At 70.8% G+C, this 47,623-nt stretch carries 41 protein-coding genes; 22 read left to right on the forward strand and 19 right to left on the reverse strand.

All coding sequences use genetic code 11. From position 1 onward, the window contains the following. Positions 1–361: 361 nt before the first annotated feature. The 4 genes from VLK66_RS21045 to VLK66_RS21060 all read left to right on the forward strand — a co-directional run bounded on the left by VLK66_RS21045 (position 362) and on the right by VLK66_RS21060 (position 4,599). Positions 362–1,888, forward strand: a complete 1,527-nt coding sequence (locus VLK66_RS21045) for a phytoene desaturase (RefSeq protein ID WP_325311448.1) — start codon at positions 362–364, stop codon at positions 1,886–1,888. A gap of 324 nt (positions 1,889–2,212) precedes the next feature. Next, entirely contained in the window at positions 2,213–2,395 is a 183-nt protein-coding gene (locus tag VLK66_RS21050; RefSeq protein ID WP_325311449.1) for a hypothetical protein, read from the forward strand. Between the two features lie 27 nt (positions 2,396–2,422). Beyond that, entirely contained in the window at positions 2,423–3,049 is a 627-nt protein-coding gene (locus VLK66_RS21055; RefSeq protein WP_325311450.1) for a lycopene cyclase domain-containing protein, read from the forward strand. Then, the gene (locus tag VLK66_RS21060) at positions 3,046–4,599 is read left to right on the forward strand and encodes an NAD(P)/FAD-dependent oxidoreductase (RefSeq protein ID WP_325311451.1); all 1,554 of its coding nucleotides are present in this window, start codon (positions 3,046–3,048) and stop codon (positions 4,597–4,599) included. Before VLK66_RS21055 ends, VLK66_RS21060 begins: the two co-directional genes overlap by 4 nt. Before the next feature lie 527 nt (positions 4,600–5,126). Here VLK66_RS21060 and VLK66_RS21065 read toward each other — a convergent pair. Then, positions 5,127–5,276 carry a hypothetical protein gene (locus tag VLK66_RS21065; protein WP_325311452.1) on the reverse strand — a complete coding sequence of 50 codons (150 nt, stop codon included), beginning with the start codon at positions 5,274–5,276 and terminating at the stop codon, positions 5,127–5,129. 321 nt (positions 5,277–5,597) lie between these two features. Here VLK66_RS21065 and mtnA point away from each other — a divergent pair, with 321 nt between their 5' ends. Together mtnA and rhaD are read left to right on the forward strand one after the other, a co-directional pair. Next, complete coding sequence (gene mtnA / locus VLK66_RS21070; RefSeq protein ID WP_325311453.1) at positions 5,598–6,686, forward strand: S-methyl-5-thioribose-1-phosphate isomerase; 1,089 nt, start codon at positions 5,598–5,600, stop codon at positions 6,684–6,686. Positions 6,687–6,964: 278 nt separating this feature from the next. Next, positions 6,965–9,040, forward strand: a complete 2,076-nt coding sequence (gene rhaD / locus VLK66_RS21075) for a bifunctional rhamnulose-1-phosphate aldolase/short-chain dehydrogenase (protein WP_325311454.1) — start codon at positions 6,965–6,967, stop codon at positions 9,038–9,040. 13 nt (positions 9,041–9,053) lie between these two features. On the opposite strand, the gene VLK66_RS21080 is transcribed toward rhaD, so the two are convergent. From VLK66_RS21080 to VLK66_RS21090, 3 genes are all read right to left on the reverse strand, one after another. Further along, positions 9,054–9,278: a hypothetical protein gene (locus tag VLK66_RS21080; protein WP_325311455.1), complete on the reverse strand. Its 225-nt coding sequence runs from the start codon at positions 9,276–9,278 to the stop codon at positions 9,054–9,056. A gap of 255 nt (positions 9,279–9,533) precedes the next feature. Then, positions 9,534–9,821, reverse strand: coding sequence for a hypothetical protein (locus tag VLK66_RS21085; RefSeq protein WP_325311456.1), 288 nt, complete (start codon positions 9,819–9,821; stop codon positions 9,534–9,536). A 190-nt stretch (positions 9,822–10,011) separates the two neighbouring features. Further along, entirely contained in the window at positions 10,012–10,608 is a 597-nt protein-coding gene (locus VLK66_RS21090) for a dihydrofolate reductase family protein (protein ID WP_325311457.1), read from the reverse strand. Between the two features lie 379 nt (positions 10,609–10,987). Between VLK66_RS21090 and VLK66_RS21095 the strand changes: the two genes are divergently transcribed. Next, positions 10,988–11,476, forward strand: a complete 489-nt coding sequence (locus VLK66_RS21095) for a hypothetical protein (protein ID WP_325311458.1) — start codon at positions 10,988–10,990, stop codon at positions 11,474–11,476. 269 nt (positions 11,477–11,745) lie between these two features. Here VLK66_RS21095 and VLK66_RS21100 read toward each other — a convergent pair whose 3' ends face one another. The 14 genes from VLK66_RS21100 to trpC form a co-directional block, all read right to left on the reverse strand. Beyond that, complete coding sequence (locus VLK66_RS21100; RefSeq protein WP_325311459.1) at positions 11,746–12,477, reverse strand: phosphotransferase enzyme family protein; 732 nt, start codon at positions 12,475–12,477, stop codon at positions 11,746–11,748. Between the two features lie 398 nt (positions 12,478–12,875). Further along, positions 12,876–13,160, reverse strand: a complete 285-nt coding sequence (locus VLK66_RS21105; protein WP_325311460.1) for a hypothetical protein — start codon at positions 13,158–13,160, stop codon at positions 12,876–12,878. A gap of 330 nt (positions 13,161–13,490) precedes the next feature. Further along, complete coding sequence (locus tag VLK66_RS21110; protein ID WP_325311461.1) at positions 13,491–14,060, reverse strand: hypothetical protein; 570 nt, start codon at positions 14,058–14,060, stop codon at positions 13,491–13,493. Between the two features lie 777 nt (positions 14,061–14,837). Continuing rightward, positions 14,838–15,641: a hypothetical protein gene (locus tag VLK66_RS21115; RefSeq protein ID WP_325311462.1), complete on the reverse strand. Its 804-nt coding sequence runs from the start codon at positions 15,639–15,641 to the stop codon at positions 14,838–14,840. A 246-nt stretch (positions 15,642–15,887) separates the two neighbouring features. Further along, positions 15,888–16,313, reverse strand: coding sequence for a hypothetical protein (locus VLK66_RS21120; protein WP_325311463.1), 426 nt, complete (start codon positions 16,311–16,313; stop codon positions 15,888–15,890). A 106-nt stretch (positions 16,314–16,419) separates the two neighbouring features. After that, a complete protein-coding gene (locus VLK66_RS21125) occupies positions 16,420–16,665 on the reverse strand; it encodes a hypothetical protein (protein ID WP_325311464.1) in 246 nt (81 codons plus the stop codon). Between the two features lie 131 nt (positions 16,666–16,796). Beyond that, a complete protein-coding gene (locus VLK66_RS21130; protein ID WP_325311465.1) occupies positions 16,797–17,282 on the reverse strand; it encodes an HXXEE domain-containing protein in 486 nt (161 codons plus the stop codon). 162 nt (positions 17,283–17,444) lie between these two features. Next, the gene (locus tag VLK66_RS21135; RefSeq protein WP_325311466.1) at positions 17,445–19,571 is read right to left on the reverse strand and encodes a methyl-accepting chemotaxis protein; all 2,127 of its coding nucleotides are present in this window, start codon (positions 19,569–19,571) and stop codon (positions 17,445–17,447) included. 256 nt (positions 19,572–19,827) lie between these two features. Continuing rightward, on the reverse strand, positions 19,828–20,646 hold the full coding sequence (trpA, locus tag VLK66_RS21140; protein WP_325311467.1) for a tryptophan synthase subunit alpha: 819 nt from the start codon (positions 20,644–20,646) through the stop codon (positions 19,828–19,830). Further along, positions 20,630–22,111: an HD-GYP domain-containing protein gene (locus VLK66_RS21145; protein ID WP_325311468.1), complete on the reverse strand. Its 1,482-nt coding sequence runs from the start codon at positions 22,109–22,111 to the stop codon at positions 20,630–20,632. The genes trpA and VLK66_RS21145 overlap by 17 nt, the downstream gene beginning before the upstream one ends. Continuing rightward, entirely contained in the window at positions 22,108–23,847 is a 1,740-nt protein-coding gene (locus tag VLK66_RS21150; RefSeq protein WP_325311469.1) for a HEAT repeat domain-containing protein, read from the reverse strand. The genes VLK66_RS21145 and VLK66_RS21150 overlap by 4 nt, the downstream gene beginning before the upstream one ends. A 140-nt stretch (positions 23,848–23,987) precedes the next feature. Further along, positions 23,988–25,220 carry a tryptophan synthase subunit beta gene (gene trpB / locus VLK66_RS21155; RefSeq protein ID WP_325311470.1) on the reverse strand — a complete coding sequence of 411 codons (1,233 nt, stop codon included), beginning with the start codon at positions 25,218–25,220 and terminating at the stop codon, positions 23,988–23,990. 145 nt (positions 25,221–25,365) lie between these two features. Next, entirely contained in the window at positions 25,366–26,034 is a 669-nt protein-coding gene (locus tag VLK66_RS21160) for a phosphoribosylanthranilate isomerase (RefSeq protein ID WP_325311471.1), read from the reverse strand. Then, positions 26,031–26,837 carry an indole-3-glycerol phosphate synthase TrpC gene (gene trpC / locus VLK66_RS21165; protein ID WP_325311472.1) on the reverse strand — a complete coding sequence of 269 codons (807 nt, stop codon included), beginning with the start codon at positions 26,835–26,837 and terminating at the stop codon, positions 26,031–26,033. The genes VLK66_RS21160 and trpC overlap by 4 nt, the downstream gene beginning before the upstream one ends. 100 nt (positions 26,838–26,937) lie before the next feature. Between trpC and lexA the strand changes: the two genes are divergently transcribed. From lexA to VLK66_RS21185, 4 genes are all read left to right on the forward strand, one after another. Beyond that, positions 26,938–27,543, forward strand: coding sequence for a transcriptional repressor LexA (gene lexA / locus VLK66_RS21170; RefSeq protein WP_325311473.1), 606 nt, complete (start codon positions 26,938–26,940; stop codon positions 27,541–27,543). Between the two features lie 95 nt (positions 27,544–27,638). After that, positions 27,639–27,875, forward strand: a complete 237-nt coding sequence (locus VLK66_RS21175) for a hypothetical protein (protein WP_325311474.1) — start codon at positions 27,639–27,641, stop codon at positions 27,873–27,875. Between the two features lie 401 nt (positions 27,876–28,276). Beyond that, positions 28,277–29,800 (forward strand): S8 family peptidase, encoded by a 1,524-nt coding sequence (locus VLK66_RS21180; protein WP_325311475.1) that lies wholly within the window; start codon positions 28,277–28,279, stop codon positions 29,798–29,800. 294 nt (positions 29,801–30,094) lie between these two features. After that, the gene (locus VLK66_RS21185) at positions 30,095–32,107 is read left to right on the forward strand and encodes an N-acetylmuramoyl-L-alanine amidase (RefSeq protein ID WP_325311476.1); all 2,013 of its coding nucleotides are present in this window, start codon (positions 30,095–30,097) and stop codon (positions 32,105–32,107) included. A gap of 93 nt (positions 32,108–32,200) precedes the next feature. On the opposite strand, the gene VLK66_RS21190 is transcribed toward VLK66_RS21185, so the two are convergent. Further along, positions 32,201–33,127, reverse strand: coding sequence for an ADP-ribosylglycohydrolase family protein (locus VLK66_RS21190; RefSeq protein WP_325311477.1), 927 nt, complete (start codon positions 33,125–33,127; stop codon positions 32,201–32,203). A gap of 228 nt (positions 33,128–33,355) precedes the next feature. On the opposite strand from VLK66_RS21190, the gene VLK66_RS21195 reads away from it, so the two are divergent. The 11 genes from VLK66_RS21195 to bshB1 all read left to right on the forward strand — a co-directional run bounded on the left by VLK66_RS21195 (position 33,356) and on the right by bshB1 (position 47,579). Further along, a complete protein-coding gene (locus VLK66_RS21195) occupies positions 33,356–34,855 on the forward strand; it encodes an aldehyde dehydrogenase family protein (protein WP_325311478.1) in 1,500 nt (499 codons plus the stop codon). 588 nt (positions 34,856–35,443) lie between these two features. Then, positions 35,444–36,265, forward strand: a complete 822-nt coding sequence (gene lepB, locus VLK66_RS21200; protein WP_325311479.1) for a signal peptidase I — start codon at positions 35,444–35,446, stop codon at positions 36,263–36,265. Positions 36,266–36,692: 427 nt separating this feature from the next. Beyond that, positions 36,693–37,550, forward strand: coding sequence for an RNA polymerase sigma factor RpoD/SigA (locus VLK66_RS21205; protein WP_325311480.1), 858 nt, complete (start codon positions 36,693–36,695; stop codon positions 37,548–37,550). A gap of 489 nt (positions 37,551–38,039) precedes the next feature. Further along, on the forward strand, positions 38,040–38,738 hold the full coding sequence (locus tag VLK66_RS21210) for a hypothetical protein (protein WP_325311481.1): 699 nt from the start codon (positions 38,040–38,042) through the stop codon (positions 38,736–38,738). Positions 38,739–39,120: 382 nt separating this feature from the next. After that, a complete protein-coding gene (locus tag VLK66_RS21215; RefSeq protein ID WP_325311482.1) occupies positions 39,121–40,689 on the forward strand; it encodes a TolC family protein in 1,569 nt (522 codons plus the stop codon). A gap of 14 nt (positions 40,690–40,703) precedes the next feature. After that, a complete protein-coding gene (locus tag VLK66_RS21220) occupies positions 40,704–42,011 on the forward strand; it encodes an efflux RND transporter periplasmic adaptor subunit (protein ID WP_325311483.1) in 1,308 nt (435 codons plus the stop codon). Then, positions 42,008–42,754 carry an ABC transporter ATP-binding protein gene (locus VLK66_RS21225; protein ID WP_325311484.1) on the forward strand — a complete coding sequence of 249 codons (747 nt, stop codon included), beginning with the start codon at positions 42,008–42,010 and terminating at the stop codon, positions 42,752–42,754. Before VLK66_RS21220 ends, VLK66_RS21225 begins: the two co-directional genes overlap by 4 nt. 7 nt (positions 42,755–42,761) lie before the next feature. Continuing rightward, complete coding sequence (locus tag VLK66_RS21230; RefSeq protein ID WP_325311485.1) at positions 42,762–44,009, forward strand: ABC transporter permease; 1,248 nt, start codon at positions 42,762–42,764, stop codon at positions 44,007–44,009. Positions 44,010–44,013: 4 nt separating this feature from the next. Further along, the gene (locus VLK66_RS21235) at positions 44,014–45,252 is read left to right on the forward strand and encodes an ABC transporter permease (RefSeq protein WP_325311486.1); all 1,239 of its coding nucleotides are present in this window, start codon (positions 44,014–44,016) and stop codon (positions 45,250–45,252) included. A gap of 364 nt (positions 45,253–45,616) precedes the next feature. Continuing rightward, positions 45,617–46,699, forward strand: coding sequence for a hypothetical protein (locus VLK66_RS21240; protein ID WP_325311487.1), 1,083 nt, complete (start codon positions 45,617–45,619; stop codon positions 46,697–46,699). 133 nt (positions 46,700–46,832) lie between these two features. Continuing rightward, complete coding sequence (gene bshB1 / locus VLK66_RS21245; RefSeq protein ID WP_325311488.1) at positions 46,833–47,579, forward strand: bacillithiol biosynthesis deacetylase BshB1; 747 nt, start codon at positions 46,833–46,835, stop codon at positions 47,577–47,579. Positions 47,580–47,623 lie beyond the last annotated feature (44 nt).

The following is a 47,623-nucleotide window of genomic DNA, read 5'->3' on the forward strand; positions in this document are numbered from 1 at the left end:
GAGGATCGCGGTGCTGGAATTGGCGGCCGGAACGGCCCGGCTCGACCGGGGATGAAGGCGCGCCGCGGCGCGCCTTCATCCCCGGTCGGAAGTGTCACCCATCTCTCCGAACGGGTGTTACCCATGTCCCCGGCCCTTGCAACTGCCTGGGGGAGGGGGAGACCTCAGCGCGAGGAGAGGCTTCGGCTCGCTGTGGAGGGCACCCTGCTTCCCCGGCTCCTCCGCCCGCTCCGCGGGGGAGGGGGAAAACGCATCGAGGGGAAGCTTCAGCGCGCGACGCGATGCTGGACTGGGCCTCACGCCCCGGGAGGAGTTTCATCCTGAAACAAGTTCTTTCCTGGCTGGAAGACGACGAGGCGAGATGAGCGAGACGGCGGTGGTGATCGGGAGCGGCTTCGGGGGGCTGGCGGCGGCGGTGCGGCTGCGCGCGATGGGATGGCGCGTGGTGGTGCTCGAGGCGCTGGACCAGCCCGGCGGGCGCGCGCGCGTGTTCCGGCAGGACGGCTTTACCTTCGACGCCGGCCCCACCGTCATCACCGCGCCGTACCTGCTCGCGGAGCTGTTCGCGGCGGCGGGGCGGCGGATGGAGGACTACGTGGAGCTCGTCCCCGTCGACCCCTTCTACCGCATCCTCTTCCACGACGGCAGCACCTTCGACTACGTGGGCGACGAGGAGCGGCTGATCGCCGAGATCCGCCGCCTCAGCCCGCGCGACGTGGACGGCTACCGGCGCCTGGCCGCGCACGCCGAGCGCATCTTCGACGTGGGCTACACGCAGCTGGCCGACCAGCCGTTCGGGCGCCTCTCCGACATGCTGCGCGTGCTGCCGCAGATGATGCGGCTGGAAAGCTTCCGCACCGTGCACGGCCTGGTCGCGCGCTACATCAAGGACGAGCGCCTGCGGCGCGCGCTCACCTTCGAGCCGCTGCTGGTGGGAGGCAACCCGTTCACCACCACCTCCATCTACCTGCTCATCCACTGGCTGGAGCGGAAGTGGGGCGTGTGGTTCGCGAAGGGCGGCACCACCGCCATCGTCCACGCTCTCGTCCGCCTGCTGGGGGAGATGGAGGTGGAGGTGCGGATGAACGCGCCCGTGGAGGAGATCGTCGTCCGCAACGGCCGGGCGGCGGGGGTGCGCCTGGCCGGCGGCGAGACGATTCCCGCGTCGCTCGTCGTCAGCAACGCGGACCCGAGCTGGGTCTACTCGCGGATGCTGCCGCCGGAGCACCGTCCGCGGCACAGCGACGCGCGGGTGGCCCGCGTGCGCCAGTCGATGAGCCTGTTCGTGGGCTACTTCGGCAGCACGCGGCAATATCCCGAGATCGCGCACCACACCATCGTCCTCGGCGAGCGCTACCGCGGGCTGCTGGACGACATCTTCCGCCGCCGCGTGCTGGCCGACGACTTCTCGCTCTACGTGCACGCGCCCACGCGCACCGACCCGTCGCTGGCGCCGCCGGGGCGGGAGACCTTCTACGTGCTGTCCCCCGTCCCCAACAACCGCGGCGGGGTGGATTGGGAGCGCGAGCGCGGGCCCTACTTCGAGCGGGTGATGGAGGAGCTGGAGCGCCGCCTTCTCCCGGGGATCCGCGGCAGCATCGCGACCTCGCTGACGCTGACGCCGCGCGAGTTCGAGCGCGACCTGCGCTCGGTGGACGGCGCCGCGTTCGGCCCCGAGCCGGTGCTGACGCAGAGCGCCTGGTTCCGCTACCACAACCAGTCGGACGACGTCGCCGGCCTGTACTTCGTGGGCGCCGGCACGCACCCCGGCGGCGGCGTTCCCGGCGTGCTCTGCTCCGCGAAGGTGCTGGAGCGCATCGTGCCGCGGCCGGAGAAGCCGGTGGAGCTGGCGGGGATGGAGCGCAGGCGGGTAGTCGTCGGGGTGTGAGGTGGATCGGTGCTGTCTATCAGTGCTGGCGAGCGGCGGTGAGCGAAGCCGGCTCCCGCGCCGCCCTCTCCCCGCGCCTTAGAGCGCTCGCCCTCTCCCGTACCGGGCGAGGGGGGCTGTCCAGCATCCGTGCACCCTGCAACCTGTGATCGCGCCAATGCTTCGGTGTGTCGGTGATGCGTGCGAGCTACCTCTCCCGGTACGGGAGAGGTGGACGGCCTCGGCCGGCCGGAGAGGGCGCGATGCGACGGACACGCGCCGAACCGAGTCCCGCGATGACCACCGAATTCCGTCGATGAGCACCGAATCCAGCGCGGAGAGCCGTTGACCTATCTCGCCTTCCATGCCGTCTTCATCCTCCCGCCCATCGCGCTGCTGGCGGCTTGGGTGGCGCCGCGCCGGCACCGGCTGCCGCGGCGCGCGGGGTGGGCGCTGGCGGCGGTCGCGGCGCTGGCGCTCGCCTGGACGACGCCGTGGGACAACCATCTCGTCGCGCGCGGCGTGTGACGCTACGGCGCGGACCGCGTCGTCGGCGTGATCGGCTACGTGCCTGTCGAGGAGTACCTGTTCTTCATCCTGCAGCCGATCCTCACCGGGCTGTGGTTCTACGCGATGCTGCTGGTCACGGGGGATGAGGAGGGGATGGAGATCGAGGGAAGTCGAGGCTCGCGAGCCGGTCGAATCATCCCCCTTCCCGAGTCGTTGGCTGAGCCAAGGAGGAGGAGGAAGATGCCGCTCGCACCGGAGGTGGCGCGGTGGACGGCGGCGGGGCTGTGGCTGGCGGCGGGCATCGCCGCGTGGGTGGCGCTGACCGAGCCGCGGGCGACGTATCTGCGGCTGATCCTCGTCTGGGCCTCGCCCGTGCTCGCGGGGCTGTGGGCGTGGGCGGGCGCGGAGGTGTGGGCGCGGCGGCGCGCGTACCTGCTCGGGCTCGCGGCGCCGACGGTCTATCTCTGGGTCGCGGACGTGGTCGCCATCCGGCTCGGCATCTGGTCCATCGACCGGCGGTTCAGCATGGGCATCCTCATCCTCGGGCTGCCGGTGGAGGAGGCGCTGTTCTTCCTCGTCACCAACCTGCTGGTCGTCGTCGGCCTCATCGCCGTCATCTACCGTCCGGCTCGCTCGGCATCGCGTCTCCCCCGCCCCGTTGCGGCATCGTGACGCGCATCTCCAATCCCGACTACGACGTCGTGGTCTGCGGCGCGGGGCACAACGCGCTGGTGACGGCGGCATACCTGGCGCAGGCCGGCTACCGCGTCGGCGTGTTCGAGCGGCGGCACATCGCGGGCGGCGCGGTGGCCACAGAGGAGATCGTCCCCGGCTACCGCTTCGACATCGGCGGGAGCGCGCACATCCTCATCCGCCTGGCGCCCATCGTGGCCGAGCTGGGGCTGGAGCGCTTCGGGCTGGAATACATCGACCTCGATCCGCTCTTCTTCTCCCCCTTCCCCGACGGCGATTCGCTCTTCATCCACCGCTCGCTCGGCCGCACCGTGGACGGGCTGGAGCGGAAGTGGCCGGGCGAGGGCGAGCGCTATCGCAGGCTGATCGAAGAGTGGACGCCGTTCGCGCGGATGGTGCGCGACCTGTTCCTGAGCGTGCCCAGCCCGTTCGAGCTGGGGCGGAAGATGGTGTTCGGCAAGGCCGTGCAGGGGGATTGGAAGCGCGCGCTGGGGACGATCCTGTCGCCGTACGGCGAGGTCGTCGATCGATATCTGACGCAGGAGAAGCTGAAGGCGCCGCTGGTGTGGATGGCCGCGCAGTCCGGCCCGCCGCCCACGGAGCCGATGAGCGCGCCCTTCCTCCTCTGGCAGCCGCTCTACCACGAGGGCGGCATCGCGCGGCCGCGCGGCGGCTCGGGGATGCTGACGCAGGCGCTGGCCGCCCATGTCCGCGCGCACGGCGGCGAGGTGCACACGTCCGCCCCCGTCGACCGCATCCTCGTGGACGGCAGGCGCGCGGTGGGGATCGTGACCGGCGGGCGGACGGTGACGGCGCGCGCGGTGGTCAGCGGCACGCACGCGCTGGAGACGTTCGGGCGCCTGCTGCCGCCGGAGCACCGCCCGCCCGCCGCCGAGGGGATGCGCGCCGGCAACGGCTTCGGGGCGATCCTGCGCCTGGCGCTGCGCGAGCCCGTCCGCTACGCCGCGCATCCCGGCGCCGACGCGCGGATCGCGCTGCAGCTCATCTGCCGCGACCGCGCGCAGATCTCCGCCGCGTACGCCGACTACCTGCGCGGCGAGCCCACCCGCGACCCGCCGCTCGTCGCCATGACCTTCAGCGCCGTGGACGACTCGCTGGCCCCGCCCGGCGGCGAGGTGCTGTGGCTCTGGGCGCAGTACTATCCGTACGAGCTCTCCGGCGGGAAGACGTGGGACGAGATCGGGCCCGCCGTCGCGGATACGATCCTCGATACCTTCGAGCGGTACGCGCCGGGGACGCGGGAGAAGGTGGTGGGGAGCCTGTTCCAGCACCCGGTGTGGCTGGAGCGCGAGCTGGGGCTGCACCGCGGCAACGTGATGCACCTGGAGATGAGCGTCAGCCAGATGTTCGCGCTGCGGCCGTTCGCGGGGATGGCCGGCTACCGCACGCACCTGAAGGGATTGTACATCACCGGCGCCAGCACCCATCCCGGCGGCGGCATCATGGGCGCCAGCGGCCGCAACGCCGCGCGGGTGATGCTGAAGGATTTGAGCAGAAGGCGGGTGTGAGGGACGATCGCGATGGCCGTGGCTCGAACGGCGGTGCGCTTCGGCTGCATCCGCGCCGCCCTCTTCCGCGCCTGAGAGCGCTCGCCCTCTCCCGTACCGGGCGAGGGGGCCGGCCAGCATCGGCGCACCCTGCAAACGCCGGCGACACGAATGCTTCCGTGTGCCGGTGATGCTCGCGAGCTACCTCTCCCGGTACGGGAGAGGTGGACGGCCTCGGCCGGCCGGAGAGGGCGCGATGCGGCGGCCGCGCGCCGGACCATCTCTCCCCGCCATCACCCGCGTGGTGGAGGCCGAGGGCTGAAGCGGCTCCGCGAAGAGGAAAGAACCGCGGACAACCGCTGATCCCCCGAAAGGAAAGACTGGTTTTCACGCAGAGACGCAGAGACGCAGAGAGGTATTCCCTGCGTCTCTGCGTCTCTGCGTGAGTCCATCTTTTCGATGTCGAATTCACCACGAAGCACGCGGCCCCGCATTCTCACCCGGCGGCTCGGGAGCCGGGGCGCGAGCGGACGCCACCCTCCTCGTCCCTACCAGCACATCGCCTGGCCGGTATCGCAGCAGTAGCTGGGCTCGGCGGTGGGCTTCGTGACCGTGATGGACCACTGCGGGTCTGCCGGGTCGGAGGCCTGCAGCGAAACCACGTTCAGCGTGTCGAGGTCCAGCGTCAGCTTCTGCATTCGTTCGTCTCCCGATGTGGATAAGTGGATGCGGGCTCGCGCGTTGCGCGAGCCACGAAGGTCCAGGACCCGGTGCGGACGCCGCACGACTCCCGCGCCCCTCGAGGCGAAGTTCCCCCGCTCCACGATGGAGGGGGTCGACAACGCCTCGCGGTAAACATATTATCCGCCACCAAATCTCGTAAGCTCCGAAATGCTCCCGCTCCGGGAGCACCGGGAAGCGGCGCCACCCGCCGCGCTCGCGGCCGCTTGCCACCGCGGCCGTTCGTCGCGACACTTCGGGTCCGCGAACCCGACTCACCCGTCACCGCAGCCGTACGCATGCGCGTCAAGGGAACTCCGTACCGCACCATCTGGATGGAAGACGGCGTGGTGCGGCTGATCGACCAGAACCGGCTGCCGTTCGAGTTCGCCGTGGCCGACTGCCGCACCCACCGCGACACCGCGCGCGCCGTGCGGGAGATGGTGGTGCGCGGTGCCCCGGCAATCGGCGCCGCGGGCGCGTTCGCGGTCGCGCAGGCGTTCGCCGAGGCGCCGGCGGGCGACCCGTGGCCGTACGCGCGCGAGGCCCGCGACCGCATCGCCGCCACGCGGCCCACGGCGCGCGACCTGTTCGCGGGGATCGAGCACGCGTGGCGCGCCGCCGAGTCCGCCATCGGCTCCCCCGCCGACGCGGCGCTCGCGGCCGCGCAGGCGTTCGCGGACGAGAGCGTGGAGAGCTGCCGCCGCATCGGCGAGCACGGCGCGGCGCTGATCGGCGACGGCGCGCGGGTGCTGACGCACTGCAACGCCGGCTGGCTGGCCACGGTGGACTACGGCACCGCGCTGGCGCCGGTCTACGTCGCCGCGTCGCGGGGGCGCTCGCTGCACGTGTGGGTGGACGAGACGCGGCCGCGCGCGCAGGGCGCCCGCCTGACCGCGTGGGAGCTGGGGAGCGAGGGAATCGCCCACGCGGTGATCGCCGACAACGCCGCCGCGTTCCTGATGAGCCGCGGCGAAGTCGATCTCGTCATCGTCGGCGCCGACCGCGTGGCCGCCAACGGCGACGTGGTCAACAAGGTGGGCACGCTGGCCAAGGCGGTGTGCGCCAGGGAGTTCGGCATCCCCTTCCACGTGGCCGTGCCGCCCTCGACCTTCGACGCGGAAACGGCGGACGGCGCGGGCGTGACCATCGAGGAGCGCTCCGAGGACGAGGTGCACTACCAGGCCGGCCCCGACGAGCAGGGCACCATCCGCCGCATCCGCGTGACCTCGCCCGGCTCGCCCGCGCGCAACCCGGCGTTCGACGTGACGCCGGCGCGCCTGGTCACGAGCTACATCACCGATCGCGGCGTGCTGCAGCGCGACGAGATCCCGTCGGCGCGCGAGAGCTCGGAGCTGGTTGCGGCGGCCGGCCTGAACCGCCAATAGAATTGGCGGGCAACAACAGCACAAAGTCCCTGCGGGACTGCTCCCCCGGCATCAGGGCGCGCGACCGGCACATTGCCGTCCGCCGAGTGAGCTGAACCGTGCAGGGCGCACCGCAGCCCCCATCCCTCCCCAGGCGTTTGGGGGGAGGGACAGGCTGATCGGGGCGCGACGGGTCGCGCCGGATCGGCCAGGGAGAGGGCCCGCGGGGGTAGCGGGAACGCTCCGGCCGTATCTCCACCGAATCCCGTCTCCATCTCCATCACCGATCCGAATCGCCCATGTCGAGCACTGAATCCGCCATCACCCTCCCCGCCCTCGCCCCGCTGTACGCCGGCCCGGCCGACGCCGTGGACGAGCTGGTGGCGTGGTCGCGCCGGCTGGGCGCGGACCCGTCGCTCGTCCTCAAGGGCGGCGGCAACACCTCGGTGAAGCTGGGGGAGACGGACGTCGCCGGGCGCCCCGTGGCGGTGCTGCGGGTGAAGGGCTCCGGCTCGGACCTGGCCTCGGCGAAGCGCGGCGACTTCGCGGGCGTGCGGCTGGACGACGTGCTCCCGCTCTTCGATCGCGCCGACATGAGCGACGAGGAGATGGTCGATTACCTCGCGCGCACCCTCACCGACCCGCGCGCGCCGCGGCCGTCCATCGAGACCCTGCTGCACGCCTTCATCCCCGCCGCCGCCGTCTTCCACTCGCACGCCGACGCCCTCCTCGCGCTCATCAACACCCCCGATCCCCATGCGGTGCTGGATGATGCGCTGGGCGCGGACGTGCTGCGCATCCCGTATCGCCGCCCCGGCTTCCTGCTGTCGAAGGAGGTCGGCGCGGCGGTGCGGGCCAATCCCGGCGCGCCCGGCCTCGTGCTGCTGAACCACGGCCTGGTGACGTGGGGATCGTCGCCCGAGGAGGCGTACGAGCGCCACCTCGCCCTCGTCGAGCGCGCGCGGGAGTACGTGGAGGCGCGCGAGCCGTCCGCCGTCTTCGCCGCGGAGCCGCGGTACGCGCTGGACGCCGACGACCGCCGCCGCGTCGCCGCCGCGCTGGCGCCCGTCATCCGCGGCGCGCTGTCGGCCGAGAAGCGCGTCATCCTCCGCTACACCGACGCGCCGGACGTGCTGGCGTTCGCCGGCTCCGCCCGCGCTCGGACCGCGTCGGCGGCGGGCGCGGCGACGCCGGACCACATCCTCACGACGAAAGTCCATCCCCTCTGGGTAGATGTGGATGACGTGGGGGATGTGGATGCGATCGCGCGGAATTTCGCCGCGGCCTTGGAGAAGTATCGGGCCGACTATGGGGATTACGTCGCGCGCTGGCGGACGGACGAGGCGGTGCAGGATGCGGCGCCGCGGATCGTGCTGGTGCCGGGGGTGGGGATGTTCACCGCGGGGAAGGACGCGAAGTCGGCCGGGCTGGCGCGCGACATCTACCTGCACACCATCGGCATCATGGCGGGCGCCGAGACGCTGGGCGGTTACCGCTCGCTGGCCGAGCAGGAGCAGTTCCGCGCCGAGTACTGGCCGCTGGAGCTGTACAAGCTCACCATCGCCCCGCCCGAGCGCGAGCTGGCGCGGCGCGTGGCGCTGGTCACCGGCGCCGCCAGCGGTCTGGGCCGCGCCATCGCGCACACCCTGGCCGCCGCCGGCGCGCACGTGGTGGTCACCGACGTGAACGACGACGGCGCGCTGGCCGTGGCCGACGAGATCGCGGCGCGCGAGGGCGCTGGCACAGCCGTGGCGCACCGCCTGGACGTCACCCGCGAGCACGACGTGGCCGACGCGCTGGAGCAGGCCGTGCTCGACTTCGGCGGCGTGGACGTGGTGGTGTCGAACGCGGGGATGGCGCACTGCGCGCCCATCGAGGCGCTGGAGCTGGCGGACTGGGAGCGGAGCCTGGCCGTGAACGCGACCGGGCACTTCCTGGTGACGCGCGCGGCGCTGCGGCACTTCCGGCGGCAGGGGCTGGGCGGCGCGCTGGTGTTCGTGGCGACCAAGAACGTGACCGCGCCGGGGAAGGATTTCGTGGCCTACAGCGCGTCGAAGGCCGCCGAGGCGCAGCTGGCGCGCGTGGCGGCCATCGAGGCGGGCCCTATCGGCGTGCGCGTGAACATGGTCAACCCCGACGCCATCTTCGGCGGCAGCAACCTGTGGAGCGACATCCGCCAGGAGCGCGCGAAGGCCTACGGCGTGGACCCCGAGAAGCTGGAGGACGTCTACCGCGGCCGCACGCTGCTGGGCGTTGAGGTGCGCGCGGAGGACGTGGCCGAGGCGGTGCTGTTCCTCGCCTCAGACAGATCGTCGCGCACGACGGGGGCGATGATCGCGGTGGATGGTGGGGTGCGCGAGGCGTTCGTGCGGTGAGTGCGCCGGTCGTTTACCCGCCGGATGGCGGCCCTTGGTTCTCGAACTCGCTGCGCAGCTTGGCTAAGTAGCCGGCTGGGTCCGCCAGGATCAACAGCATTCCGTCCGTAATCGACATCCGCGCCGCGGCGTCGGAGAAATCGCTCAGTTCGGAGCGATACAATTCCATGACTTCGGCGGGCATGACGGTCGCCATTGCATCGAGCAACTCGGTCGGCGTAAATGCCCCGAGGGTCAAGCGCGTATCCAAGTTCGACACTCTCCGATGTGCAGGTGAGACGGCCGTGTCGCCCGGTGCGGCACGGGTGCGGGCCGCTCGGCGCCTCGTCCGCGAGATCATGGACGGTCCGGATCCGCTGCAGCCGATCGTCAGGCCGCGCGAAGAAAACGGAGAACTGCGGCCAGCTGCAGTTCTCCGTATTCCGCGTCTCCGCGTGAACCGGCAGTGGTTACGGCCGCCCCGTCCGCCCGTGGTCCGGGCGGGACGCCTGCGTCACGCCTTGCAGCCGTCGCCGCACGTCTGCACGCCGCCGCACTGCGTGGCACCGCCGCCCGAGACCTGGCAGCCGCCGCCGCACGTCTGCACGCCGCCGCACTGCGTGGCACCGCCGCCCGAAACCTGGCAGCCGCCGCCGCACGTATGGACGCCGCCGCACTGCGTGTTCGCCCCGCCGGAAACCTTGTCCTGCGCGCCGTTTACGGTGCCTTCCCAGTTCTCCAGCCACGAGGTATCGAAGGAGTCCACCTCCAGCGCGTCGAGCTCCAGCCTCAGCTTGTTCATGATCTTCCTCCGGATGATGGAATGGAAAGTGGCACCGCCGATCGCCAGAACCGGCGGGCGAACAATGCTCGGCCCCGATTCGAAAAGCAAGAAGATCCTGTGGGAAGGGCGAGAGGCCGGGAAGAACAGGACCGCGGAGACAGGAGAGAGCTTTCTCCACGCCTCCGCGTCCACGCGGTAGGGGTAAGGACTACGCCCTGCGCACCGGGTAACGCAGGTGTGTAACGCCGACGCCCGGGATCACCGCCGGGTTGCCGAGGACGGCCGGCGTGCCGGCGAGGTGGTCGAAGAGCCGCACTCCGGAGCCGAGAAGCACCGCCGCGATGTCGACGTGGATCTCGTCGAGAAGGCCGGCATTCAGGCACTGCTGGATGGTGTCGGCGCCGTGGACCGCGACGGACTTCCCGGCGGCGGCGGCCCTGGCCTGGCTCACGGCGCTTTCGATGCCGTCGGTCACGAAGTGGACCGTCGAGCCGGGGCGCGGCCATCCGTCGGGGACGTGGTGGGTGAGGACGAATGCGGGTCCCCAGGCGTGATTTCCGCCCCAGCCGTGGGCGACCTCGAACGTGCGCCGGCCGGTGAGCACGGCACCGAGCTCGGACCAGAGACCGCGAAGGTGCCCGGCGCTCGGCCCGGACACCCTGAACGTCATGGCGTCCGACCCTCCGGTCTGGAATTCCACGTCCCCCGAGTCGAAGTACCAGTCGAATACTTCGGCCACGCCGTCGTCGGGGTCGGCGACGTAGCCGTCGAGCGACATGGACATGATTGCGATAACCTTCGACATCGCGATGTTTCCTTGCGAGGGGTGGAAACTGCGTTCGGGGGATGATCGCCGCGCCGTCCTCCCGGATCATCCGCCGAACGATGGGATTCAGGGGCAGATGAGATGCGTCATCAGCCACGGAACTCCGTCGAACTGGGTGCGTGCCTGACGGGGGGCTTCAGGGAATGGCGGGCTACGCCACGAATGAGAGTATGTCCGGCCCGCCATCCCCTGCAAGCAGGGTCAGGCCACGCGACGGACTGGCACCCACGGCCTCGTCACACTTGGTGCAGGACGCTCTTGACCTCCGCCCGTCCGTGCCGTACTCTGCATCGCAAAGTACTTGTCGTTCTATCATCCGCACGCGGCAAGCGCGTCTGATCGAGCATCGGAGGTAGGCATGAAGAGGTGGTGGCGACGCATCCGTGCGGCAATCGGGATGGGCCTCGCCTGGGCAGCGGCAGGGTTTGCTGCGGGCATCCTGCTGGCGCGGGTGCCCGGTTTCTACTCCGACCTCCCGTTCGCCCTCCTGTTTGCTCCGCTCGGCTTTGTTTCCGGCATCCTGTTCTCCGGAATCCTCGTGGTGATCGGGGGCCGCCGCGGGTTCGATCGCATGTCGATTCCGCGCTTCGCGGGGCTGGGTGCCGTGAGTGGCCTTCTGCTGTCCGGGATCTTCGTCGCCGGCGCGGCCCTTCGAGGAGACGCCGTGTGGCGAGAGTTCCTGGTGTTCGGTCCCGCGCTCGCCACGGCGAGCGCGGTCTGCGCTGCTGGTTCGCTGGCCCTGGCCAGACGGGCTGAAAGGCGGGAACTCCCCGGCCCTGGTGGGAATCCGGCCCAGGCCGAGCTTACCGGCGACGAAAAGCGGCAGCTGCTCGGACGCGGCGACTGACGTGTCCGCGTGGCTGCAGCCCGCCGCTTCGGAGGACGTTGCTTATTTGGATGTGGATGATGGCAGGGAAGTCTGACGACCCCTGGCGCTCACCCGCGAGCCGGCGCATCGAATCATCGCGGTCGACGCGCAGGCCGTGATGGCGTCGTCGGGTGCAGCGCCGAGCCAGCCAGCCGTACCGCAACGGGCGGTATTCGGAGCGGGCGGTCGCCACGCCGGGCAGCGAAAGCTCCAGCCTCGGGTGCGGTCTCCCGATTCGCCGCCGCTGCTCAGACCGCTCGAACTTCGGCGAGCCGCTTGACCGCGTACTCGTCGTCCCAGCAGACGGCGGCCTCCCATGCGGCCGACGCCTGCGCGGCGATGTCGTGCGCCTCGTCGTCAAAACCGGCGGCATTGTGGGGCAGCACCAGGTCGAGGTCGGGGACGTCGACGTGCGCCTCGTCCCAGTCGATCAGCGCGACCCGACCTGCGGTCATGCGGATGTTGCGCGGGTTGGGGTCGCCGTGGACGACGCAGGTCCGACGTCCGGCGAGCCGCGCCCACGCTGCCCGGCATCGAGCAACGCCCTCGGGCGGCATCGCGCCGAGATCGATCTTCGTCCCGGTCTCGGCGTGCAGAAGGTCGGCCGACGATCGCCACCCCGGGCGCTGCGGCCAGCCCTGCGTCAACCGGTGGAGCTGGCGGAGCGTGTCCGCCACGCGACGCCAGTCGGCCTCCGTCTCGGGCGGTCCGCCCTCCACCCAGGTCATCACCACCAGGCCGTCGGCGAACAGCCGGCCGTCCGTAGTCGGGATCGGCACCGGCACGGTCAGACCTTCATGGGCGAGGTGTTGGAGGAGTTGGGTCTCCCACGCGAGATCAGCGTCGCTCCTGGCACCGAGACGACCGACCGCAAGGTGCCCGTAAACGCGCACGCTCCACACATCGTTGGCGACTCCGCCGGCGAGCGGTTCGATGCGAGCGGCGTCGCCACCCCACTGCTCGAGTGCCTCCCATCTCACTGGCCACCTCATGGTTCCCAATCCGTGCGACCTAACAACACCAAGGGTCAGGGGTGCGGGGCCGGCGCGCAAGCCTGTGGTCGGCCAGAGCACGGGCAGCCCCGCATCCGCTGCAGCCGATTGTCAGGCCGCAGGTGCGCCGGAGGGTCAAGCGGCATGCCGAAGACGTGCGTGTTCACCTCCAGCTCAAGAAATGATTGCAGGGGTGCGGGGCCGCTCAGCCCTTGTTGGCCAGATCATCGACGGCTCCGCAGCCCTGCAGCCGATGGTCAAGCCGTATGTGAAGAAAACGGAGAACTGCGGCCAGGCGCAGTTCTCCGTTCTTCGGCATCTCCGCGTAAAACCTGGCGGTGGTTGCTACCGCCCCGCCCAACCGTGTGCCGGGCGGGGCGCCTGCGTCACGCGTTGCAGCCCTCGCCGCACGTCTGGATGCCGCCGCACTTCGTGGCACCGCCGGCCGTGGGCTGGCAGCCCTCACCGCACGTCTGGATGCCGCCGCACTTCGTGGCACCGCCGGCCGTGGGCTGGCAGCCTTCGCCGCACGTGTGGATGCCGCCGCACTTCGTGTCTCCGCCCTCCGTGACGTTGCCCTGCCCGTGCACGGTGCCTTCCCAGTTGCTCAGCCGGGAGGTCTGGAAGGACTCCACCTCGAGCGCGTTCAGGTCCAGGTTCAGCTTCTTCACGATCTGTCTCCGGGATGATGGGGTGAAAGTGGCACTGGTGTGTGCGCCCACCTTGCCGTCGCATCCTCCGGTCCACGAGAGTGCCGTTACGGTAAGCGATTGTTGTTGCTGGAGATCTGGAAGCTGGAGGGAAGCGTGCCAGGGGCGCTTCTGCAACACGGCGTTACATCCCGGCATCGCACCTGGAACGTCGTGGATCGCCACAGGAGGCCCCGGCCAGCTCCTCGTCCGCCCCTCGCGCGGCGAGTCGATGGCGTGGCGCGCCTGGCGCCGCGTTCCCCTCGGCCTCGCCGCCTTCCCGCGCTGACGGGCGGGCCGGGGCCGGTCACGTCACGGCTGCGGCGCGGAGATCTCGCGCGGGCACGGGCTGTTCGGGGGCCGCACCGAGTCCACGCCGGGATTCAGGATCTCCACCGTTCGCGCGCTGTCCGGACCTGCGCGGCGCTGCGGGTGCGCGCGGACGCACTCGGTCATCTTGCGCGCGTATGCGTCCCACTGCGCGCTTCTCATCCGCGCGCGCTGCTCGGCGGCCAGCCGTTCGCGGCTGGCGGTGAGAGAGTCGGCCCGCCTCGGCCGCGACGGAACCCGGGGCTCCTGCCGGGCCTGCTGGCGGATGATGAAGGCGCGCATCAGCGCGTACTCGTCCTGCGGCCGCGCGCCCGACAGCAGGTCGGCGGCGTACGCGTCCCCATCCTTCTCGGCGAACTCTCCCGCGCGGACGCGGGTGGCGAGCGCCTGGAGCGTATCCGCGTAGCCGGGGAGCGACGCGTACTGCGATTCGTCGCCCGTCTGGAAATGCTGGACGAATCGGTCGGCGGTCGTGCGGAGCCGCCGCTCTCCCGGGCTCTCGCACCCCGCGAGCAGAACGGCGCCGAGCGTGATGGACAGAATCGCGCGCATGAGGAAGTACAGCCGGTGGGAAGATGATGTGGATCGAGACGGATCCGCGGATCGGATCAGGGGCAGGGGTGCGGGGCCGGCGCGCAAGCCTGTCGACCGCGAAAACATGGACGGCCCCGCATTCCTGCAGCCGATTGATAGATTGATAGGCTGCGGTGCTTCTTGCTCAGGAGATTCGTGCAACAAGGGCCTACTCGCCAGCACGCCTAACTTTTACGAACACCCAATTTAGCTTAACCCCGCCGGGCCTCTCCACTGTCATCAGGAGCGATTCGTCCCGCGGTCCTCGGGTTGCCGACGTTATCTCGTTCATTCCATCTGGCATTGTGAATCGCAGAGTATCGTTGTCTATGGAGATGGTGCCGTCGGTCCGATCATGGGAACCATTACTCTCAACAAACTCCAGTGAGTACGCCGCGTTCGGCAAAATGGTGAGTGTACCTGGGTTCATGGGAGTATGCATCGAGTCTTGGATCTCACGACCGTGTCGATCGCGCAAGAACGATTCACGATCCAGGCGGTACATCCCGGCTGGGATGCTCTGCAGGCGGTGAGAAGTGCCCGCGTGTGATCCCGGTGTAGACTCGGAACAGGCGATGTTTGCGGCACCCAGGACTAGCCAGCAGATCAGGGCGATAAAGGGATTACGACTCATCCCGTCTTTCCGGGTTCTCGTTGGAAAAGCAGCCTAACGGACAAGGGTCAGGGGTGCGAGGCCGGCGCGCAGCCTATCGTCCGCGAAATCATGGACGGCCCCGCATCCCCTGCAGCCGATTGTCAAGCTGCGGCTGCGGGCCTAGCCGTCGCCAGCCATAACTTATGCTGTCTCGTTGCTGCGCGAAGGGAGAGACGCATGAGGTGCGCGACAACAAAGGGTGAAGCTCCAGCGATGAACAGTTCCCTGCAGCAGTGGATGCCCTCGGCGGTGAGTTGACCACTGCGGTTGATCTGGGCAGGATGCCCGGGCTCAAGCTTTCCAAGCACGTCGGATTGACGCAGCTCGAGAATCTGAGCATTGGCTTGGTCAGTCTCCGACCGAGCAACTTCAATCTGTCGTCGGAGTTTACGATTGAGAATTGCCAGTTCCTCGAGGTAGGTCCGTTCGGCAGCTTCAAAGTTGAGTCCGCGGAACGAAACCGAGAGCAGGAACTCCCTGCTCATACCAGCAGCTAGCTTCTCGCGAAAGTACTGCACTCGCTCTAACGCGCTGTGGTTGTACCGCGCTGCATCGTCGTCTGCCCCCAACGATGTGTAGCGACCTACGTCAGCGGTCAAGGCATCGGTTTGATGAGCGACGACGTTTCGATAATCAACGAGTTCCTGGATCTCATCCGATTCCTGCTGGGACAAGACGCCGGCGTCGACCAAGATTGCCCAAGCCTTCTTATACAGATTCTTCGTTGCGAGTGGCAGTCGGCCGCCGTTGGCCAAGCCAGCAACTCGGTCGGTTGCGCGAATTGACTCAACAACGAAGTCCTTTAGGTCTTCGATATAGAAGAGCACCAGCACGATTTCCAACGCCCGTCGCTTCAATTCGTTTTTCTCGAGGGCGCTGAGACGATTACCACGCGGAAAGTGCATTACCGTTGATCCAGGGGGACCGTCAGCGGCCTAACTTGTTGTTCAGTGGACGGAATTCCGGCGAACACTCGATTGGGCGCGCATGGCCGATCGGCCCAATCCAGATAACACTCGTCCGCCCCCACCATCAAGCGCCTGCAAAATCCCGTACCGTCAATTCGATCGGTCCGCGCGCTCGGCCATGCGCGCCATCCAGCACTTCTGCCAGCGGACGCCCACCACCACCGCCGGTGCGCTTCGGCAGCGCTAATGCTTGCGGTACGACTCGATGAGCTGGTCGGTGTCCGCGACGATGCCCTCGGCCGTGTCGGCCAGCGTGTGCTCGCCCGCGTAACCGATGCGCACGTCCAGGAACTCCTCGTGCGTGGATCCCCCCTCCTCGTACACCAGCGTCCAGACGACCGCGTACATCGTCGAGACGCCCTCCGTCTCCGACTCGCCCTTGAAGCGGTCCATGGAGTCCACGAGGAGCTTGACCCGCGTCCCCTCCTGTCCAACGAGGACGAACGCGGAAGAAGACCTCAGCGCATCACGCACCCGGAAGACAAGACGCCGGCCGACCGGATCCTCGGACTGGTCCACGACCTCGACGCGGGTCTGCGCGGAAACCCGCGAGGCGAACGAACCCGGAACCATGAGGAGCGCGGCAAGGAAGATGATTCTGCGAAGCATGGGAAATCGTTCTGTGCGGTGGGTTGGCGGGTAAGTGGAAGCAGAGCCTGCTGTGTTGGATGGGCAGGAACGGGACGATTCCTCGGCATGACGATCGACGAGTGCCTCACGTCATCGCGCTGAAGCGCACGATGCAGGTGTTCAGCCGCCCCGAGACCTCGGCGGCGACGCGCTCGATCTCGGCCTGCTCGCGGGCGGCTTCGGCCACGCGGGTGGCGCCCCCACCGTTCTCGGCGGCGCGTTGGGAGACGGCGGCGATCTCGTCGCGGAGACCGGCGACGCGCGCCTGCTGCTCCTGCGCGCGCTCGGCCACGTACGACGTGACTTCCGCGCGTCCGGCAGCGCCGTCCACGACGCGCTCCGACGACTTCAGCGCAGCGCACGACAGGCGGCGTCCCGCTGGCCATACGGCCGCGCTGCGGAGCGGCCCGCAGGACCGGCAGATGATGATGGCCGCGGAGCCCCGTCGACCGCAACGATTCGTCAGGTGAGACTCGCGGCCGCGCGCCGCCGATGGTTCCAGGCCGACCACACGTGGAAGCCCACACCCGCGGCGATGGCCTGCGCGGTCGTCAGCAGGCTCGCCCGCCCGGGTGCGACCAGTTCCACCACGCCGAGGGCGGCGAGCGGAAGATACAGGAGCGCGCCGGTGACGACCCCCGGCGAGTAGGTGCGGGTGCGGACGGTGGCCCACAGGTGGAAGCACGCGTTGGCGGCGCCCACGGCCGCAACGACGAGCCACCAGGCCTCCCCGGCGGCCGTTCGGCCGAGGAGCGGAGGCACGAAGGCCATTGCGACCAGCACCGCGTTGACCGCGACGAGAAACACGGTCGTCACGCTCGCAGCGCGCTCCGGGCGGTAGGCGCGGTACCAGCGGGCAAAGCCGCCTGGCCAGACGAACTCCTCGACCAGGTGCGCGGCGACCGCGAGGAGCGGGAGCCAGAGGAAGAGCGGCGAGTTGAACGTCAAGAGGGAACTCCGGAAAACAGAAGACGGGCGACGGGGGACGGTGCGCCGTACGGAGCGATCGACTTCCGGGTTTCTGCTGACGCCTTGTCCGGTGCGCCGAATCCGGGCCGACGGCGCTCCCCGCACGCGCGGTGGCAGCGTGCCGATGCCCGCTACGGCCGCTCACGTCATCGCGCTGAACCTGGCGATGTAGGTGTTCAGCCGCCCCGACACCTCGCCCAGCGCGGCGGCGGCGCGCTCGATCTCGGCCAGCGTCTCGGCCTGCTCGCGGGCGGCCTCGGCCACGCGGGTGGCGCCCTCGCCGTTCTCGGCGGCGAGCTGCGAGACGGCGGCGATCTCGTCCCTCAGCCCCGCGACGCGCGCCTGCTGCTCCTGCGCGCGCTCGGCCATGCGGCTCGTCACCTCGGCCGATCCGGCGGCGGCGCCCACGATGCGATCCACCGACTCCAGCGCCGTCTGCGACAGCTCGCCCACGTTGGCCACGCGCGCGGCGCCCTGCTCCATCCGCCCGAGCGCCGAGCCCATCTGCGCGCGCACCCCTTCCACCATCTCCCGCGCCTTCAGCGCCGCCTGCCCGCTGCTGTCGGCCAGCTTGCGCACCTCGTCGGCGACCACCGCGAAGCCGCGGCCGTGCTCGCCGGCGCGGCTGGCCTCGATGGCCGCGTTCAGCGCCAGCAGGTTGGTCTGCTCGGCAATGTCGGCGATGGTGGAGACCAGGTCGGAGATGCGGTCCGAGGCGCGGGCCAGCCGCTGGAGCTCCGTCGCCTCCTCGTCCACGAAGTCGCGCAGCTCCACCAGCCGCTCGATGGCCTCGCGCATGGCCGCGCGGTTCTCCGATGCCAGCACTCCCGCGCTGCTCCCCGCGCTGGCCGCCTCGCCCGCGTCGCGCGATATGGCCTCGGCCGCGGCGGCGAGCGCCTCCGTGGCGTCCAGCCCGCGCGCGGTGCGGCGCCCCTGGTCGTCGATGCGCCGACGGATCTCGGCCGCGTAGCCGGCCACGCCGTGCCCGCTCTCGCGCAGCTCGGACAGTCTCCCGCCCAGCGCGCGCAGCTGCTCCTCCATCTCCGCCGCGCTCACCGTCATCGGCCGCACCAGCGAGTCCAGCTGCAGCGCCAGCGCCACCTGCCGCCCGAAGCGCTCGATCAACCGCACCTCGGCCGGGCCGTACGCGCGCGGCCGGTGGTGCGCCAGCTCCAGCACGCCCAGCGTCAGCGTCCCGTAGCGCAACGGCTGCAGGACGATGGAGCGCAATCCATCCCCCTCCGCCTCCACCCGCGGGTCGCGGCGCGCGTCCTCCACGACCACGGGGCCCTCGCTGCGGAGCGCGGCGTCGCGCAGGCCGTCCAGCACCAGCCCGCCGCCGTCGCCGCGCACCGGCGGGTAGATGGCGCTGAGCCGCCCCGGCTGGCCGGTGTAGATGTGCAGCCGCCTCCATTCCACCAGGCGCGCGGCCAGCTGCTCGATCTTCTCCAGGCTCTCGCCCAGCGGCATCCCGGCGGCGATCACGGCCTCCATCGCCACCACCTTGCGCAGCTCCTCGCTGGAGATGGCCTCCAGGATCAGCGCACGGGCGAGAATTCCAACCACGGCCACGGGGATGAGGATCAGCAGCCACCCGAACCCGTCGGCCGCGTACCAGAACGCGGCGGCGACCAGCAGGGTGGCGATGGCGCCCAGCCCGGCGGAGACGAACTCGTAGCGGAGGATGACCATCCACTCCGCCTTGGTCAGCTTGCCGCGGGCGCTCAGGGAGAAGTAGAAGAGGCCGCGGTTGAAGGCGAAGTACGCCAGGAAGTAGAAGGCCAGCGCGGGGATGGCGTTGATCCCCAGCGGCCCGGCGCCGTCGCCCGCCGTCGCCGGGTCGTGCGTCCACGCGGCGATGGCGGCGTAGACGCCGGCGGCCGCGGCGGCCGAGACGACCTCGCGGCCGGCGTTGATGCCGGAGGCCAGCGCCTGCTTGCCGCGGACGATGTCGCCCAGGAGGGTGCCCAGCCCGGCGGCCAGGAGCGCGGCGGTGGGGTGCCCCAGCAGGGTGAGCGCCCCCACCGGCACCACCGTCATGGTGATGTAGGAGAACTTGCTGAGCGGCACCGCGCCCCAGCGGAGCGCGGCCACGGCCAGGATCGCCGCGGCGGCGGCGCCGTAGCCGGCGGGCGAGGGAGGCCAGCGCACCAGCGCCGCGACCGTCAGCGCGGCGCCCAGCCACATCAGCACCTGCGCGTACGAGCGCAGCACCGCCACCAGCACCGGCGACAGCGGCCGCTCCGGGCCCTCAGCGCGCGTGGACAAACCTCTCCTCACCGTCCGAAAGTGCCGTCATCCCGAGAAAGGGAAACCGTGCGGGGTGTGAACTGTGTATCGGGGGGAATCTGGGGGTGCGGCGCCGCCGGGACCAGACGCGCGGAAGACCGAGGGGCGATGAGCTCCTCCGTCGGCTCCCGCGGACTCCGTGAGACCCCTCGGCGATCTCGAAGTCACACGAAGTCGGCGGAGTCGCGGAGAACTCGGCGAGCGGCGGATTCTCCGCGTCTCCCGCGTGAGATCGTCAGGCGCCGGGCCGGGCCGCGGCGTCGATGGCGGCGCGGAGGGAGCGGACGTACGTGCGGGCGGCGTCCACCCCGCCCCGCCCCAGCGCGTCCACCAGCGCGCTGCCGACGACCACGCCGTCGGCGATGCGCGCGACGGCGGCCGCCTGCTCGGGGGTGGAGATGCCGAAGCCCACCGCGACGGGAACGTCCGTCACCGCGCGCACCTCGGCCACCTCGCGCGCCAGCCCCGCGGACAGGTCCGCCTGCGCGCCGGTGACGCCCGCGCGCGACACGTAGTAGATGAATCCGCGCGCCGCCCGGGCGATGTCCTTCACCCGCGCCGGCGTGGTCGTCGGCGCGATCAGGCGGATCAGGTCCAGGGCGCTCTCGTCCACCGCCCGCTCGATCCCCGCGTCCGCGCCGACGGGAAGGTCGACCAGCAGCACGGCGTCGGCCCCCGCCCCGGCGGCGTCGGACAGAAAGCGCCTCAGGCCGTGGTGGATCACGGGGTTGAGATAGGTGAAGAGGACCACGGGGGTGTCGCTCTCGCGCCGGAACTCGGCCAGCATCGAGAGCGTCCACGGCAGGTCCGCGCCCTGCTCGATGGCCGCGAACGACGACTTCTGGACCGTGGGCCCGTCGGCCAGCGGATCGCTGAAGGGAATGCCCAGCTCGATCACGTCGGCGCCCTCTTCGGCCAGCATCCGCAGCACCTCGAGCATGCCGGCGGGGGACGGGTGCCCGGCGGTGACGTACGGAACGAACGCCGCGCGCCCCGAAGCGCGCGCGGCGGCAAAGGCACGCGCCACCCCGGCGCGCTCAGACGAAGTAGTCACCGACATTGATTCCGTACCGCTCCGGGTCCGTGGTCTTGATGATGCTGTGCCGCGGCCTGCCCGACGCGTCGGTCTCGGAAAGGTCCAGCGTGCGCGGAGGCGAGACGGGCACCCCCAGCGGGTCGAACAGCACCCGCACGATGGGCTGGTGCAGCGCCTCGGGGTTGGGGTTGGCCTGCACGACCACGGCCAGCTCGTAGGTGTCCAGGATGACCACGCTGCCCACCGGGTAGATCCCGGTCATGGAGATGAACGCCTTCACCACCAGCGGGTCGAAGCCGCGCGCGGGGTTGTCGCGCATCTCGCGCAGCACCTTGTCGGCCGGCCAGGGCTGCGCCTGGTAGCTGCGCTTGGTGGTGGCCGCGTCGAAGCCGTCGGCCACCGCCACGATGCGCCCGAAGAGCGTGGGCTCGCGCCGGCGGATGGACTGCGGGTACCCCGTCTGGTCCACCTTCATGTGGTGCTCGTAGGCCACCAGCATCGCCCGGAGCGGCATCTCCGACAGGCCGCGCATCTCGAAGAGGGAGAGAAGGCCCTCGGCGGGATGCTGCTGCATCTCCTGGAACTCGTCCGCCGTGAGCGGCCCCTCCTTGTTGATGAGCTCGATGCGCATCCGCACCTTCCCCACGTCGTGCAGGAGCGCGCCCAGCCCCAGCTCGTACAGCTGGTGCTTGTCGAACCCCAGCTTCTTCCCCAGGGCCACGGAGAAGATGCAGACGTTCACCGAGTGGGTGAAGGTGTACTCGTCGTAGTCGCGCAGCGTGGTGAGGCCGACGATGGAGGCCTCGTTGGTCAGCACCTGGTCCACGATGGCCTGCACCGCGCGCTTCACCGGGCGCAGGGACACGCCGCGGCCGATGCGCAGCCCCGTCATGGCGTCGCGGGCGACGGCCACGGTCTGCGCGTAGGTGCGCTTGGCGATCTGCCGCGCCTTGTCGCCCGTGGGATCGGGCTCGCCGTCGCGCCCCGGGCCGACGGCCAGGTGGAGGACGGCGGTGCGCCCCAGCCGGTCGAAGAAGGCGGCGAAGGGCTCCGCCTCGGCCGGCTCGGCGTTGACGAGCGAGAGGAGCGCCGTCCACTCGCCGCGCTCCACGCCGTGGAACACCTCCAGCTGCCCGATGCCGTGGCGCTCCAGCGCGCGGCCCACCTGGCCGAAGGTGGCGTAGCTGGCCAGGTCCTGCCGCAGGCGCACGTCGTTGACGAAGAAGAAGTCGCCCACGTAGCGCACCACGATCTCGTCCTCGTGCCCCAGCACCGCCTGCGCGGCCGCCTCGAGGGAGGAGAGCGCCTCGACCACCGCCTGGTTCTCGAGCGGGTACAGCTGCAGCGCCCGCAGCGCCCCGGCCAGCGCGAACACCAGGTCGCGCCCGCGCCGCTGGAGGTCGCGGTCCTCGGCGGTCAGCAGGGGCGACGCCTGCGCGTGGCGCGGGGCGTCGGCGGGGTGCGTCGTCATCAGCTCGCTCACTGGCGCACCGCCTTCAGCGCGCGCCCCACAGCGCTGCGCACCACGGGGTCGGCGTCGGCCGCGGCGGCGTTCAGCGCCTTCTCGGCGGCCGGGTGGCGGATGCGCCCCAGCCCCAGTGCCGCGCAGGCGCGGATCTCGGGCGATTCGCGGCGCCCCAGCCAGCTCTTTCCGTTCAGGATCTTCTCCAGCATCGGCACCCCGTCCGCCCCCGCCAGCCCGCCGTACGCCTCGAAGAAGGCGATGCGTTCGGTCAATTCCGACTCGCGCAGCCGCTTCCCGTCCAGCGCCGCCTCCAGCTTCGCCTTCGCCGGCGCGTAGCGCAGCGCCGCCAGCGCGCGCGCGGCGGCGACGCGCACCTTGCCGTCCGCATCTTCCAGCGCGCCCTCCAGCGCCTCGCTGGCCGTGGGCGAGCGCAGCTCCTGCAGCGCCTCGACCGCCGCCAGCCGCGTTCCCGCCTCGGGACGGCGCAGCAGCCGCGCGACGTCGCCCGCCGCGGTGGTGATGCGCAGCCGGCCGATGAGCCGCGCCGCGCCCGCCGCGACCGCGGGGTCGTGCTCGGCCACGAGACGGGAGACGTGCTCGCGCGCCGTGCCCGCCAGGCGCTCGGCGGCGGCCTGCACGGTGCGGCGCACGGCGGGGACGGCGCTGGTCTCCGCGGCCTTCAGCAGCGGCCCGAGCGCGTCGGGGGGGAAGAAGGAGAGGAGCGAGCCCAGCGCGGTCTCGTTCACCGCCGCGCCGGCTTCTTCCACCGTGCGCACCAGCTCGGCCACCGTGGCGGGCTGCGCCAGCTGCTCGAACAGCGTGCGCAGCTCGCGCATCACCTGCGCGGGAAGCCGCTGGCCGCCGGTGGCGATCTTCACCAGCTCGCCGAGGACGAGAGCGGCCATGTCCAGCTTCCCCGAGCCCAGGAGCATGGGGAGGAGATCGCGCAGGATCCCCACGATCTGCTCCTGCCTCAGCGCCCCGCCGTCCTCGATGCGGTCGAACAGCGCGTTCAGCACGTCGGACCACAGGTCGCGCCGCATCTCCCGCCCCAGCTCGCCCTCCAGCCGCCGCAATTCCTCGCTGTCCAGGAAGTACAGCGCGCCGCGGAAGTCGTCGGGCGACACGGTGGAGAGGGGCTGCACCTCCTCGCGCGGCTCGTACTGCACCGGCACCGGCTCCTCCGCGCGGGCGGTGGGGACGACGACGCCGTCCGGCAGCCCCTCCACGTAGCGGTAGCGGAGATGGTACCAGTCGTTGGCCCAGAGCAGGGTGAGCAGGTCGTCCTGGTCCTCGCCGCGCAGCCGGACCACGTGCGCCAGGATCTCGAGCAGCGAGTCCAGCTCCTCGCGCTCCACGCCCTTGTGGAACGAAAGCTCGCGCAGCCCGTCGCGGTACAGCGTGAACGCCAGGTTCTCGCGGGTCGACGCGGGGCCGCCCATCGCGGCGGGCGTGGCCGCCAGGCGCTCGGCGTCGTCGCCCTGGTACACGGGCGCGCCGTCGAACAGGAGCTCGCGCTCCTCCACGGCCACGGTGAAGAACGGGGTACGGGCGAAGATGGAGCGCAGCGTGTCGCGCAGCCCGTCCACGATGCGGTCCAGCGCGGGGCTGCGCCCCTCGTACAGCAGGTAGGTGCGCCACGCCTTGGCCAGCCCGCGCATGGCATCCTGCACCTGCGCGCGCACTTCGGCCTGCTCGGCGGGGCGGCCGGCGGCGGGCGTCTCCAGCAGGGGGTGCGTGGCCGTTTCGGTCATCGGGGGCGGCGGGTCAGTCCGGAGGTCGTAGCAGATGAAAGCTTAACCCGGAATCTGCGGTCTCACAATGTTTGGAACGAAGTGCCTAGTTCCCAGTGCCAAGTGCCAAGTTGAACCGATCGCCTACTGGGCACTTGGCACTAGGCACTGGGCACTTTTCCCTTCTCCATGTCCGCCACCTGTGCCACGTCCTTGTCCCCGCGTCCCGATAGACAGACGACGACCGGGCCTCGGTCCCGCCACGCCGCGCCCTCGCGGAGGAGGAAGGCGATGGCGTGCGCGGACTCGAGCGCGGGGATGATCCCCTCCAGCCGCGCCAGCCGGCCGAAGGCGTCCAGCGCCTCGGCGTCCGTCACCGAGGTGTAGCGCGCGCGGCCGCTTTCCTTCAGGAACGAGTGCTCGGGTCCCACGCCGGGGTAGTCCAGACCGGCGGAGACGGAGTGCGCGGCCGCCACCTGGCCGTGCTCGTCCTGCAGCAGGTAGCTCAGGCAGCCGTGCAGCACCCCCGGCTTTCCCAGCGTCAGCGTGGCCGCGTGCCGTCCGCTGTCGACGCCCTCGCCCGCGGCCTCGACGCCGATCAGCTCCACGCCGTGGTCGCCCACGAAGGGGTGGAACATGCCGATGGCGTTGGATCCCCCTCCCACGCACGCGACCACGGCGGCGGGAAGGCGGCCCTCGACGGCCTGAATCTGCTCGCGCGTCTCGCGGCCGATGACGCTCTGGAAGTCGCGCACCATCCGCGGATACGGGTCCGGGCCGACCACCGAGCCGATGATGTAGTGCGTGTCGGCGACGTTGGTCACCCAGTCGCGGATGGCCTCGTTGGTCGCGTCCTTCAGCGTGCGCGTGCCGCTGGCCACGGGGCGCACCTCGGCGCCCAGCAGGTTCATCCGGTAGACGTTCAGCGCCTGGCGCCGGACGTCCTCCTCGCCCATGTAGACGATGCAGCGCAGGCCGAAGAGCGCGCACGCCGTGGCCGTGGCCACCCCGTGCTGGCCGGCGCCCGTCTCGGCGATGATGCGCTCCTTCCCCATCCGCCGCGCGAGCAGCACCTGGCCCAGCGAGTTGTTGATCTTGTGCGCGCCGGTGTGGTTCAGGTCCTCGCGCTTCAGGAAGACGTCGATCCCCCCGCACGCCTCGCCCAGCCGGCGCGCGCGGTAGAGCGGAGTCGGGCGGCCCACGAAGTCGCGCCAGAGGTCGCCCAGCTCTTCCCAGAAGGCGGCGTCGGCGCGCGCGTCGGCATACACGCGGGTGAGCTCGTCCAGCGCGGCGATCAGCGTCTCGGGGACGAAGCGCCCGCCGAACGGCCCGAAGCGCCCGGTGAGCTCCGCCTCTTCCACCACGGCGGCGGCTCGATCTTCCAGCAGCGTCATGATTCCTTCGTGCAAACGGATTTCATCTCACGCCATCGCCCGAACCCGCCATGATCCGGCCGACGCCCCCGCGCACCGGCGGCTGAAGCCGCGGCAACAACCGCGGGAAGCCTCGCAAACCACGCGAGGCGGGACCGGCGCCGGATCATGCTCCGGCTCGCTGCGCCAGCCCCCGCACGGCGGCGATGAAGGCGCGGACCGCGTCGTGGTCCTTCACCCCCGGCGCGCTTTCCACGCCGGAGCTGACATCCACCACGTCGGGGCGGAGGATCGCCGCGGCATCGGCCACGTTCTCCGGCCGCAGCCCGCCCGCGGCGACGATCGCCATCTCCATCGGCACCGCGGCCATGCGCTCCGCGACCTCGGCCCACGGGAACGCCGTCCCCGTGCCGCCGCGCGCGTCCGGGCTCCAGCCGTCCACCAGCAGCGCGTCCACGGCGCCAGCGTACAGCGCGGCCGCCTCGGCGAACTCATCCCCCGAGCGCGGCCGCACCGCCTTCCAGACGACGAATCCCTCGCGGCGCAGGGCGGCGGCCAGCTCGGGAGATTCGTCGCCATGCAGTTGCAGCACGTCCAGGCGCGCGGCCGCGGCGGCGCGGCGGAGCTCGTCCGCCGTGGCGTTCACGAACACGCCGGCTCGTTGCGCGGGAAGGCCGTCCAAGATAACGGATGCCGCCTCCGGCGTCACCGTCCGCTTCCCCCCCGGCGCGAGGATCACGCCCAGGTAGCGCGCCCCCGCCTCCGCGGCGATCCCGGCGTCCTGGTGCCGCGTGAGCCCGCACACCTTCACGGCGGGCGGCCAGAGTCTCGTCATCTCCCCCGCCCTTCCGCGGTCTTCGGACGGCCGGCGAGCGCGGCGGCCGCGGCGCGCAGGTCCGGCTGCCGCATCAGCGACTCGCCGACCAGGATGGCGTCGAAGCCCGCCGCGCCCAGCCGGTCCTCGTCCGCCGCCGTGCGGATCCCGCTCTCCGCCACCAGCGTCACCTCTTCCGCCACGCCGCGGGCGAGGGAGATGGAGAGCTCCAGGTCGGTAACGAAGGTGGAGAGGTCGCGGTTGTTGATGCCGACGAGGGTCGATCCGGCCGCGAGCGCGCGCTCCATCTCCTCCGCCGTGTGCGCCTCGACCAGCGCGTCCATCCCCAGCTCGGCGGCGAGCGCCAGCAGCTCGCCCATCTGGCCGTCGGAAAGGATGCGGGCGATGAGGAGGATGCCGTCGGCCCCCGCCGCCCGCGCCTCCCACAGCTGCAGCGGGTCGACCACGAAGTCCTTGCGCAGGACGGGGAGATCGACGGCGGCGCGGACGCGGACCAGGAAGTCCAGCTCGCCGCCGAAGAAGTCGCGGTCGGTGAGGACCGAGAGCGCCGCCGCGCCGCCCTCCTGGTACGCGCGGGCCACGTCCACCGGATCCGCGCCGGGCCGGATTTCGCCCGCCGAAGGCGAGCGGCGCTTCACTTCCGCGAGGAGGCGGACCTCGCCGGGGCGGCGCAGCGCGGCGGCGAAACCGCGCGGCGGCGGGGCGGCGGACGCACGCTCACGAAGCTCCGAGGCCCGTGCCCGGAGGGCGCGGACCTCGGCGTGTTTGACATCCACGATGCGGTGCAGAATGTTTTCGCTCAATGCCTTGTACGTTTTCCTTGCGCTTCGGTCTACCTTCGGTTATGTTTTGCTTCGGTAGCTGTTCGGAAGCAAACCCCAGAAGCAGACCGGAGACGCGCAAATGGCGCTCACCAAGAAGCAGCGGCAGATCCTGGACTACGTCGAGAGCTTCGTGGACAGCTACGGCTACTCGCCCAGCTACGAGGAGATCGCGAACGCGTTCAACTACTCGTCGCTGGCGACGGTCCACGAGCATCTCACAAATCTGGAGACGAAGGGCTTTCTCCGGAAGAACTACAACAAGAGCCGCTCGCTGGAGGTGGTGCGTACCGACCCCAACTCGCTCGCGCTGGAGATCCCCCTGCTGGGCACGGTCGCGGCCGGCCTGCCGCTGGAGGTGTACCCCGAGCAGGAGACCGTCGCGGTGCCGCACGACATGGTTCGCCGGGGGAACAACTACGTGCTGCGCGTGAAGGGCGAGTCGATGATCGACGAGCAGATCCGCGACGGCGACTACATCATCGTGAACTCGCGCCAGACCGCCGACAACGGCGAGATGGTGGTGGCCCTGGTGGACGGCGAGGCGGCGACGGTGAAGAAGTTCTACCGCGAGGGCGCCGGCCGGGTGCGCCTGCAGCCCGCGAACCCGACCATGCAGCCGATGTACTATCCGGCCGAGCGCGTGCAGATCCAGGGGATCGTGGTCGGCGTGATTCGGAAATACTGAAAAGAAGTCCTGAGTCCTGAGTCCCAAGTCCTGAGTGGGACCAGCGAGGTGAAACCTGGGACTTGGCACTTGGGACTTAGGACTTTTTGAAGCCGATGCCGCGAATCCGCCGCACCTTCCGCCAGCGCCACGCCCGCGTGCGGCGCATGGGCGTGCTGGCGCGGGGCGGACAACCGAATCACCCCAGGAGGCGTGCGATGGTGAAGGACGAGCCGGTGCCGTTCGTGATCGGGCGCATCTCGAAGTCCGACCGGCGGATGGTGGTGCTGGAGCCCGCCACGCCGTCGCCCATCCCGGGGCCGTGGGATCTGCGCGCGGTGTTCGGGCTGTAGATACGGAAGTGCGTGAGTGCGGAAGTGCGTGAGTGCGTTTGGCGCTCACGCACTTTTTGTTTGCGAGGGGATCAGAAGGGTTCGTGCAGGGCAGCAGGGGTAGCAGAGAACTCCTCCGCTACCCCTGCTGCTCCATGGGAGACTCGTTTTTTCCGGTGAATACCTTTTGACGAAAGATTTACGAAGAAAACGCTTGCGCGGCCAAGAACGCTTTTTTACAATCGAACGCACCTTAATGCGCCGCGGATTTCCGGGACGGCAGGCCTCGCGAGGAGCGGTTCGGAACCTGACGAAGCGTCCGGGGACGGCACTTCCGCCGTTCCCGCCCGGCTCCCGTGGCGCCGCTCCGGGACGGGGCCGGGCATCGTGATCCACCCGGAGGTACAAGGGAGGAGGCGAGTATGCTCAGGCGCAGCAGGCACATCTTTGCAGCCGTCACGTTCGCCATCGGGTTGGCGGCCTGCTCCGACACCACCACCGCGCCCACCGCGCCGCCGGCCGGGGCGCGGGCAGGGCAGAGCGCGGCGGCCATGCGCGCGGGCCAGGTGATCCCCGACCAGTACGTGGTGGTGTTCAAGGCCGAGGCGCGCGACGTTCCCGGGCTGGCGAAGCGGCTGGCGGCCGCGCACGGCGGCAGCGTGCAGCACGTGTACCAGCACGCCATCAAGGGTTTCTCGGCAAAGCTTTCGGCCGCTGCGGCCGAGGCGCTGCGCCACGACCCCAACGTGGCGTACGTGGAGCAGGACCAGCGCGTGGGCGTGGTGCAGGTCTCGAGCTGGGGGCTGGACCGCGTGGACCAGCGCGACCTTCCCCTGAACGGGAGCTACACCTGGGCCGCCACCGGCGCGGGCGTGACCGCGTACGTGATCGACACGGGAATCGAGACCTCGCACTGGGACTTCGGCGGCCGCGCGTACGTGGGGTACGACGCGCTGGGCGGCAGCGGGCAGGACTGCAACGGGCACGGAACGCACGTGTCGGGCACCATCGGCGGCTCGTACTACGGCGTGGCGAAGGGCGTGACCCTGGTGGCCGTGCGCGTGCTGGACTGCGGCGGCTCGGGCACCTGGAGCGGCGTGATCGCGGGGATCGACTGGGTGCGCTACTACCACGCGACGCCCGCCGTGGCAAACCTGTCGCTGGGCGGCGGGGCCATGCAGGCCGTGGACGACGCCATCCAGAACCTGGTCTCCTCGGGCGTGACCGTTGCCGTGGCGGCGGGGAACTGGGGCGACAACGCCTGCTACTACTCGCCGGCGCGCGCACCCGCGGCGCTGACGGTGGGCGCCACCAACTCCTACGACCAGCAGTCGTACTTCAGCAACTACGGGAGCTGCGTGGACCTGTACGCGCCGGGCGAGGGGATCACCTCGGCATGGCTGTACGGGGGAACCAACACCATCGACGGCACCTCGATGGCCTCGCCGCACGTGGCGGGCGCGGCCGCGCTGTACCTGCAGGGCGACCCGTATGCGTCGCCGTACACGGTGGGAAGCGTGATCCTGTCGAACGCCACCACCTACCGCCTGTCGTACCTGGGCGCGGGGTCGCCCAACGCGCTGCTGTACACGCTCTTCGGCAGCACGCCGCCCCCGCCGCCGCCTCCCCCGCCGCCGCCGTCCAGCCTGTCGGTGAGCGTGGACGGGCCGACCGAGCTGTACGACGCGGGGACCTACACCTGGTACGCGTACCCCTCCGGGGGCGACGGCACGTACACCTACCAGTGGCAGTACCGGACGGAGACGAGCAGCGTCTGGAGCAACGTGGGCACCGCCAGTTCGTACAGCCGGTTCGTGGGCGCGAAGGCGGGCTCGTTCTACCTCCGCGTGACGGTGTCGTCCGCCGGGACCAGCGTGACGTCGCCGGAGTACTATGTGTACAAGGAGCCGGCGGTGGTCGGGTGCTACATGTACGCCTGCCCGTAACGGCCGGCGGGGCGTGATCCCACGCCTGGAAGCAGGGCAGCGGAGGAGTCCTCCGCTGCCCTGCTTCTCCGCTCGCGGTCATATCCATTCCTCCGGGACGATGGTGCCGCGGGCGTGCCCGGGCGTGCAGGATCGCGCCCGATCGTGCATGCGCGGCGCGGGGGCGGCGATGCGGAGCTGGCGGCTAAACCTCCATCCCCCAAGCACTTGCCGGATCTGGCGAGGTGGCCGGGAGCTTGCCTTTGGGCGCGGGAGCGATTTCGTGGTCCCATCCCCCTCCCCGAGGCTCCCGCCATGTACCGTCCCGAAGCTCCCACGCGGCCGCGGCCGTCCGACCTGCCGGCCGGCTACCAGCCGCGGGTGGTGGTGAAGTTCCGCGACAGCGACCCCTCTCCCGCCCTGGTGGCCAGCCTGGCGGCCACGGGCACCCCGTCGACCCCGCCGCCGCAGCAGGCCGACGCGCTGCGCCACCGCTTCCCCGGCGCGACCGTGGAGCGATTGTTCGCGTCCACCACGCCGGCGCGGCTGCAGTCGCTGGTGCGCGAGGCGCGGCGCGCGGAATCGGCCAGCGCGCGGCGGGTTCCCGACCTCCAGAGCTTCTACACGATGCGGCTGGCGCCCGGCTCGCGCCCCGACGAGGCCATCGGCGCGGCCGCGAACATTCCCGGCGTGGAGCGCGCCTACCTGCAGGGCGCGCCCACCCCGCCCCCGCTGCACCCCGACGACGACCCGCGCGCCGCCAACCAGGGGTACCTGGCCGCCGCCCCGCGCGGGATCGACGCGCGCTTCGCGTGGACGGTGCGCGGCGGCGACGGGCAGGGGGTGAACTTCGTGGACCTGGAGCAGGGGTGGACGCTGAACCACGAAGACCTGTCGGCGGCCGGGATCACCCTCGTCTCCGGCGTGAACTCGGCGTACTTCGGGCACGGCACGGCGGTGCTGGGCGAGATCCTGGCGCAGGACAACACCCGCGGCTGCATCGGCATCACCCCCATGGCCCGCGCGCGGGTGGTGTCGCAGAAGCGCAGCGCCACCAACTACAGCACCTCCGACGCCATCATCAGCGCCGTGGTGAACATGCGCGCGGGCGACATCCTCCTGCTCGAGGCGCAGACCACGCTCGGCGGCAGCACCTTCCTCCCGGTGGAGGTCGACATCGACGTGTGGGCGGCCATCTTCATCGCCACCGTGTTCGGGATCACGGTGATCGAGGCGGGGGGAAACGGCGGGAACGACCTGGACGCGTTCCGGCACCCGACCGACGGCTTCATCTTCAAGCCCGGGCACGCCGACTACCGCGACTCGGGGGCGATCATGGTGGGCGCGGCCACCTCCGCCGCGCCGCACGACCGGATGTCGTTCTCCAACTACGGCGCCCGGGTGAACTGCTACGCGTGGGGGCAGAACATCGACACCACGGGCGACGGGTGGACGGGGAACCTGACCACCACCTACACGCCGTCGTTCAGCGGCACCTCGGGGGCCAGCCCCATCGTGACCGGCGCGGCCATCTCGGTGCAGGGGATGGTGAAGGCGAAGACGGGGCACCCGTGGACCCCGGCGAAGATGCGCGCCGTCCTCTCCAACCCGTCCACCAACACGCGCTCGCACAACCCGGCGACCGACAGGATCGGGGTGATGCCGGACCTGCGCGCGATCGTGGCGGCCGAGTCGCTGGCGCCGCCGGTGGGCGACTTCCCCATGCCGCGCGGCGACACGCGGATCGCGGCGCTGGTGGACGCGGGGCACGGCGGGGTGGAGGAGGAAGAGCCGGCGTACGCGGGCGTCTACGGCAGCCCGTACGGCGGCGCTTCCGTCGAGAAGGACATCAACCTGGGGATCGCGCGGCGGGTGCGGGCGCACCTGGGCGCGGGCGCCGCGCTCACCCGCGACGGCGACTACGGCGTGCCGCTGGGCGCGCGGGCGCGGCAGGCGCGCGAGGCGGCGGCGCCGGTGTTCGTGTCCATCCACGCCAACACCGGGCGCGCGGACCGGCCGGGGCCCGAGGTGTGGGTGTACGGCGGCCCCGAGGGCGCGGCGGACCCGGCGTCGCGGCGGCTGGCGCAGCGCATCTCCGGCGAGCTGGCGCGGGTGGACGGCGCGCCGGTGCCGGTGCGCGCGGGCGACCTGGCGCTGCTGCGCCCCGGCGTGCAGGGCGCGGGGACGGCGGCGTGCCTGGTCGAGGCCGGCTCGCTCGCGCACCCGGCCGGCGCGGCGCGGCTGCACGATGCCGGCGCGCAGGACGCCATCGGCGCCGCGGTCGCCCGCGGCGTGTCCGGCTACCTGGGCGAATCCGGCCACTGGTAGGAGGCGCGGCCGGGAGATGATGCAGCGGAGGCGCGGAGACGCGGAGAGTTTCGGTGCGATCCGCCGCGTCTCCGCTTGATGTTTAGATCGGCATCACCTGGCCGCGTGTTCGTACAGGGCGTCGGCGAGGCGTTCGATCAGGGCGCGGTGCGCGAGCCGGGACCGCCACTCCGCGGGAATCGCATCCACGCCGTAGAAGGCGCCGGCGAGCTGGCCGTAGATGGCGGCGGTGGTGTCGGCGTCGTTGCCCAGGTTCGTGGCGCGCAGGCATCCCTCGCGGAACGAATCCGTCGTCGCGAAGGCCCAGAGCGCCGCCTCCATCGAACGCACCACGTAGCCCGAGCCGACGATCTCCGGCGGCGCCTTGACGCGGAACGAGCCGCGCGCCACCTCCTCGATCTCCGGGCAGAGCGGGCGCGCGCTCCAGCCGCCCGGCACCGGCGAGTACATCTCCCCCAGCAGCTCGTCCTTTCCCGCGCCGGCCACGGCGCCCACCAGCAGCCCGCCGAAGTACCGGCAGGCGTCCACCGCCGCGCGCGCCCCGTGCGTCGTCCGCGAGCTGTCGCCCGAGCGCTCGATGGCCTCCGCGGGGTCCGCCGCGAAGAAGAGCGGCACCGGCGCGAGCCGCATCAGCGAGCCGTTCCCCGCCGTCTTCGGATCGGTGGAGCCGCACCACGGCTCGCCGCTCGCCGCGAACCGATCCAGCGCGCCGCGCACCGTGATGCCGATGTCGAAGCAGGCGCCGGTGCTGCTCAGGTATCCCTCGCGGTACCAGCGGAGGTAGCGTGCGAGCTGGTCGCGCGGATCGAACGCCTGCCGCTCCACCAGGCTCTCCGCCAGGCACAGCGCCATCGAGGTGTCGTCCGTCCACTCGCCCGGCCGGAGATCAAAGGGGCCGCCGCCGGTCATGTCCTCGACCGGCGGGAAGGTGCCGGGCGGACTGAACTCGACCGTCGTCCCCACCGCATCTCCCGCCGCCAGGCCGATCAGGCTGCCGCGATACCGGTCACGCGCGTTCATCGCATCTCCCACCGCATCTCCAGAAGTTCGGGACCGGGAGAAGATGGAGGACGCCGCGCGCGTTCACCACCCGCGCCCCGATCCGCAGAGAAATCGACATCTCCCGTGCAGAAATCGTCGTCATTCGCTCACGGATGTGCGCGGCGACTCGCGCCCCCTTCCCCGTCCTTGTAGATTGCGCGCCTTTCCCGACCCCGTCCTGCAACCCTCTAAAACGCGCACGGAGCGATGGCCGATACGTTCAAGAACTTCATCGGCGGCGAGTGGGTGGAGCCGTCTACCGGGCAGTACTTCGAGAACCGCAACCCCGCGCGCCAGAGCGACCTGATTGGGATGTGGCCGCGCTCCGGCAAGGAAGACGTGGACCGCGCCGCGAAGGCCGCGAAAGCCGCGTTCGACGGCTGGCGCCTGACCCCCGCGCCCGAGCGCGGCGCGATCCTGAAGACCGTGGGCGACCTGCTGGTGGAGCGCAAGGACGACATCGCCCGCGCCGCCACCCGCGAGATGGGCAAGGTGTGGGCGGAAACCAAGGGCGACGTGCAGGAGGGGATCGACACCGCCTACTACGCCGCCACGTACGGCCGCCAGCTCTTCGGCCGCACGGTGCCCAGCGAGCTGCGCAGCAAGTGGGCGATGAGCGTGCGCCGGCCCATCGGCGTGGCGGGGCTCATCACCCCCTTCAACTTCCCGCTCGCCATCCCCACCTGGAAGATGTTCCCGGCGCTGCTCTGCGGAAACAGCGTGGTCATCAAGCCGGGCGAGGACGTGCCGCACACCGTGAGCCTTCTCGTCGAGATCCTGGAAGAGGCGGGGATCCCCAAGGGCGTGGTGAACCTGGTGCACGGCTACGGCGCCGAGGTGGGCGAGCACATCGTCCGCCACCCCGACATCCCGGTGATCTCGTTCACGGGGTCGACCGAGACGGGGAAGACCATCGGCCGCACCTGCGGCGAGATGCACAAGCGGCTGTCGCTGGAGATGGGCGGCAAGAACGCGCAGATCGTGATGGCCGACGCCGACATGGACCTGGCGCTGAACGGCGTGCTGTGGGGCGCGTTCGGCACCACCGGCCAGCGCTGCACCGCCACCAGCCGCCTCCTGCTGCAGGACGAGATCCACGACGAGTTCGTGGAGCGCCTGAGCGAGGGCGCGCGCAAGCTGAAGCTGGGCTACGGCAACGACGACGGCGTGGAGGTGGGCCCGCTGATCAACGCCCGCGCGCTGGAGAAGGTGCAGAAGTACGTGGAGATCGGGAAGCAGGAGGGCACCTGCGTCCTGGGCGGCGAGCGTGCCACGGGCGACGGGCTGGACGACGGCTTCTTCTTCCAGCCGACCATCTTCACCGATATCCAGGCGGGGTCGCGGATGGCCACCGAGGAGATCTTCGGGCCGGTGCTGTCGGTGATCCGCTTCAAGGACGCCGACGAGGCGTTCCGCATCAACAACGAGGTGAAGTACGGCCTGAGCAGCTCGCTGTACACGCGCGACGTGAACCTGTCGTTCCGCGCGTTCCAGGACCTGGACAACGGCATCACCTACGTGAACGCGCCCACCATCGGCGCCGAGGCGCACCTCCCCTTCGGCGGCGTGAAGCAGACCGGCAACGGCCACCGCGAGGGCGGCTGGGAAGTGTACGAGTTCTACTCGGAGACCAAGGTCTGCTACGTGGACTACAGCGGAAAGCTGCAGCGCGCGCAGATCGACAACTACGAGGCGTCGCCGTACTGATCTGGAGTGCGGAAGTACGAGAGTACGGAAGTACGAAACGGAAGTGCGTGAGTGCGTGAGTGCGTGAGTGCGGAAGTGCGTGAGTGCGTTGGCGCTCGCGCACTTTCGCGTTCATGCGCGGAGATGATGCCCTCTCGCCCCGGCACACCCGGCCATCCCCCGCACGACCGGTCGCAGGCCACACCGATGCCCCACCCTCGCCCGGTACGGGAGAGGGCGAGCGCTCCAAGGCGCGGGGAGAGGGCCCGTCGGCGGGCACCGCGCTCGCCCCCGCACCTCAGCCGCGCGGCACAAGAATGCCTCGCCCATCCCGGCGCGTCCGCTCCCCCGCTACCGCAAACGCCGCCGCTCCATCATCTTTCACTCACGTGCCCCGACCGGCACCTCGCGGCTCATATCCCACCACTCGCCGCACGAGCCTTTGCGCGCAGGCTCGAGGCACTTAGCACTTGGCACTTGGCACTTAGGACTTAGGACTCAGGACTTCCCCTCCCTGTCCCGGAACGGGCGCTTCCCTTGCGTGTATCGCACCTGGGCGCTCGCAAATCCGCGCACCGCAACGCTCTACACCCAACGCGCAGCCCACGGATGGACGACCCGCAGACCGCCACGCCGGACGCCCCGGCCCCCGCGCCGGTGTACCCCGAGCGCCGCCTCCGCCTTTCGGCCGAGCGCGTGGACAGCGAGCGCCGCAAGACCGCCGACGAGTCGCGCGGGTCCATGTCCACCGGGCGGTGGATGTGGGAGTGGACCAAGGCCATCAGCACGGCCATCCTCCTCTTCCTGGTCATCCGCACCTTCGCCTTCGAGGCCTTCAAGATCCCCACGGGAAGCATGGAGGGCACGCTGCTGGTGGGCGACTTCCTGCTGGTGAACAAGGCCGTGTACGGCGCCGAGATCCCCTACACGCACGCCCATCTCCCCAAATTCAGCGAGCCCCGGCGCGGCGACGTCATCGTGTTCCTGCCGCCGCACGACCCGCACAAGAACTACGTGAAGCGCATCGTGGGCGTTCCCGGCGACACGCTGGAGATGCGCGACAAGGTGCTGCTGCGCAACGGGCGCGCGCAGAGCGAGCCCTTCGCGCGCCACACCGACCCGCTCACCGACCCGCAGAGCGAGGAGATGCTCTGGCAGTACCGCTACCTGGTGAACCCGCCGGCGCACTGGAGCGACTACCACCCCACGCGCGACACCTGGGGCCCCATCGTGGTGCCCGCCGGCAAGTACTTCGCACTGGGCGACAACCGCGACAACTCCGAGGACTCGCGCTTCTGGGGCTTCGTGGACGCCGAGGCCATCAAGGGCCGGCCGATGTTCGTGTACTACTCGTTCCAGCACGACATCACCCGCAACTTCGACTGGCTCACCGGGGTGCGCTGGGGCCGCATCGGTGAGCTGGTGCACTGAGCCATCGCCCGCATCGTCCGTCCCCTTTCACCCGGCCTCCGCCCCGCGCGGCAGGCCGGGTGAATCGCTTCCGGGCACCGCTCCGCGCGGGTGGACGGAACACCCGGGGAAACACGCCGGCGGGAGGATGGGAGCCAAATCTTTCAATGACAGGCGGATAGCGAGTATCCGTCCACACGCCCGGCCGCTTCGGCGCGGTCCGGATAAAACATCCGGAGGGGGGTTGACACCCCGTGGGCGCCCTGTCATACTCCAGCCGTGGCCCCCGTCGAAGGACCCGTTTCCCTCCTCTTCCTTCGAACCCGCGCGGTCGTCCGATCCGAGCCGCTTCCGCGCCCAGGCCGCACCCCAAGGCACGTCCCGCACCGATATCCGGACCCAGCCGCGCCACGCGGTTTCCCGCATTCCGCTGAACCGGAGCCCGCCCATGTCGTTCAGCCCCGCCAAGAAGATCGCAGCCGAATCCGAGTCGCTGGACCAGTACCTCCGCGAGATCAGCGCGTACCCGCTCATCGACCGCGACGAGGAGGCGCGCCTGGCGCGCCGCATCCGCGAGAGCGACGGCGAGGCGCTGGAGGCGCTGGTGCGCTCCAACCTGCGGTTCGTGGTGGCGGTGGCCAAGAAGTACCAGAACCAGGGCGTGTCGCTGGCCGACCTCATCAACGAGGGGAACATCGGCCTGATCCGCGCGGCGCGGAAGTTCGACGAGACCAAGGGGATCAAGTTCATCTCCTACGCCGTGTGGTGGATCCGCCAGGCCATCCTGCAGGCGCTGGCCGAGCAGAGCCGCATCGTGCGCGTTCCCCTTTCCCGCGCGGGGGCGGTGCACCGCATCGGCCGCCGGTCGAGCGCCATGACGCAGGAGCTGGGGCGCGAGCCCACGCTGCAGGAGATCGCGGTGGAGCTCGAGGTGCCCGAGGACGAGATCAGCCACGCGCTGGCCATGAGCCAGGTGTACCTCTCGCTCGACGCGCCGCTGGTCCCCGGCGAAGACGGGCAGCTGCTGGACTACCTTTCCGACCAGTTCTCTCCCGGCCCCGACGACGACGTCTACGAGCACGCGCTGAAGCGCACCATCGAGGACGCGCTGGGCACGCTCAGCGAGCGCGAGGCCAAGGTGCTGCGCCTGTACTTCGGGCTGGGCGACACCGAGCCCATGACGCTGGAGCAGATCGGCGAGAGCTTCGGCATCACCCGCGAGCGCGTGCGGCAGATCAAGGAAAAGGCGCTCCTGCGCCTGCGCCACCAGTCGCGCGCCCGCTTCCTGGAGACCTTCCTCACCTGACGGCGATCGTCCCGTACTGCCGTACTGTCCGTACTTTCGTACTTTGCCCCTACCGCGGTTCCGGCGATGCTGGAACCGCGGTTTTTGGGCGTGTCTGGCGCCGAGGCGCCAGACCGGGCTGCGCGCGCCGTAGGCAACGATACAACTGTTGCCAACGGCGCCGGGCCCCCGGCGGATTCGTCGCGCCCGCACCTTCGTCTCTCAGTACGAATAGCGTCGCGGCCGCCCCGCCGGGTTCCCGGCCCTCCGGGCGCGCATCCCTCACGCAACCGAAGTGCGGAAGTGCGTGAGTGCGGAAGTGCGCCTGCTTTCGTGCGGGTGCCGCGCTCGTGCGAATATCCAACGCACTCACGCACTCCCGCACTCCCGCACTCCCCCGCCCCGGAATCCCCCTTGCATCGGACCCCGCACCCGGTTGCGAGTGTACGACTTCGCACACAAACGCCCGATGCGGTCCGCGATCGACCCCGCGGGCCCGGAAAGCCGCCGATGACGAAGACCCTCATCTTCCCCGCCCTTCTTGCCCTGTCCGCCCTCGCCGCCAGGCCGCTGTCCGCGCAGGGTACCGCCGTGGACGCGGGCACCTTCCGCGTGTCGGTGGAGGGGCGCGAGGTGGGCACCGAGACCTTTTCCATCACCCAGTCGGGGAGCGGCGGAGCGGCGGTCACGCTGGCCACGGGCACGGTGGACCTGCGCCTGAACAGCGGCGCGCTGCGCCTGGCGCCGCGGCTGCGCGGGCAGGGCGTGGCCATGAACCCCGCGCAGTACCAGGTGGACGTGAGCGGCGACTCGCCCCAGCGGATCGTGGGGAACATCGGCTCGGGGCGGGTGAGCGCGCGCATCGTGACCGCCGCGGGCGAGCAGCTGCGCGAGTACGTGGCCACCGCCGGCGCCGTGGTGCTCGACGACGCGGTGGCGCACCACTACTACTTCCTCGCGCAGCGCCTGCACTCGGGCACCGTGCCCGTCATCATCCCCCGCGAGAGCCGGCAGATGATCGCCGCCGTGACCGACCGCGGCGAAGAGACGGTGCAGGTGGCCGGCGGAAGCGCGCGCCTCTTCCACCTGGTCGTCCAGCCCCGCGGCGGCCCCCAGGCCGACGTGTGGGTCGACGCGCTGAACCGCGTGATCCGCGTGGACATCCCCGCGCGCCAGTACTCGGCGGTGCGCACCGAGCTGCCGCGCTGATTTAAGGCACCAAAAGGCGCTGCGGGCGCCGGCGGGGCCCACGCGCCCCGCCGGCGCCCGCCCGTTCCGGCAGGGGAGCCGGGTTTCGCCGCCGTTCACCCTTCTCCTTTCCCGCCGTGCGTTTACAGCGCGGCCCGGCATGGTTACATTTCCATCCTCCCAGGAGCGGAACACCTCGTTCCCGCTCTCAGCCAAGTGTCCCGAAGAGAGCCCACCACGCGTTCGCGCTCCCGCGTTCGCGGCTCGCGGCGCTTCACCCCGGCGCCGCGCGGCCGCGGCCCGGCAGCCGGAGCTCTCTGAAACTTTCAGCGGGCGGTCCCGTACCACGGCCTCGACGGTACGAGGCCCGCCCCCGTCCCGCGCACCCGACGAACTTCCGACCATGACCAGCATGAACCCCCGCAGCGCGGCCGCGTCGGCCGCCCTTGCCCTGGCCCTTGCCGTGGCCCCCGCCGCGGCGCAGCAGACCACGCCCCGCGCGCAGCCCACGCCGCCGCCCCCGCCCCCCGTGCAGGCGCAGCCCGCGGGCCCGCCGCTCAGCATGGAGCAGGCGGTGGCCAGCGCGCAGGAGAACAACCCCGACCTGCTGCAGCAGAAGAACGACACCCGGAGCGCCCGCGCCGCCGTGCGCGAGAGCCGGCTGGACTTCCTTCCCTCGGCCAGCGTGTCGGGCGGGCTGGGCTACACCGCCCCGGGCGAGCAGCGCGTGGGGTCGGTGCAGCTGCGCCAGACCTCGCCGGCGTACTACTCGTCGTTCTACTCGCTGGACCTGAACTACTCGCTCTCGGGCGCCAAGCTCATGCAGCCGCGGGTGGCCCGCGCGCAGGAGCGCGCCACGCAGCAGCGGGTGACCGGCTACGAGGCCAACCTGGTGAGCACCGTGCGCCAGAACTACCTGGCCACCCTGCAGGCGTGGGAGCAGGCGCAGCAGGCCGAGCGCGAGCTGGGACGCACCCAGGAGCACGAGCGGCTGGCCCGCGCGCGGCTGGACGTGGGCGCCGGCACCCCGCTGGACCTGCGCCGCGCCGAGGTGCAGCGCGGGCAGGCCGAGGTGGCGCTGGTGCAGCGCCGCAACGACTACCAGACCGCGCTCCTGCGCCTGGGCCAGGTGATGGGGCGCGAGCTTCCCGCCGACACCCGGCTGTCCAGCACCTTCGGCCTCTTCGAGCCCAGGTGGACGGTGGACGAGCTGGAGGCGATGGCGCTGGCGGGGAACCCCAACCTGCTGTCGGCGCGCGCCACCGCGCAGGCCGCGCGCACCGGCGTCCGCGCCGCGCGCACCCAGTACCTGCCCTCGCTCAGCATGAGCGTGGGGTACCGCGGCTCGGTGTACTCTGCCAGCGACCTCAGCTCGTTCTACGAGCAGGAGCTCAGCATCAAGCAGGGGCAGTTCGAGTCGTGCAACTACAACAACCAGCTGGGCGCGCTGATCGGCGCGGGGCAGCTGGACTGCAGCAAGTACGACGTCAGCAACCCGGCGGTGGCCAACGCCGTGCGCAGCGGCGTGCGCGCGCAGAACCCCACCTTCCCCTTCGGCTTCAAGACGCAGCCGCTGCAGGCCTCGCTGGCGCTGTCGCTGCCGCTGTTCAACGGCTACCAGCGCGAGCGGCAGGTGGAAGAGGCGCGGGTGCAGGCCGAGGACGCCGACCTGGCCGTGCGCTCCACCGAGCTGCGGCTGCGCGCCGACCTGGGCGCCGCGCTGCTGGCCACGCAGACCGCCTTCCGCACCGCGCAGCTGCAGGACCAGGTGGTCGACCGCGCCACCGAGGAGCTGCGCCTGGCGCAGGAGCGCTTCCGCTTCGGCGTGGCCAGCTCGGTGGAGGTCACCGACGCGCAGACCTCGCTGTCGCAGGCCGAGCAGGCGCGCATCGACGCCGTGTACAACTACCACAAGTCGCTGGCCGCCCTCGAGGCCCTGGTGGGCCGCCCGCTGCGCCAGCCCGGATCCTGAAGCCGGTGACCAAGATGAAGAAGATCCTCATCGCCGTGGGCGTGGTGGTGGCCGTGGGCGGGCTGGGGGCCGTGGCGGTGAACGGGCGGGGGAAGAGCGCGGGGCGCGAGGTGCGCTCCGAGACGGTGGCGCGCCGCGACCTGGTGGCCACCGTCACCGCCAGCGGAAAGATCCAGCCCAAGCGCAAGGTCGACATCTCGGCCGACGTGTCGGGGCGTGTGATCCAGCTTCCCCTCGAGGAGGGGCAGTGGGTGAACCGCGGCGACCTGCTCCTGCGCATCGACCCCAGCCAGTACGAGGCGTCGGTGCAGCAGGCCCAGGCGGGCGTTTCGCAGAACCGCGCCCGCGAGGCGCAGGCCCGCGCCCAGCTGCTGAAGGCGCAGTCCGACGCGCGCCGCGCCGAGCAGCTGGCGCAGGGGCGCGACCTGGTGAGCGCGCAGGAGGTCGACAACGCGCGCACCCAGGCGCAGGTGGCGCAGGCCGAGCTGCAGGCCGCCCGCTTCGCGGTGAACCAGGCCGAGGCGCTGCTGGCGCAGGCGCGCGACAACCTGCGCAAAACCACCATCGTGGCCCCCATGAGCGGCCGCGTGGTGCGCCTGAACATCCACGAGGGCGAGACCGCCATCATCGGCACCATGAACAACCCGGGCTCGCTCCTGCTGACCATCGCCGACCCGTCGGCCATGGAGGCCAAGGTGAAGGTCGACGAGACCGACGTCCCCGGGATCCAGGTGGGCGACAGCACCACGCTGCGCATCGACGCCTTCCCCGACCGGTCGTTCACCGGCAGGGTCACGCGCATCGGCAACAGCGCGGTGCAGGTGGCGGGGGCGCAGGCGGGCGGCGACCAGCAGGCGGTGGACTACGAGGTGGTCATCACCCTCGACCACCCGCCCGCCGAGCTGCGCCCCGACCTGTCGGCCACCGCCGAGATCGTCACCGACACCCGCCGGCAGGCGCTGTCGGTGCCCATCATCGCGCTGACCGTGCGCGACCACGAGGGGAAGAAGTTCAAGTCCGGCGGCGAGAAGGGCGAGGAGGGCGGCGACGCGGCCCCGCAGCAGCCGAAGACCGACCGTCCGCGCGTGCAGGACGAGGTGCAGGGCGTGTTCGTGATCCGGGGCGGCAAGGCCGTGTGGACCCCGGTGACCGTGGGGATCACGGGCGGCGAGTACTTCGAGGTCACGAAGGGGCTGCGGGGCGGCGAGACCATCGTGGCCGGCACCTTCCAGGCGGTGCGCGACCTGGAGGGCGGCGACGCGGTGCGCGTTCCCCCCGCCCCGGCGGCCAATCGCGGGCAGGCAAAGGGCGGCAGGCGATGAGCTCCGGCGCCGGCGGCGCCGCGCTGATCGACGTGCGCGGCCTGGAGAAGCACTACCAGATGGGCGCCGAGACGGTGCGCGCGCTGCGCGGGGTGGACCTGGTCATCCACCGCAACGAATACGTGGCCATCATGGGGCCGTCGGGGTCGGGGAAGAGCACCTTCATGAACCTGATCGGGTGCCTGGACTCGCCCACCGCGGGCGAGTACATCCTGAACGGGAACCACGTGGCGGGGATGGACGACGACGAGCTGGCCCGGGTGCGCAACCAGGAGATCGGCTTCGTCTTCCAGACCTGCAACCTTCTCACCCGCAGCACCGCGCTGGAGAACGTGGAGCTCCCGCTGGTCTACGGCGGCGTCGGCGGCAAGGACCGCAAGCGCCGCGCGCTCGAGGCGCTGCAGGCGGTGGAGCTGGGCGACCGGGTGGACCACCGCCCCAACGAGCTTTCCGGCGGGCAGCGCCAGCGCGTGGCCATCGCCCGCGCGCTGGTCACGCGGCCGTCCATCATCCTGGCCGACGAGCCCACGGGAAACCTGGACTCGCGCACCAGCGAGGAGATCATGAACCTGTTCGAGCGTCTGCACCGCGAGGGGCAGACGATCATCATGGTCACCCACGAGCCCGACATCGCCGCGCACGCCGACCGCGTGGTCACGCTGCGCGACGGGAAGATCGAGAGCGACCAGCCGCAGCCGCGCCCGCGCCGGGTGGTCGAGGCGCCGGTGCTGGCGGGGGCGTGAGCCACCGATGAGGACCTTCGAGGCGGCGCGGATGGCGCTGGAGGCCATCCGCGCGCACAAGCTGCGCGGGTTCTTCACCGTGCTGGGCACCGTCGTCGGCGTCACCTTCCTCATCGCCGTCATCACCCTCATCGAGGGGATGGACCACTACGTCGAGAAGCAGTTCAAGGGCACGGTCTACGGCTTCAACACCGTCACGCTCCGCCGCCGCCCCTCCGTCGTCACCGACGCCGACGAGGGAATGTGGCGCACCTGGGCGCGCCGCCCGCGGCTGACCTTCGACGACGCCGGGTACCTGGAGGGGCGGATGGAGACGCCGGGAACGGTGGCGCTCTCCACGGTCACCATCGGCAAGGTGGGCGGCCCGCGCGGCAAGGCGGTGGAGAACGTGTGGATCACCGGGGCCACCGCCAGCTACTTCCAGATCCGCGACATGCAGATGGAGGACGGCCGCGCCTACTCGCGCAACGAGGCGGACCGCGGCCTTCCCGTGGTGGTCATCGGGCGCGACGTGGCGAGCACCCTGTTCGAAGGGCGCAACCCCATCGGGCAGGAGATTCGCATGAACGGCTTTCCCTACCGCGTGATCGGGGTGCTGGAGAAGCAGGGAAAGCTCTTCGGGATGTCGCTCGACAACGTGGCCATCGCCCCCATCCGCTCCGAGCTGGACGGGTACGTGAACGGCGGGCGCAAGGGCGTGGTGCAGGAGATCACCTTCAAGGTCCCCGACAGCAAGCTGATCGGCGCCGCGAAGGCCGAGATCGAGAGCTGGATGCGCATCCGCCACCACCTCCGCCCCGACCAGGCCGACGACTTCGAGCTGGAGACGGCCGACGACTCGCTGGGCTTCTGGGACAAGATCCGCAACGTCCTCCTCCTGGCCCTCCCCCTTCTGGTGGGGATCTCGCTGGTGGTGGGCGCGGTGGTGATCATGAACATCATGCTGGTCTCGGTGACCGAACGGACGCGGGAGATCGGGATCCGCAAGTCGATGGGCGCGCGCCGCTCCGACGTTCTCCTGCAGTTCCTCTTCGAGTCGTCCACCCTCTCGGGGCTGGGCGCGGTGCTGGGGATCGGCCTGGGCGTGGGGCTGGCGTACCTGATCACGGCGCTCTCGCCCATGCCGGCGCACGTGGCCACCTGGTCGGTGGTCCTCGCCGTGGCCCTCGGGGTCGGCGTGGGCGTGGTCTCGGGGGTGTACCCCGCGTGGCGCGCGGCCAGGCTGGACCCCATCGTGGCCCTGCGGGCGGAGTAGCGCCGTGAACCTGCAATCGACCTTCGAGGGCGTCCAGATCGCGCTGGAGCAGCTCCGCGCCGACAAGGTGCGGGCGTTCCTCACGATTCTCGGGATCGGGATCGGCGTGGCCACGGTGACGGGGATGGGCGCGGTGATCGCCGGGGTGAAGGGCGGGATCAACGCCGACCTCGAGGCCATCGGCCCGCAGAACTTCGTGGTCACCCGCTTCGACCAGACGCAGGTGCGCGTGAGCGGCCCCGGCAAGCCGCCATGGGAGGGAAAGCCCAGGATCACCCCCGCCGAGGCCAGGGTGCTGGCCGACCTTCCCTCGCTGCAGAGCGTGACCGTGCACGTCTCCGGCCAGGCCGACGTGAAGGCGGGCGCCAAGGAGCTGGCCGGGGTGCAGGTGGAGGGGATCGGGCCCGAGTGGCCCACCTACATGCGCGGCGACTTCATCGAGGGGCGCAACTTCCTGCCCGTGGACGAGGCGTCGGCGCGGCCGGTGGCGGTGATCACCGAGGAGCTGGCCACGCGCGCCTTCGGCGAGGGGCGCCCCGCGGTAGGGCGCTCCTTCCGGCTGGGCGGCAACGAGTTCCAGGTGGTGGGGGTGTACCGCCCCTCGCCCAACCTGTTCTCCAGCGGCAAGCCCATCTGGACGTCGATCCCCTCGCGCGCGGCGCTGAAGTACCTGTCGATGGACGACGACTTCCTGGAGCTGTGGATGGTTCCCCAGCCCGGCTACACGCAGGCGCAGGCCATGGACGAGACCACGCTCACGCTGCGCACGCTGCGGCGCCTGAAGCCGGGCGCCGAGGACAACTTCGCGCTGGTGCGGCAGGAGGCGTTCGCCGACATGGTGAACGGGATCATGAACGTCATCTACATCGTGATGTTCGTCCTTTCCTCCATCGGCCTGATCGTGGGCGGCGTGGGGGTGGTGGGGATCATGATGATCTCGGTGACCGAGCGCACCCGCGAGATCGGGGTGCGCAAGGCGCTGGGGGCGCGGCGCTTCGAGATCCTCTGGCAGTTCCTGGTCGAGGCGGTGACGGTGACCTTCGTGGGATCGAGCTGCGGGCTGATCTTCGGCACCGGCGGCGCGCTCCTGCTGCGGGCGGTCACGCCGGTGCCGGCCGAGGTTCCGCTCTGGTCGGTGGCCGCCGCGCTGGGCGTGGCCGTGCTCACCGGCGTGGTGTTCGGCATCTACCCCGCGTTCAAGGCGTCGCGGCTGGACCCGGTAGTGGCGCTGCGGTACGAGTAGTACGGAAGTACGGAAGTACGGAACTGCATCGGGCCCCTGTCTTGGCCGCGCGATCGTTGCGCGGCGGGCGGGGGCCCGGCATTTTGCTACCCACTTGATGCCGAACACGACCCTTCTCTGCCCTCCCGCACCGGTCCACGAACAGTAGCAACGCCCCCGGCGTGACGTCGGCGGGGGCTCCGATCCGATCTCGCGTCACGGCGGCACCTCGATCTTCCCTCGATCCGCAACGAAACACCGCCGCATCCGCGGCCGGCCGAGCATGACTCCGGGGGCCACCGAGAGATGGCGGGGCCCCATCCTCGAGATCCCATCCCGCCTTATCCGGAGACATTTCATGTATCGTTCCCTCTCCCATCTTCCAATGTCTCGCGCGGTGGCCGCCGCACTCCTCGCCACGCTGGCCTGGGCCTCTTCCCCGGCCGCGCAAACGCCGGGCAACCGCCCTGCGAACGCCTCCGCGACCGGCACAGCCACGCCGCAGGGCGCGCACACCGTCGCGGGTGCCACCGCCGTGTTGTCCAACCGGTGCACCTGGCAGTGGACCAACCTGAACGGGGCCGGCGGCGGGGCCGACGGCCGGCCCGCGGTGGACGCCGCCGGCCGCGTGTTCTTTCGCACCATCTTCGGCGGCCTGGGGGCGATCGCCTGGAACGGATCGTCCTGGCAGACGCTGAGCCTGGGCGTCACCCCGTCGAACGTGGCGGGAAACCCGGTGGCGGTCGGCTCGGACATGGTGGTGTACCGCACCAGCAGCGGCGGGCTCGACGGGGTAAAGTGGACGGGGAGCCAATGGGTGCAGGTCAGCCTGGGCGGCTCGTCGCTCCAGGTGTCCGGCGATCCCGTGGTGGACGTGGCGGGCAAGATCGTATACCGCCGCTCGGGCGCCACGCCGCGGCTGAACGCGCTCTACTGGAGCGGCTCGTCGTGGCAGTGGACGGACCTGAGCGGTGCCGGCGGAAACGTGGCGCTGGGCGGGCTGGCCACCGACGCCCAGGACAAGATCTACTACGTGCGCAGCAATGGCGACCTGAACGCCATCTGGTGGGGCGGATCGCAGTGGCAGTGGACCGAGCTGAGCCACGCCGGGTCCAACGCCACCGGCAACCTGACGGTCGACGCCTCCGGAAAGGTCTTCTACCGCCGCAGCAACGGAAACCTGAACGCGATCTACTGGGCCGGCTCGGGGTGGCAGTGGACGGGGCTGAACGACGCCGGCGGCAACGCCACCGACGACATCCTGGCCGGCCCCAACAACCACGTGTTCTACCGCCGCTCGAACGGTGACCTGAACGCGATCTGGTGGGACGGGTCGCAGTGGCAGTGGACGGGGCTGAACGGCGCCGGCACGCACGTCTCGGGCGGCCTGGCGCTGGACGGCGCCGGCAAGGTCTACTACGTGAACGGATCGACCGCCTCGGTGAACGCCATCTACTGGAGCTGCTGACGGCTGGTCCCGGGCCCTTGCCTTCCCCACACGATTGCGCGGCGGGCGGGGGCCCGGCATTTTGGCCGCGCCCGTGTTTTGTTTTCGCCGCTCGCATCCGCCCCGCCGGCGGATCTTTCGTTTGGGGGATGAAGTGACGGAGCAGAATGAGCCGCTGGCGCCGCCGGTGGACCTGCTGGCCATCGCCGCGCACCGCGACGACGTGGAGCTGCTGGTGGGCGGGACCATGGCGCGCGCCGCGTCGCAGGGCCACCGCACGGGGATCCTCGACCTGACGATGGGCGAGCGGGGGACGGACGGGAGCGCCCAGCTGCGCGGCCAGGAGGCGGACGCGGCGGCGAAGGTCCTGGGCGTCGTCGCGCGGCGCAACGCCGGGCTGCCGGACGCGGGGCTGGTGAACACGCAGGAGACGCGGTCGCTGGTGGCCGGCTACATTCGCGCCTTCCGGCCGCGCGTGGTGATCCTCCCCTACACCGCCGGGCGGCACCCGGACCACCGCGTCGCCAGCCAACTGGCGTACGACGCGTGCTTCCTGGCCGGGCTGGCGCGCTTCGACGCGCCCGGCGAGGCGCACCGCCCGCACAAGCTCCTCTACGCCCTCACCTACCGCGAAGACCCGGTGAAGCCCAGCTTCGTGGTCGACATCACCGACTTCATCGAGACCAAGATGGAGGCAGTGCACTGCTATTCCAGCCAGTTCGACGGCAAGACCTGGGGCGGCGAGGTCTTTCCCGGCGGCGACAGGCCGCTGTACGACCAGGTGCGCATGCACGCCGCCCGCTACGGCGCCCTCATCCGCAAGGCCTACGGCGAGCCTTTCCACGTCGTCGAGACGATGGAGGTCGACGACGTTGTAACTCTCCCCGTCCGCAGCATCTGACACGAAGTGCGTGAGTGCGGAAGTGCGTGAGTGCGTTGAAGGTC

This window comes from Longimicrobium sp., assembly GCF_035474595.1.
Taxonomy (GTDB): domain Bacteria; phylum Gemmatimonadota; class Gemmatimonadetes; order Longimicrobiales; family Longimicrobiaceae; genus Longimicrobium.

Coding starts and splice junctions, on each gene's coding strand:
- VLK66_RS21045 (WP_325311448.1), top strand. CDS start 362: ATGAGCGAGACGGCGGTGGTGATCGGGAGCGGCTTCGGGGGGCTGGCG.
- VLK66_RS21065 (WP_325311452.1), bottom strand. CDS start 5,276: ATGCAGAAGCTGACGCTGGACCTCGACACGCTGAACGTGGTTTCGCTG.
- mtnA (WP_325311453.1), top strand. CDS start 5,598: ATGCGCGTCAAGGGAACTCCGTACCGCACCATCTGGATGGAAGACGGC.
- rhaD (WP_325311454.1), top strand. CDS start 6,965: ATGTCGAGCACTGAATCCGCCATCACCCTCCCCGCCCTCGCCCCGCTG.
- VLK66_RS21085 (WP_325311456.1), bottom strand. CDS start 9,821: ATGAACAAGCTGAGGCTGGAGCTCGACGCGCTGGAGGTGGACTCCTTC.
- VLK66_RS21090 (WP_325311457.1), bottom strand. CDS start 10,608: ATGTCGAAGGTTATCGCAATCATGTCCATGTCGCTCGACGGCTACGTC.
- VLK66_RS21095 (WP_325311458.1), top strand. CDS start 10,988: ATGAAGAGGTGGTGGCGACGCATCCGTGCGGCAATCGGGATGGGCCTC.
- VLK66_RS21110 (WP_325311461.1), bottom strand. CDS start 14,060: ATGCGCGCGATTCTGTCCATCACGCTCGGCGCCGTTCTGCTCGCGGGG.
- VLK66_RS21115 (WP_325311462.1), bottom strand. CDS start 15,641: ATGCACTTTCCGCGTGGTAATCGTCTCAGCGCCCTCGAGAAAAACGAA.
- VLK66_RS21120 (WP_325311463.1), bottom strand. CDS start 16,313: ATGCTTCGCAGAATCATCTTCCTTGCCGCGCTCCTCATGGTTCCGGGT.
- VLK66_RS21150 (WP_325311469.1), bottom strand. CDS start 23,847: ATGACCGAAACGGCCACGCACCCCCTGCTGGAGACGCCCGCCGCCGGC.
- trpB (WP_325311470.1), bottom strand. CDS start 25,220: ATGACGCTGCTGGAAGATCGAGCCGCCGCCGTGGTGGAAGAGGCGGAG.
- VLK66_RS21160 (WP_325311471.1), bottom strand. CDS start 26,034: ATGACGAGACTCTGGCCGCCCGCCGTGAAGGTGTGCGGGCTCACGCGG.
- lexA (WP_325311473.1), top strand. CDS start 26,938: ATGGCGCTCACCAAGAAGCAGCGGCAGATCCTGGACTACGTCGAGAGC.
- VLK66_RS21175 (WP_325311474.1), top strand. CDS start 27,639: ATGCCGCGAATCCGCCGCACCTTCCGCCAGCGCCACGCCCGCGTGCGG.
- VLK66_RS21180 (WP_325311475.1), top strand. CDS start 28,277: ATGCTCAGGCGCAGCAGGCACATCTTTGCAGCCGTCACGTTCGCCATC.
- VLK66_RS21185 (WP_325311476.1), top strand. CDS start 30,095: ATGTACCGTCCCGAAGCTCCCACGCGGCCGCGGCCGTCCGACCTGCCG.
- VLK66_RS21190 (WP_325311477.1), bottom strand. CDS start 33,127: ATGAACGCGCGTGACCGGTATCGCGGCAGCCTGATCGGCCTGGCGGCG.
- VLK66_RS21195 (WP_325311478.1), top strand. CDS start 33,356: ATGGCCGATACGTTCAAGAACTTCATCGGCGGCGAGTGGGTGGAGCCG.
- lepB (WP_325311479.1), top strand. CDS start 35,444: ATGGACGACCCGCAGACCGCCACGCCGGACGCCCCGGCCCCCGCGCCG.
- VLK66_RS21205 (WP_325311480.1), top strand. CDS start 36,693: ATGTCGTTCAGCCCCGCCAAGAAGATCGCAGCCGAATCCGAGTCGCTG.
- VLK66_RS21210 (WP_325311481.1), top strand. CDS start 38,040: ATGACGAAGACCCTCATCTTCCCCGCCCTTCTTGCCCTGTCCGCCCTC.
- VLK66_RS21215 (WP_325311482.1), top strand. CDS start 39,121: ATGACCAGCATGAACCCCCGCAGCGCGGCCGCGTCGGCCGCCCTTGCC.
- VLK66_RS21220 (WP_325311483.1), top strand. CDS start 40,704: ATGAAGAAGATCCTCATCGCCGTGGGCGTGGTGGTGGCCGTGGGCGGG.
- VLK66_RS21225 (WP_325311484.1), top strand. CDS start 42,008: ATGAGCTCCGGCGCCGGCGGCGCCGCGCTGATCGACGTGCGCGGCCTG.
- VLK66_RS21230 (WP_325311485.1), top strand. CDS start 42,762: ATGAGGACCTTCGAGGCGGCGCGGATGGCGCTGGAGGCCATCCGCGCG.
- VLK66_RS21240 (WP_325311487.1), top strand. CDS start 45,617: ATGTCTCGCGCGGTGGCCGCCGCACTCCTCGCCACGCTGGCCTGGGCC.